The sequence below is a fragment of the Bacillus sp. FJAT-53060 genome (assembly GCF_037104745.1).
Taxonomy (GTDB): domain Bacteria; phylum Bacillota; class Bacilli; order Bacillales; family Bacillaceae; genus Bacillus; species Bacillus stratosphericus_B.
On the sequence record NZ_JBAWSW010000002.1, the window covers coordinates 1 to 57,671 of the forward strand.

The following is a 57,671-nucleotide window of genomic DNA, read 5'->3' on the forward strand; positions in this document are numbered from 1 at the left end:
GTTGTCTCAGATAACGATTTTCTGCCTGCAGTCTCTCTAATTCCGAAGAGTACTCGGGACCCTTTCCATAGATATATTGTTTTCCAACAGGCTGTTCGAACCTGTGTGTATCCCCAGCCTTATGCCATCTCACCCATGTCTGAACCTGCGTCTTATTCTTGATATTCAATTCCTGCATGATCTCTTTCATAGGTACACCTGCCAATCTCATTTCTACAGCCTTCTGTTTGACTTCAACTGGATAACTCACTCTTGTCCCCATAGAAAAAACACCTCCATGTTTTATTTCGGATCACAACGGTCCGTTTTCAAACTTGAAGGTGTTTTTTATTTGTCTCATATTATGGGGTCAGTCCCTGTCCCTGTGCTTTTTTATTTTTGAAGAAAACGGCGCTCAAGCCACTCAACAAGCTGGTACATGATGGTAGCAAAGACGGCGATAATGAAAAGACTTAAAAACACGAGAGTAAAGTTGAAAACTTGAAATCCGTAAATGATCATATAGCCTAGTCCTTTTGAGGAAACAAGGAATTCCCCCACAATCACCCCAACCCAAGAAAGGCCCACATTAACCTTAATGGCAGAGATCATCGTTGGAATACTTGCTGGCAAAATGACCTCACGAAAGACCACTCTTTTTTTCGCACCAAAGGTTTTCATCACCTTCAAATAGTTCTCATCCACCTCTTGAAAGGCTGTGTAAATGACAATGGTGGTAATGATCACACTAATGATCGCGCCCATAGCGACAATGCTGATCATGCCAGGTCCAAGGGCAACAATTAAAATCGGGGCGATAGCGACTTTCGGCATGGCATTTAAAATCACTAAATAAGGATCAAGCACATTCGCCAGCCGTGTAGACCACCATAAGGCGGCGGCTAGCAAAATGCCACAAAAGGTACCTAGTAGAAATCCCAGTACAGTTTCAAACAACGTAATACTCATGTGATTCACTAATGAACCATCTGATATTTTTTGTACAAACAATTGGCAGACCGCAGACGGTGAACTGAAAATCAGCGGATCAATCAGCCAAAAATGGCTGGCAAGCTCCCAAAGTGAAAAGAAGATGGCGAAAATGATAAGCTGATAGATACGCGTGATGCGTTTTTCCATTCGAACCTTTTTTCGATAGGCTTCATGTAATAGGTCACTGTGTTTCAACTGTTTTCAGCTCCTTCCAAATCGTTTGAAAGAGCTCTTGAAAGCTTGGTGTCTGTCTCACTTCAAAAGGAGAAAGGGTCCTCAGAGCATTGGGAACGGTAAAGATTCGCTGGATAGACCCAGGATGCTTTGAGAATAAGAAAATGCGATCGCTCATTGCAATGGCTTCGCCGATGTCATGCGTCACAAGGACGGCTGTTTTTTGATAGTTTTTTAATGTGTGAAAGACGAGGTCTTCTAATGTCAGTTTGGTCTGGTAGTCTAGTGCTGAAAATGGCTCATCTAGTAGAAGCAGGCCGGGATCAACTGCAAGCGTTCGTGCGAGTGCTGCACGCTGCCTCATTCCACCTGACAGCTCCTTTGGATATTTTTCCTCTACTTCATGAAGTCCAAGCTTTGGCAGTAAGCTAAGGGCAGCTGAGGTGAACTCATGTGAATCTTGTTTCGCAATTTTTAAACCGAGAATGACATTTTCCTTGATCGTTTTCCAAGGGAATAAATAATCTTGCTGAAGCATGTAGCCGATTTGATGCTCCTTTTGATTCGGTTCTTTTCCTTCGATTAAAATTCGACCTTCTGAGGGCGGCGTAATTCCTGCGATGATGGACAGCAGTGTAGTTTTCCCGCAGCCGCTGGGACCAATAAATGAGATGAATTCACCTTGGGCAATCTCCATATTGATTTGCTGTATGGCCGTTGTTTTTTCTTTTAAAGAGAAGTACGTGTGGGTCACATGGTCAATTTGAAGGAAAGACATGTGCTACCTCCTATTCTATTTGTGATCTGTGACCTTCTTTGCAACGGATGAATCGACAAGTTGTTTGTACGGAATGAATGCTGGCAATTCGCCGTTCGCCTTCATGATTTCCTGTAACTTGTTCCATTCCTCTTCATTCAGAAGGGGATCTGTGGCATATGAATGTTGCTGCTTGTAGCGTTTGATGGCAGTTGATAAAACATCAAGGTCTGTATCAGGAAAATGAGATTGGATCGTCTTTGCAATCTCTTCTGGGTGCTTTGCTTCTACCCACTTCTGCGCTTTGTAAATGGCACGAGTAAAGGCTTTAGCCGTTTCTTTGTTTTCCTTTAAGTAACTTTTTTTTGCCATGAAAGTGGTATAAGGCACTTTGCCAGAAGCCTCTCCAAAGGAGGCGGTAATGTACCCTTTGCCTTCTTTTTCAATTAAGGAAGCGGTCGGTTCAAATAACTGCACAAAATCGCCAGTTCCTGAGGAGAAAGCACCAGAAATGTTGGCAAAATCAATATTTTGAATCATCCGAAGATCCTTTCTCAAATCAATGCCTTCCTTTTTCAGGACATATTCACCGACCATTTGCGGCATGCCGCCTTTTCGCTGTCCAAGAAATTCTTTTCCTTTCAATTGATCCCAAGAGAATTGGTCTACTTTCTCCCTTGAAACAAGAAATGTGCCGTCTGTTTGTGTCAGTTGGGCAAAGTTGATGACAGGGTCTTTTGTCCCTTGTGACTCTACATAGATAGAGGATTCAGATCCGGTCAGGGCAATATCGGCACCGCCAGATAAGAGAGCTGTCATCGTTTTATCGCCGCCCCAAGTGGTTTTCACTTCAACCTCTAAGCCTTCTTCTTTGAAGAACTCCTCTGATAAGGCGACATAAAGCGGAGCATAAAAGACCGAATGGGTGACCTCCGCTACTTGTACGATCTGCTCTTGTTCTTTTTTACAGGCGACAAATGGAATAAAGAGCAGAACAACGAATATGAATGCAAGTCTGGCTTTGATGGAACGATTCAAGAGTAATTCGCCTCCTTTGTTCTAAATCATTATTAAAGTATGTCAAAAGGGATTTTTGGTGAGTGCAATGAAATAAGAAGCGCATTGAATAAATAGAACGTGTCTTTTTTTCTATACCAGAAGCATGAATGCTTTCTTGAATTTGGCATAAATAAAGAGGCGGTTTCGTGTATAGAGTCAGTTGGGTATTTGTTGGTTGGTATTTGGTAGGACTTATGTTGATGGTCTTTTTTGAAGTGCCTGTATGGCTTCAGTTTGCGAATGGAACTTTTCTTGTGCTGTACGCATGCTGCGTCAGGAGATTGGCCGAAACATTTATGGGAATGGACCTTGGTATAAAAAGATCGGCCATTGCGGGGGTTCTTACGTTTACAGTGGAATGGGTGGTAATCACAACAGGGTTTCCATTCGGGGCATATGATTATTATCCGATGCTCGTTTTTCTTGTGACAGGAATGCCTTTAACGATTGCTTTTGCATAATAGCTTTTTTTTATCAACACAAAAGACGAAATGGAAACGAGCCATTGAAGCGGGGATATGGATTGTGTTGCTTGACCTCTAGCACTTGTCATTGTCACCTTGTGTGAAGGAAGGGTTCGATTTGAAAGAAAGCCACTAAAACCGATCGTTTAAACGAATATTTTATCTTTATCTTGAACGATAGTTACTTAATAAACATTTCCGCTGTGTGATGATGCAAGGAATGTGTCCCCAAAGGAGAAGCTTCCTGCACTATATCTCGCCAATCACAACTCGTGGTGGGAAGGACTCATTCACCACACCCAAAAACCTGTTTATCAAGAAAACCCCGTTTGAAAGCAGAACGTTTACGAAAATGAGAGGAAAAGATGGAGCAGATTAAGGAAAGGAAACAGCGAGTTGCAAGCCAAATCCAAGCAAAAGAACGCAAGTGGGGGCATTTGCTATTGTACGGAATGAAGGAAGCAGTAGAAGAAGCATAAAGACGATTGTTCTAGCTCCCGTTCCTCGAACGTCATCTCTTCTACATGTTAGTTTGTTGGTAAAATATTCTCTATGAATTTAGAAATTGAAGATTCGTCTAGTTCACCTTTTACTATTTTGTTGATTTTTCCTTCTTTGTCGATGAATATGGTAGCTGGAAGTTGCACGACATTATAAGCATTCGAAACAGAATTCGTTTTATCAATAGTTACAGGGAATGTCAAATTATATTTGTTTGTAAAATTCTCTACTTCTAATTTTGATTGAGCTAAATTAATAGAGATAATTTCAAAATCTTTATCTTTATCTTTATATAACTGATATTGTTTTTCTATTGCTGGCATTTCACGAGCACATGGACCACACCACGTTCCCCAAAAATTAAGCATAACAGCTTTTTCTTTATAATCTGAAAGCATATGTGTTTGTCCATTTAAATCTGTCAATTTAAAATTAGGGGCTTCATCTCCAATAGCCAACACATTCATCTCATCTTTCTTTGAGTTGGAATATAGGACCCAAATAATAATAAATGCAAATGATAATAAAATTAGATCACGGAATATTGTTCTTTGTTTTTTTTCATTTTTTTTTACTCCCAACTATTTAGGATCCTTGAAATTCTCCAAAAAAAGGTTGTAATAATGAATTGATAAGTGTTAACTTGTCAAAAAAGAGGATAATTCCCATAATAATCATGATTATGCCCCCGATTTTCATCATTACGCTGTTGTATTTTTTTAAAAAAGTCAACTTGGTTGTAAAAAATGCCATTAGAAGAAATGGAACACTAAAACCTAAAATATAAGTAGCCATATACCATAATCCTTGTGATGGGTTTGTACCAACAAGTGCTAATGTAGTAGCCAAAATTGGACCTGTACAAGGCGTCCAACCGACTGCAAAAGCCAGACCAACCACAACTGACCCAATATAACCAGTTGGTTTATTTTGAATATGTAATTTATGCTCTTTCATTAAAAACTTTGGTTGTAAAAGTCCAAGTGTTATAAGTCCAAAGATCACCATTAAAGTTGCGCCAATTTGTCGAATTAAATTACCATATTGAAATACCATACTTTTAAATGAGTCGCACCTTCAGCTGTACCAAATCCTAAAACTAAGTAAATAACTGAAAAACCAAGTAAAAAACAAATTGTATGAAGAATGGCTTTTTTTGTCCACGTAATTCACCACTTTGTATTTCATTTACACTTAATCCAGTTATGTAGGAAAGAAAAGCAGGATAAAGAGGGAATACACAAGGTGAAAGAAAAGTTAAAACTCCTGCACCAAGAGTTAGTAAAATTGAAATATCAGTTTGCAAAATATCATCGCCTTTAGTTTTTATTTGGCTCTAATAGAGAATATTGAATGACAACCTGATTTTAAGGCATTTGGGTAACCAATAAGCTCTTACTTTCCTGGTCCAGCATTAGGGAACTTATAAGAGAATGAACTTGTTTTTGGAGCAAATGTTTGATAGTACTTCCATTTTTAAATACTGTAAATACAATACTTCTCCAGATTTTAATGTAAAGTAGATAGCATAAACATTGTAACTACACCTTCTTTTTAGGAATATATTACCATCTATAACTATACCATACACTTGAATTTAAAAAAGGAAAAATGTTTTTTAATAGTGTTAAAGTTGCAAGGGGGAGAGAGATCAGCAGATTATGAGGCAGATCAAGTCATTTCAGGGGTGGAAGCACTCACTGTCTACCGCCATTTGATCGATGAAAAAGATCGCCCTAGCTTTTTAAATAAAAAACTGTCAAGCATCCACGGGAAGTCTGGAAACATGGTTTTTTCACGGATACAATCATTATTTCCCGCCTCAGCATGATCGAGAGGTTGTCAGACGGCTGACGACATAGATGCACAGCCGAAAAAGCGGAAATGTGGTAAAATAAATGGAAGAAAGAAATATAGAAAGTAGGGGGATTTTCATTATGGGAATGCCTGTTGAATTTAATACAATGATTGTCACGAAAGGGAAAGAGGTAAGAATTGAAGAAAATGTGTTTGAGCTCATGAAGGAAGGTTACCGCATTTATCCATTAAATATTCCGCTTGAAGTGCGTAAAACGAAAGATGGAGAAAAAACTGGGACAGCATTTGTTGAAAAGTTGGAGCTCACAGACAATGTCACCAAGGTAACTTATCGCCTTGTGTCATTGCATTCAACGAATTAAAAAAGCTGAGGAAATAAATCCCTCAGCTTTTGTTTTTTAGACGAGTGGTCCGCCTTTTGCTTCAATGTCACTTGCTGCATGGCTGAATTTTTTGAAGTTCTTTTTAAATTCAGTGGCAAGGAAGTGTGCTTTTTCTTGATAAGCATCTTGGTCTGCCCACGTTTTAGCAGGTTGAAGCACTTCATCTGGTACACCTGGAATATGAAGTGGAATGTGTAATCCAAAGATATCGTCAGTGATCAGTTCGGCATTGTCAAGGTCACCTTCGATCGCTGCCTGCACCATCGCTCTTGTATGAGCAAGATTCATTCGTTTACCCGTACCATAGCCTCCGCCAGTCCAGCCTGTATTCACAAGGAATACTTTAGCGCCGTGCTCATCGATTTTTTTGCCGAGCATTTCTGCATAGACGTGAGCTGGAAGTGGCAAGAACGGTGAACCGAAGCAAGTAGAGAACGTTGTTTCTGGAGACGTCACCCCGCGTTCAGTTCCTGCTAATTTACTTGTATAGCCGCTTAAGAAATGGTACATAGCCTGTTCTTTCGTTAAACGGCTGATTGGAGGTAAAACGCCAAATGCATCAGCTGTTAAAAAGACAATGGCAGATGGATGACCTGCAATACTTGGTTTCACGATGTTATCAATCATTTCGATTGGATAAGCAGCACGTGTATTTTCAGTAAAGAATGTGTCATCATAATCCGCTTCACGTGTTTCTTCATCAAGAACAACATTTTCAAGCACTGAGCCGAAGCTGATGGCTTTGTAAATTTGTGGTTCTTTTTCTTCACTTAAGTTCACACATTTCGCATAGCATCCGCCCTCGATATTGAAGACACCTGTGCCAGACCAGCCGTGTTCATCGTCTCCGATGAGCTTGCGGCTTGCGCTTGCAGAAAGCGTTGTTTTCCCAGTTCCTGAAAGACCAAAGAATAATGCGACATCGCCTTCTTGACCAACGTTTGCTGAGCAGTGCATAGATAGAATATTTTGCTCAGGCAGCAGATAGTTCATCACAGAGAAAATGGATTTCTTCATCTCTCCTGCATATTCTGTTCCGCCGATGAGAATCGTCCGTTTTTCGAAAGAAACGATAATAAACGTTTCAGAGTTTGTTCCATCTGTTTCAGGATCTGCTTTAAAGTGAGGGGCAGATAAGATGGTGAAAGGTTTTTCGTTTGATGATGGTGTTGATCCGTCAGGTCTGATAAATAGCTGCTTTGCAAAGAGATTGTGCCATGCAAATTCGTTTACAACTGTAATCGGCATACGGTATCTTTCATCAGCGCCCGCGAATCCTTCAAAGACAAATAGTTCATCACGTTCTTTTAAGTATGACACAACCTTTGTATATAAACGATCAAAAGCGTCTTTAGAGATCGGCTGATTCACTTGACCCCAATCAATTTTATGCTCAGAGCTATCTTCTTTAACGATAAATTTATCTTTAGGTGAACGTCCAGTGTAGGCACCAGTTGTGGCACGGACAGCACCTGTTGATGTCAAAACCCCTTCATGACGGGCCAAAATCTTTTCAACAAGTTTCGGAACAGATAAATTTTGGTGCGTATTTCCTAATGAGAGCAATGACTGCAAATCTTCTTTTAAATCCACTGAGTTCATAAAAAACCCTTCCTTTACCGTTGAATTTGTTTGTTTCAATTAGTATAACACATTAATAATAATAGTCTATACTATTTGAATGTTTTTGTGTGTGTTTTTTCATTTCTGCAATGAAAATATGCTTTTTGGTGATGCTAATCATGAGGTAAAAAAAGAGGGAAGATAATTCCTATGAAGCATTGACATGACGCAAGGATTTAATATAAGATATCTTATTGAACGGATACTCTTATCCCGAGTTGGTGGAGGGACAGGCCCGATGAAGCCCAGCAACCGGTTTCTTATGAAAAAGGCATGAATATGCTGAGAAACCAAGGTGCTAACCTGATGCAAGGTACAAGAACACCTTGAGCGATAAGAGTGAAAGGCATGCGATCTCAGACCCTTTCCTCACAATGAAGGAAATGGTTTTTTTATTTTGGGGAAACCCTATGAACAAATTGCCAATAACATCTCTAATATAAATGTTTTCATATAAGAGGGAACGAGTTCCGTATCATAATTGGAGACCTCATTTTGGGATGATGTGGTCTTGTACAGGAGGAAATAGCCATTATGAGTCAAAATCGTCGTTTATTTACTTCAGAATCAGTGACGGAAGGACATCCGGATAAAATCTGTGATCAAATTTCAGACAGCATTTTGGATGAAATTTTAAAGAAAGATCCAAATGCACGCGTTGCCTGTGAAACTTCTGTAACAACCGGTCTCGTATTAGTAAGCGGTGAGATTACAACGTCTACTTATGTCGATATTCCAAACACGGTACGTGACACGATTAAAGAAATTGGCTACACACGTGCGAAATATGGTTTTGATGCGGAAACATGTGCGGTTCTTACGTCAATTGATGAGCAGTCTGCTGATATTGCGCAAGGTGTAGACAAAGCACTTGAAGCACGTGAAGGAACAATGACCGAAGAAGAAATTGATGCAATCGGTGCAGGTGATCAAGGGCTTATGTTTGGTTTTGCAAACAACGAAACAGAAGAGCTTATGCCGCTGCCGATTTCACTAGCGCATAAATTATCTCGTCGTTTAACAGAAGTTCGCAAGGATGAAACACTTGCATATCTTCGTCCAGATGGAAAAACACAAGTAACAGTTGAATATGATGAGCAAAACAAACCTGCTCGTATTGATACAGTGGTTATCTCCACACAGCATGCACCAGAAGTGACACTTGAACAAATTCAAAGCGACATAAAAGAGCATGTGATTAACCCTGTGGTTCCAAGTGAACTGATTGATGAAGAGACAAAATACTTTATTAACCCAACAGGTCGTTTCGTGATCGGTGGACCTCAAGGGGATGCTGGTTTAACCGGACGTAAAATCATCGTTGACACGTATGGCGGCTACGCTCGTCATGGCGGCGGTGCTTTCTCTGGAAAGGATGCAACGAAGGTTGACCGTTCTGCGGCATACGCTGCTCGCTACGTAGCGAAAAACATCGTAGCAGCTGGCCTTGCAGATTCTTGTGAAGTACAACTTGCTTATGCAATTGGTGTAGCACAGCCTGTATCGATTTCAATTGATACATTTGGAACAGGAAAAGCGTCTGAAGAAAAGTTAATTGAAGTGGTTCGTGTGAACTTTGATCTTCGTCCGGCTGGCATTATTAAAATGCTTGACCTGCGTCGCCCTATCTATAAACAAACAGCTGCATACGGACATTTTGGCCGTCACGACTTAGATCTTCCATGGGAAAAAATAGATAAGGCAGACACGCTTCGCAAAGAAGCATTAGGACAATAAAAACATATTAAACCGCTTATTTTAAGCGGTTTTCCTTTTGATTAAAAAAATTTTAACAAAAAGCATAAAAATGTGAAACGAAATAGGGCAAAATACTGTCTAATTATAGGTCTACTTTTAAAGAAATAACATAACGTGGAGGCAATAATATGTGTGGGTTTGTTGGTGTATTTAATCACCGTCCATTGTCCGAAACTACAGAGCAGGAAGAGTTAATTAAACAAATGAATCGTCTCATCGTTCATCGTGGTCCAGATGATGAGGGATACTTTCATGATGAGCATGTAGGTTTTGGATTTAGACGTTTAAGTATAATAGATGTTGAACATGGAAAGCAGCCTTTTTCTTATGAAGATGAAAAATATTGGATTATTTTCAATGGAGAAATTTATAACTATGTGGAGCTGAAGGAAGAGCTTGTGAAAAAAGGCTACACGTTCAGTACAGATTCTGATACAGAAGTCCTTCTTGCCACATACCGTCATTATAAAGAAGAAGCGGCTTCTAAGCTTCGCGGAATGTTTGCATTTTTAATTTGGGATAAAGAAGCACAGCTATTATATGGCGCAAGAGACCCTTTTGGAATCAAACCGCTTTATTTTACACAAATAGATGAGAAGGTGTACTTTGCTTCTGAACGCAAAAGTTTAATGGCTGTGAATGAGAACATCTTATTTGATGAGACCTCTTTGCAGCAATACATGTCTTTCCAGTTCGTTCCTGAGCCAAATACACTTGATCAAAAAGTGCTCAAAGTGGAGCCAGGCCACCAGTTTACGTTGCGTCCTCACCAAGACATTGAATTTAAAACGTATTGGAAAGTTCAATTCAAACCTGAACAAACACAAGAGCGGAAATTAATAGAAGAAGTGAGAGATGCAATATATGATTCTGTGAAGGTACACATGAGAAGTGATGTGCCTGTTGGTTCGTTCCTATCAGGTGGTATTGATTCTTCCTTTATCGTGTCTGTGGCAAAGGAATTTCACCCTGAGTTGAAGACGTTCTCTGTTGGCTTTCAGCAAGATGGTTTTAGTGAAGTGGATGTGGCAAAGGAAACAGCTGATAAGCTGGGCTTACAAAACTTTAGTGCCGTTATTTCCCCAGAGGAATATATGAACGAGCTTCCGAAGATTGTCTGGCATTTAGATGATCCGCTAGCTGATCCGGCGGCGATTCCACTTTATTTCGTCGCAAAAGAAGCGAAGAAACAAGTCACAGTTGTTCTTTCTGGTGAGGGAGCGGACGAGCTGTTTGGTGGATATAATATTTACCGTGAGCCTCTTTCCTTAAAGCCATTTGAACCTGTTCCATCCATGCTGAAAAAGCTTCTTCTTCGTCTTGCGCGTTTAATGCCAGAAGGAATGAAAGGGAAAAGCTTTATCGTTCGCGGCTGTACGCCACTAGAGGAACGATATATCGGCAATGCGAAAATCTTTGAAGAGCCAGTGAAGAAAAACCTATTAAAACAGTATGATCCGAACATCACGTATCGTGACGTGACGAAGACATACTTCGAGGAAAGTGCAGGTTACAGTGATATTAACAAAATGCAATATGTTGATATTCATACGTGGATGCGCGGGGACATTCTGCTGAAAGCAGATAAGATGACAATGGCGAACTCTCTTGAGCTTCGTGTCCCATTCCTTGATAAGGTCGTATTTGAAGCGGCCTCTAAAATTCCAGAAGAGCTGAAAACAAAAGATGGCACAACGAAATATTTATTGCGTAAAGCAGCAGAAGGCATTGTGCCAGACCATGTGTTAAATCGTAAAAAGCTAGGTTTCCCTGTTCCAATTCGTCATTGGCTGAAAAATGAGATGAACGCTTGGGCGAAAGACATCATTAAAAATAGTCAAACAGATGAATACATTAACAAGGAATATGTTCTTGATTTATTAAAAGAACATTGTGCTGGGAAAGCAGATCATAGCCGTAAGATTTGGACAGTCCTCATCTTTATGATGTGGCACAGCATTTATGTGGAGCGGAGTATTGATCCACAGCACTTGAATCACCAACAGAAAGAAGTCATCTTTAGTTAATGAAAAAAGGTTTTCAGCTTTCTGCTGAAAACCTTTTTTGTCATGATAGGAAGTGGTGTATACGGGTAAAATAACAAGAGTTCATAGTTATTGCTTAATATCCTGAAAAAAACATGATAAAGTGAATATACACGTATGATGTTAACGCGATAAAAGGGAACGATAGTATTGTCCTTTTTCTACATATTCTCTGCGGATACGGTCCATGTCTTGGATATCTTCATCTGTTAACAGACGAACCACTTTGGCTGGACGGCCAAAAGCGAGTGATCCTTTTGGGATGACTTTTCCTTGCGGGATGAGACTACTTGCACCGATAAAGGCACCTTCGCAAATTTCCGCACCATCGAGAATGATAGACCCCATGCCAATGAGGGCATTTTTTCTAATGATTGAGCTATGTAATGTGACTTGGTGTCCAATGGTAGCACCATCTTCAATCAGAAGTGTTTTTCCAGGACTTTGATGCAGACAGGATAAGTCTTGAATGTTGACGTTTTTTCCAATTCTTACAGGAGCGACATCACCTCTAATGACGGTTTGGAACCAAACGCTCGAATATTCTCCGATCGTGACATCGCCAGAAATGGTGGCGTTATCTGCGACAAAGACCGATTCATGAATCTCAGGTGTAAACTGATGATATGGATAAATCACTTTTTCGACTTCCTTTCTTAATACAACATTTGTGAGGTGTTTACTTTTGTGGACTTGGCATGCTGAAAGACCAGTTGGTACCATTGTAATTGTCCATGGTGCTAGTGAATATCATGGCCGATATAAATGGCTGATTGAAATGTGGCGTCATGCAGGCTATCACGTCGTCATGGGTGACCTTCCTGGGCAAGGGACCTCGACACGTGCACGTGGCCACATCCGATCCTTTCAAGAATACATTGATTCAATAGATGAATGGATTGAACATGCGAAGTCATTCAGACTTCCTACATTTTTACTTGGGCACAGCATGGGTGGACTTATTTCAATTGAATGGGTCAAGCAGTATACCCATACGAAGATTGATGGACTTATTTTATCATCACCTTGTTTAGGTCTGCAATTTAAACCAAAGAAGCTGATGGATTTTGCGTCAAAAGGTCTAAATGTGCTGGTGCCGTCTTTTAAGGTTGAGTCGGGGCTGTCAATTGAACTTGCCACGCGGAATCAGTCTGTGATTGAGGCCGATTCAAATGATTCACTATATGTGACAAAGGTGTCAGTTCGCTGGTACCGAGAGTTGGTGAAAAATATCGATGCAGCGATGCAGCCAACGAATGTTTTTCGCTCAATTCCTCTCCTGTTAATGCAAGCAGGTGATGATAAAATCGTGGATAAAACGAGGGTGATCAAATGGTTCAATGGCATTGAATCATACAATAAATCTTATCGTGAATGGGAAGGGCTGTATCACGAAATTTTTAATGAGCCTGAAAAAGACGATGTGTTTAATGCGGCAAGAGCCTTTACAGATCAATATATCTGATTGTGAGCTTAAGTTGGGGGTGAAGTGATTTGTCAGTACCAGAACGTCCTTTTGCACTGATGACAAAGGTGTATAAAGATATTTTTCCGCTTGTTCATCAGGAGCTAAAGAAGTGGCGGGCTTATGCAGAAATGATTGAAAATGAAGAACTGAGAACGCAAGCACTAGCAAGCATATCCAGTAAAACATTTCACTGTGAAGGAGGAGGTATCTTATCTCTTCTAGCAGGTGAAGCAAAAAAAACATGTATTGAATTCATTGTGGCGTACCAAACGATCAGTGATTACTTAGATAACCTGTGTGATCGCAGCACGTCGCTTGATCCAAAGGACTTTCATATGCTGCATCAAGCGATGAGAGATGCGCTTGATATTCATGCTGAACTCAAGCCGTATTATCAATTCCGTGATGACCAAGAGGATCATGGGTATTTACATGCGCTTGTCCGTACATGTCAAGACATGCTGTCAGGCTTAGAGCATTATCCTATCATTCAGCCCTATTTACACACGCTGTGTGAGTACTATAGTGATTTGCAAGTACATAAGCACGTGGTCCCTCATGAGCGTGTGCCTCGATTAGAATCATGGTTTCGCCAATATGAAAAGGATTTGCCGAAGATGGAATGGTATGAGTTTTCAGCATGTGCAGGATCAACGCTAGGCATTTTCTGTCTTGTGGCATATGCACTTCAGCCTGATTTTACAGAGAAGCAGGCAAAGCAAATTTATGAAAGCTATTTCCCCTATATCCAAGGTCTGCACATTTTACTGGATTACTTAATTGATCAAGAAGAGGATCGGCTTGGGGGGGATCTGAATTTTTGCTCATACTATAGCACCCATGATGAGATGATGGACAGACTTCAGCATTTTATCGAAAAAGCGGATGAGCAGCTGAAAGGCATTCCGCACGAAAACTTTCACAAACTGATCAACAGAGGATTACTGGCGGTCTATTTGTCCGATGAAAAAGTGACAGCCCAAAAAGAGATGAACAAGCTGGCAAAGAGGCTAATCAAATCAAGCGGGAAAACGTCTTTCTTTTTTTATATCAACGGAAGAGCCTATCGGACCTATCAGAAAATGCCTTGGATGAAATCCTCATAAAAAAGCTCAAATCCACTAGGATTTGAGCTTTTTTTCAATGGCTACCACAAAGGGTGGGTCGTTATGAATATTCATGTATTGATAAGACAAGACTTGTACTTCTTCATAATGGAGTGACCTGCAAAAATCAAGAAGCACTTCTTTTTCTTTTTTTCCTTCGGGATGACCGTGGTAAATAACAAGAACGATCAGACCTCCGGGTTTTAGCCAGTCAATGAGCTGTTTGATCGCTTCAATGGTCGTATCAGCCTGTGTGGTGACGGTTTTATCGCCTCCTGGTAAGTACCCAAGGTTAAACACCGCACAAGAAATGTGTCCATAATTATCGGCTGGTATGTGATCAGCAAGTTTTTCATGTCCGTCATGGATGAGATAAACGTAAGGATATTGCTCACCAAGCCTTTTGCTTGTTTGCTTTAAGGCCTCCTCCTGAACATCGAATGCAAAAACTTGTCCATCTTTTCCTACAAGGTCAGCTAAATAGCGTGTATCGTGGCCATTTCCCATTGTTGCATCAATGACGATGTCGCCTTTTTTACAAGCACGTTCTAACAACTCTTTACTAAAAGGGAGCATGCGTTTTAAAATCATTTGGACGCTTCTTCCAATCTGACGAAACGTTTGCCTTGGTAGCTGTTACGTCTCGCAAGCTCAGCATTAATGGCATTGAGCACTTCCCACTTATTCACACTCCACATCGGACCAACCATTAATTCAATGGGCCCATCGCCTGTAATTCGGTGAATAATCATGTCTGGCGGCAATATCTCCAGCTGATCACAAACAAGCTGAACATATTCTCCTTGGCTTAAAAACTCAAGCTTCCCTTTTTCGTATTGCTTGACCATTGGTGTTCCTTTTAAAAGGTGAAGTAAATGGATTTTAATGCCTTGCACATCTAATTCAGCGACAGCTTTTGCTGTTTCCATCATCATGTCTCGATTTTCAAGAGGCAATCCGTTGATGATATGTGAGCAGACACGAATTCCGTGTTTTCGCAGTTTTTCTACACCTTCTACATAGCATTCATAATCATGGGCACGGTTGATCAGCATAGCTGTCCGTTCGTGTACGGTTTGAAGGCCAAGCTCCATCCATAGGTAAGTCCGCTCGTTTAATTCAGCTAAATAATCCACAACGTCATCTGGTAGACAGTCAGGTCTTGTGGCAATGGATAAACCAACCACTCCATCTAAATTCATGACGGTTTCATATTTTTCTTTTAAGACAGAAAGTGGCGCATGTGTGTTTGTATACGCTTGAAAATACGCCATGTATTTTCCGTCTTTCCATTTTGTGTGCATCCGGTCCTTGATTTCATTAAATTGAGTGATGAGATCATCTGCGCGGTTTCCCGCAAAATCACCAGACCCAGCGGCACTGCAAAATGTACAGCCTCCGTGGGCTACAGTACCATCACGGTTTGGACAATCAAAGCCACCGTCTAAGGCCACTTTAAATACTTTATGACCAAAGTGCTCACGCAAATGATAGTTCCATGTGTGATAACGTTTTTCGCTGTTTGAATATAAAAAAGGGTTATGCTGATCCAAGTCAGTAACCTCCTTGCATAATAATAAGCATCCTAAAATTTTAACAAAAATCACGAAGGAGAACAATTGAATCTGTCCAACATTTTCTTTAGTGAAAAAGCTTTACGCGGGTAAAATAAGCGGGAACTGAAATGGAGGGAATGCAAGATGGCAACAAGAAATTCGATCCATGAATTTATGAAAAAAAGTACTGAAACCCTTGAATTTGCTAGTGAACAATTTGATTTGAGCTCTCGCCAAGAGCATTATAATGAAGAAGAATTTTCTAAAGCGCAGCTCATGCTTGAGGAAGCAGTGAATGAATTAGATAAATTAATGGATGTGGCTAATGATCAACAGAGAGAGCGTTTAGATAGGACGCGGGTTCAAATTCAAACCCTGCAAAATCAAATGATTTTAGGTATTTCATACGAATGATGAACAGATCCTTATATTAAGGGTCTGTTTTTTTTTTCGAAAGGTTATTGACATCTCGAGCGAGTGTCTGTATTGTATTAAGTGTACTACATCAACTAATACACTATAGACACTTAAAAGTGAAGAAGGTGTTTAACCATGAAAAAAGAAAAAAAACCAATCAATATGAAGTGGATGGTGCTGGCTGCTGCGTTAGCATGTACATTTTTTTTCGTTCTCGTTTTCATTGGTTTTGAAGTTCAAAAAGATTTTATACCTAATTCGGCTCCTTTAATGCATGGACATGATCAAGTGATAGGACTGCAAAAACGTGAATGAGGAAAGAGGGATTCATCATGATTCAAATAGATCCAAGAATCGTTAAAGCCGAGAAGCTTTCAGAGGTGATGCTCAACTATTGGTTTTGAACATCACTAGGAACACAGAATTTCTGTGAGTGGATAGCGTCAGGTGAGTTTTTATTCATTGATATGTAAAAGTTGAAGGAAGGAGCAGCTTTAGTGAAACCAACAATAAATAAAGATCGAATCAATGTGATTGATTTAATTAGAGGATTTGCTTTAATTGGTCTTCCTTTTCTTAATGTGCTTGTTCTTTGGGCACCACATGTTCACTTATCAGGAACACAGGGAGATATTTTGGTTCAGCGTTTCTTATATATTTTTGTGGAAGGACGTTTTTACGCTATATTTTCCTTTTTGTTTGGATTGGGAATTTGGATTTTTATTACAAGAGCCAAAGAAAAAACCAATCATCCTTATGCCCTTTTTATTCGACGAATGTTGATCTTGGCTATAGTAGGAGGAATACATCAGATAATACAACCTGGTGAAGCTTTATTGGTATATGCGATTTTAGGATTGCCTGTTGTTTTTTTTGATAGACTTCCGAGATGGATTAATCTCACACTTGGTATAGTGGGGATTATGATAGGGAGCTATTTAGGAGTTAAAGTATTTTTACCTTTACCTTTAATGATTCTTGGTATAGCATTCGGCCAATATCGTATATTTGAGACTTATATCAAAATGCGAAAAATATGGGTGATGGTGGCTGTTCTTTCATTTGTGGCAACTACTATTTCAGCCGTTTTCCTTTGGCTGAAATCACCTACACTTGGGTTAAGTTTTGAAGGTGTTAAATTAAGCGAAGCACAGTTAGCATCAAATTCGGCTTTTTATGACATGACAGATTTGTCTATGATGTTGGCTCCGATTTTTTCTGTTTTTTATGTTAGTTTTCTTGTTCTGCTTGAACCTTTGATGAAAAAATGGGTATCACCGTTAAATTCATTTGGACGGATGGCATTTACAAACTACATTGGTCAATCAGTTATACTGGCTATTATAGCGATATTTATCCCAGATGGTATTGTAGTTTCATATACGGTTTCAACAATCACGTGTGCGATTGTCGTGATAGCTCAGATTATTTTTTCTTCACTATGGCTTAGATTTTTTAAGTATGGTCCATTAGAATGGATTTGGCGGTGTGGGACTTATGGAAAATGGCTGACAATACTGAAATAAACAAATATTCCACGAAAATATCAAGTGTGATAAAAACATCATCTGTTCAATAAAAGAGTGTCAATTGTTATCTTGTCATATCTGCGACATCGGTGTCGAACTCAATCCAACACGTAGGCACCGAGAACATATGTGTTAACAGCTAACAGCTTAGAGAAAATAAATTTTAAAAAAGAACCTTCTGTCCCCAAATGGAACTGGTAGCGATTTTGTTAATTTGTACTTTCTTTTTCATCCTTGTAAGCTTTTATTTCCAAAAAAGGATTTTCAGCATATGTTTTTGATGATGAGTTTAAATAGATGAAATAGATGAAAATGAAGGTGTAAAGAAGGGAGTCATGATGATCCAAATAGATCCAAGAAGCGCTGCGCCAATATATGAACAAATCATTGAGCAGTTAAAAATATTGTGCCTAAAAGGTGTAATGAAACCCGGTGACAAACTGCCCTCGGTGAGAGAGCTGGCCACGATCATCATCGCTAACCCAAACACGGTCAGCAAAGCGTATAAAGAGCTTGAACGGGAAGGGATTATTGAAACACTAAGAGGCCGCGGTACGTATGTGACAGAAAGAGCACAGTTAAAGCTGAATGAGGGGAAGGTATTGGAGATGAAGGAGCAATTAAGACAACTCATCATAGAAGCTCATTATGCCGGTATTGACATTCATCAACTTAAGGAATGGCTAGAAGAGATCGGTTCAAGTCTAAAAGGAGGAAAACAAGTTGATTGAGGTCAGAAATGTATCTAAGAAATTAAATGGACGCGAAGTACTCAGTGATGTTTCCTTCAGGATAGGCGAAGGGGAGATCTTCGGTCTGCTTGGCCGGAATGGCTCAGGAAAAACAACACTTCTCAGGTTGATTCAGCAAATTCTTCTTCCGGATGAAGGGGCGATTTATTTTAAAGATGTGCTCGTGAAAGACCACCCATTAGTGAAGCAAAATATTGTGTATATGCCGGTCGTGAATCCTTACTTTGACAGGTACAATTATGGACAGCTTGTGAAGCTGTTAAAACAAATCTATCCGAAGTTTGACGTGACATATGCCAATGAGCTTGTGAACCGGTATGTGATTCCGGAAAAAGTGAAATACCGTGAATTGTCGACAGGTTTAAAGAAACAACTGTCATTAATTTTAAGCTTTGCGATCAAACCAGCGGTCATTTTGTTAGATGAGCCGACAGATGGAATTGATGCGGTCACAAGAAATGACGTACTTCAGCTGATGATTGATGAGGTAGCAGAACGAAAAACGAGTGTTTTAATCACATCTCACCGTTTAGAGGATATTGAGCGGATGTGTAATCGAATCGGTTTTTTAGAAGGAAATCACCTCACAAGTGTCATGGATTTAGATGAGTTAAAAAATGACTATGTCAAAATCCAAATGGTATTTGAAGAGGATATGAACTTAAGTATTAGAAAAAAAGGTGTCGCTATTTTAGATCAGGCGGGTGTTTTCTATACAGTGCTTATACTCAAAACAGATGTAGAGGCAAACGAGTATTTGAAATCGCTGCAGCCGAAAGTATGGTATGAACTGCCTGTGAATTTAGAAGAAGTATTTATTGCGAAGTTTGGAGGGAAACGCAGATGGTAAAGCGGCAATTATTATATAAGGAATGGAAGCAATCAGAGCTGACATTCATTTTAGTAGTGCTTGTTGCGGTGCTTGCGACACCCTTTTCAGTCTTAATGGAATATTCATCCTTTCAAAAGTGTTTAAATAATATATGGTGTGTTGTGGATACACCACGTTTTTCTTATATCTTTATGAAAGATACTTTCCTCTCTCTTTCATGGTTAATGGGAATCTTATTTGCTGTGATTCAGCTTGGATTTGAGAGGAATAAAGGGCAAATGGACTTTACATTATCTTTGCCGTTTAGCAGAAGCACCATCTACCATACCAAATTTTTCTTAGGTGCTGGAATTATTGCGATCATTCATGTCGCCTCATATGTTCTCACTTATTTACTCATATTAGGCCTTAACCCAATAGAGACACCTGGTTTTAACAGCAGTTATTTGTTTGCGCTGGTGTCCTCATTGATGATCTATAGTTTGTTTTTTGCCGCTGGTACTTTAACAGGCAGCGCAATTTCCCAAGCGATCGTTGCATTCAGTACAGCCATTTTACCCTTTTTAGTGATTGGTCTACCGATCGTTCATTTAGATTTTATCATGAAAACAAGTGGGATTTGGGTGGATAAGAACTTCTTCACTTATTGGATACCGTCCATTTCTCCAATTACTTATATCATACCTGGACAATTTCAATATTTATATCCGAGTTGGTTCACTGGTGAAGGGTTCATCATACCAATTGTCATGATGGTCCTCTTTTATCTGATTGGCTTGTTTAGCTTTATCAAACATCCAAACGAACGAAATGGCCGCTTCTTTCTTCATCAAACAATCGATCGACCAATTCAGATTATGGTGATTCTCTTTGGTGTTCTAGGATTTGGATGGGCTGGATTCGCTTCAGAGAATTCAATATTTGGTTATGTCGTTGGCATGTTAATCGGTGGAATCGTAGGTGGACTGACGAGTTATTTATTGATATATCGAAAAAGATAAACAGAGAGTAGGGGATTAAAGATGATTCAGATTCAAGCGTTAGATCATGTGTTTAAAATTGGTACAAAGGGAAGAGAGAACGAAATACCTGTACTCAAAGGCATTGACTTATCCATCAAAAGAGGCGACATTGCTTGTATCGTTGGGAGAAGTGGTTCTGGGAAATCCACTTTACTCAATTTAATGTCAGGATATATTACGCCAACGAGTGGACAAATTGTCATCGATGGAACCAATGTGACAGGCTTTAATGAAAAAGAATGGGCGGACTTTCGATTAGATCACTTTGGCTTTATCTTTCAAAGCTTTCAATTGATCGGGAGCTTAACAACATTTGAAAATATTGAGCTTCCGCTCACTTTAAAAGGTGTGAAGCCGTCTGATCGAAAGGAGAAAGTAAAAGACATGCTCAAACGAGTAGGCCTTGAACATCACGCAGGGCATTATCCGAATGAACTGTCAGGTGGACAGCAGCAGCGTGTGAGTATTGCAAGAGCATTGATTTTAAATCCATCTATTATTTTAGCGGATGAACCGACAGGCAGTCTGGATTCAGAAACAGAAGGAGAAATTTTAGCCTTTATCCAGCAGCTTAATCGTGAAAAAGGAATTACATTTGTTATCATTACACATGACGATGAAGTCGCTTCAATCGCAGACACAACGTTCCAGCTTCATGATGGTGTGTTAAAGAAAGGGGAACAGTCCAATGAAATTTAAAGATCAGGTCAAATTCATTAGAAGAAATATGAAGAAAAATAAATTGCGTGTGTTTATGACCATTCTTGCGACGACAATGGCATGCTCTTTCTTAATCGTTCTAGCATCTGTCGGTTTTGGTCTGCAAAAATCGGCTCAGGATGAAATTATGCAACAGCAAATCATCACAGAAATTAAAGTGTTAGGTGAAGAAAAGGGAGACATCAAGGTTGATGATTTAAAGAAATATGATCATGTGAAATCTGTTGTCGCAAGAACGTCTATTAATCCATTGTTAAAAGTTGAGCTCGATGACCGCTCAAGTGAAGTGCAGGTTGCCTTTACGGATATGAAAAAAGAAAAAGAAGCGGGTCTTGAGCTAGACCGAGGAAGAGTTCCAACATCAGCGAATGAAATTGTGGTTGGGTATCATATGGCAGAACGCCTGTGGACTGAAAAAGAACGCAAAGCCTATGAAAAAGAAGTGAATGATCCTTCAAGTGATAGAGAATCATTAAAAGAGCCAAAAGGCTACACGAAGGAGATTTTAAATAAAGTCATTCAAATCAACGTGCCAAAACTCAATGAAGAAAATGAAGTCGTCAAAGAAAAAACATTTGATTTCCGTGTAGTTGGCGTTCTGAAAAAGCCGAATTTGGAGTGGCAGATGGATAATTCAATTTTGATCCCGAATGCTTATCAAAAGCAATTTGGTCAAGTGCTGGATATGTCTGCTGAAGCCGGCAATATCGACAAGTCGATATCTGTTTATGCAGACAAATTCGACAATGTCGGTGCGCTGACTGATAAATTGACAGGTGACGGCTATCAAGTCATCTCTGTAACGAGCCAGCTCAAAGGAATGGATAAGTTCTTTATGGCCTTCAAAATTGGACTCATTTTTGTCGGATGTATTGCGGTCATTATTTCTGCAATCGGTATTTTCAATACGATGACCATGGCGGTAACAGAGCGAACACAAGAGATTGGTATCATGAAAGCCATTGGAGCTAATCCTTCGATAATCAAGCGAATGTTCCTAATGGAAAGTGCTTATATTGGTGTGATTGGATCGATTATCGGTATTATTATCTCGTATATCATTAGTTTCGCAGTGAATTTAATCATTCCAGCCATTTTGTCATCTGCGTCTGATGGAGGATCAAGTGAACAATTCTCGATTACCTTCTCCTATATTCCGGTAAGCCTTGTGATCACAGCGACATTGATTAGCGCAGGGGTAGCGATAATATCTGGACTCAATCCAGCACGTAAAGCAACGAAAACGAATGTATTAACAGCATTAAGAAGAGAAATTTAAAAAAAACCTCCTGTATCCCTAGTGGGCTGACAGGAGGTTTTTTTATCGTGAAACAGCTATTGCTTAGGTGCCCGATACCCTGCACGCTCTGCTTCTTCTACAGAGCAGAACATTCGTTTGAATTTTTTTGTCCGTGAGTAGTATCTGCTGCTCGGCGTGTGATAAATGCCATTGACACTCCCTTTGATGTGACAGGTAGCTGATTCTTTTTTTGTCTCTTTTTGTGACTCATGACCGCCTGTATTCGTTCCATCATCTTTAGGAGCGGAGCGCTGGACGGCCGGTGACTGAGTTTCTTTGTTTACTTTCTTGTTTTCTTTTTTGAGTATTTCATTGCTAGAGGTCAGCTTGTCTATTTTCTCTTCAAGCTCTTGAATGGTTTGTTCTTGCTGTTTGACCGTTTCCTTTTCTGAGGTGATGTTTTCTAGCTTTTTTGTTAGTTTTTCTTTTTCTTTTGTCACATCTTCTAAAGAGGAAGTAAGCGTCTCTTTATCTGACTTCAAACGAGAAATTTCAGAGGTGACTTGTTTTTGATCCTTAAAGAGTGGTTCGGAAGATGGATCTGCTTGTGCAACAAACGGTAAAGACATGATGGAAAAGACGAGACCGATGATCAAAAAAGGATAAAAGCGTCTCTTGGAAAAAATTCTTTGATTTTGGCGTTTTAGTAATAAGAAATTAGCGGCATATCCTATGGCGAAGCAAAAGCATAAAAGACCTATGATGAGCAAAATGATCATCTAGCAGCCCCCTTAAATCTTTAATTCAACCTATTATAAACCATTTTTACCATTTTGTGGGGTATATTAAATAAAAAAATCTGTTTATACAGGGTTTTCAGCTATCGGCAATTCTTTAATTGCTTCTTTTATGGTTAAATAAGTGAGGTGTTTTGGAAATCTGTCTTCAAGTCATTGAGTTTTATCGAAAGCTGTGGTTTGATCCCAGGAATGATCTGTTTTGTTCTAGTTAGGTTGAGGAGAGTTGAAAATGCGTGCTGCGACAGAATCATTTAATATACAAGTTAACTTAGTGACAATAGCATCAAAGCAATCTTCAGATAGTTTTCCAATGAGTGGAAGGAGTGGACACACCATTTTTGATTGGGACGATCGGACGATCGGTGTCGAAAGCGAGGTGACTTTCTTTAATGAATCTTCTAGAAGCTGTTCATATTCCTTCTGTTTCTTTATATCCTTTTGAAAGCCAATGAAAAATGTTTCTTGTTCAATGTATAGAGGATCTATATTGAGTTCATTCCAAAAAAAGTGCCATCTTTTTTATAATTTTTTAGCTGTGTGGTAATAGGTGTTTTGTTTTGTATTCCATGACGTATTAAAGCAAGCTACTTTTGGTCTGTGTTTTTCCACTGGAGGAATCGGCAATTATGGCCAAGTATTTGATCTGTTTTGTATCCAGTCATTGTGTAAAGTCATGCTTCACATCAACGATAGGGTTTATCCTTGTAATGACAACACCAATCCCGCACGATCTAGCGCTTTTGTTATGAGTTCGAGTTGACCATATTACCCTCATTTACTGCTATTATCAGACATTTAAATGGTGTTTTTCAACCAAATTCCTTATAAACGTAGCATTATATATATTCTGTTTCAATCTTTGCAAACGCTTTGTTAAATTTGTCATCATAGTTTGTCCTCCATTAGAATATAGTTAGTAAGGAGACTTTTTTAGAAAAGTGAGGAATCATTTACTTAACATTCATAAAATGACAAAAATAGTTAATATGGATTAGGAGAAAATGATTCCAATGCATCAAGATTGTTTATAGGTCATTCACGTATAATGGAAGAAACAAGCTTTTTTTCTTCGTTAGTGAGAATAGACCTTTTACATGGATTATGACGGAACAGCAGAATGGCATTACAAGGGGGCTAGACAGCCTGAAGTCGCTTTACTATTCTAAGGGCTTTAGGAAGGTGATGAAAATGCTGCAACAAGTCATTATTGCTTGCGCCATTGGAGGGGTCATGGGCATTCTCGGTCACGTAAAGAAAAAAGGCAGGCTAGAGAAGCCCAGAATGACAAAAAAGTTTATTTACCTAGGGTTTATTGAAGATTGGCTCGTAGGGATGATTGCCGCTACACTGCTTGTCTTATCCTCAAATCCCGATTCTAGTCTGCACTTGATCATCTTATCAATTATTTCAGGTTACGGGGGAGAAGCAGTTCTGCGAAGCTTTGATTTTGTGAGAGAACAGCGTTCACAGGATGGGGACTCCAACCGTCATAACCGATCTCCACACGAATAATATCCTCTACTTTACCCTGCCTAGGGTACATTCCATTGTATACAAACCTGCTTGCACTTATGATCATAATTCTATAAAATACTACTTAGATGACGGTTACGATAAGAACAGTGAAGAGGAGTAGTAGGAAAGCAGTATTTGTCTTTAGAGAATTGACGGCTGGTGAAAGTCAATCAAATCTGCTTCTGAACTCGCCTCAGAGTTGCAGTTGCGTTGAGCTTCTGTCGCATGTCTGCGTTAAAGATATTAAGTGAGCGTATGAACAGCAAGTTACGCTAACAAGGGTGGTACCGCGGGAAACAAAAAATCTCTCGTCCCTTTCCAGGGATGAGGGTTTTTTGTTGATTTTAGAAAAATCTGAATTCTTGCAGTGGTCATTTTAGCAGATAAAGCCGTACATATTAAAGGAGGTTTTCACATTGAGTTTTCAGCATCTGGAAATTGAAAAGAAGTGGCAGGAATATTGGCTGACAAATAAAACATTCGCCACATCTGACTCGGAAAATAAACCAAAGTTTTATGCGCTGGATATGTTTCCATATCCATCAGGAGCAGGGCTTCATGTTGGGCATCCTGAGGGCTACACAGCAACGGATATTTTATCACGTATGAAACGTATGCAGGGGTATGATGTTCTTCATCCGATGGGATGGGATGCATTTGGTCTTCCAGCGGAACAGTATGCACTAGATACAGGAAATGATCCGAAGGCCTTTACAGAAGAAAACATCAATAATTTCCGCCGTCAAATTCAATCGCTAGGGTTTTCGTATGATTGGGATCGAGAAATCAACACGACAGATCCGAATTACTACAAATGGACACAGTGGATTTTCTTGAAATTGTACGAAAAAGGGTTGGCGTATATTGATGAAGTACCAGTGAACTGGTGCCCAGCTCTCGGCACTGTCCTTGCAAATGAAGAAGTCATTGATGGAAAAAGTGAACGAGGAGGGCATCCTGTTGAAAGGCGTCCAATGAAGCAATGGATGCTCAGAATTACGGCATATGCGGACAGGCTGTTAGAGGATTTAGAAGAGATTGATTGGCCTGAAAGCATCAAAGATATGCAACGTAACTGGATTGGACGTTCTGAAGGTGCGCATGTTCACTTTAAAGTAGAGGGACATGACGAGCAATTCACCGTTTTTACAACGCGTCCTGATACACTTTTTGGTGCAACGTATGCAGTTCTTGCACCAGAACATGCACTTGTTGAAAAAATTACATCAGCTGCTCAAAAAGAAGCAGTGGAAGCATATATCAAAGAGATTCAATCTAAGAGTGATTTAGAGCGGACAGATCTTGCTAAAACGAAAACGGGCATTTTCACAGGTGCGTATGCCATCAATCCTTTAAATGGTGAAAAGATGCAGATCTGGATTGCAGATTACGTATTAGCCACATATGGAACTGGAGCCATTATGGCTGTACCTGCTCATGATGAGCGTGACTATGAATTTGCCAAAACATTTGATCTTCCAATCAAAGAGGTTGTAGAAGGCGGAGACATTGAAAAAGAAGCTTATACAGGTGATGGAAAACACATAAACTCTGATTTCTTAAATGGCTTAGGGAAAGAAGAAGCGATTGAAAAAGCCATTGCATGGCTTGAAGAACATCAAAAAGGTGAAAAGAAAGTTACGTATCGTTTAAGAGATTGGCTTTTCAGCCGTCAGCGCTACTGGGGTGAGCCCATTCCAATTATTCATTGGGAAGACGGAACATCCTCAGCTGTATCAGAGGAAGACCTTCCACTGATTTTGCCTAGGACGACTGAAATTAAGCCAAGTGGAACAGGTGAATCACCTTTAGCCAATATGAAAGAATGGGTTGAGGTTGTAGATCCTGTCACAGGTAAAAAAGGACGCCGTGAAACCAATACAATGCCGCAATGGGCAGGCAGCTGCTGGTACTTCTTACGTTATATTGATCCACATAACACCGAAGAACTCGCATCTCCCGAAAAGCTAAAGAAATGGCTTCCGGTTGATGTGTATATTGGAGGAGCGGAACATGCGGTATTGCATCTTTTATATGCGCGCTTCTGGCATAAATTCTTGTATGATATCGGGGTTGTCCCAACAAAAGAACCTTTCATGAAATTGTTCAACCAAGGAATGATTCTTGGTGAAAATAATGAAAAAATGAGTAAATCAAAAGGGAACGTTGTCAATCCAGATGACATCGTAGAATCCTATGGTGCCGATACATTAAGACTTTATGAAATGTTCATGGGACCTTTAGATGCATCAATTGCTTGGTCTGAAACAGGACTTGAAGGTGCTCGTCGTTTTCTTGACCGTGTATGGCGTCTATTCACAAATGAAGATAGCTCAATCAGTGAAAAAGTAATAGAGCAATCAGGCGGTGCATTAGAGCGCAGCTATCATGAAACGGTGATGAAGGTCACGGATCATTATGAAAGTTTACGTTTCAACACAGGAATTTCACAGCTAATGGTGTTTATTAATGATGCCTATAAGGCTGATACATTGCCGAAAGAATATGCTGAAGGGTTTGTGAAACTCCTTTCTCCAATTGCACCGCATTTAGCGGAAGAGCTTTGGAATAAACTTGGTCATGAAGGATCGATTTCTTATGAAGCATGGCCACAATATGACGAGTCAAAGCTTGTCGACGATGAAGTAGAAATTGTCGTACAGCTGAATGGGAAAGTAAAAGCAAAATTAACTGTTCCTGCTGAGGCAACAAGAGAGCAGTTAGAGGAGATTGCGAAAAATGATGCACGAGTCAAAGAACAGCTTGAAGGGAAAACAATCCTCAAAGTGATTGCGGTCCCTGGGAAGCTTGTCAATATTGTTGCGAATTAAAGAACACACCCATCGGTATAAACCGGTGGGTGTTATTTATTTCCTGGGACATAATTTTGTCGAAAACAAGGTGATTCCTCCATCGATCTTGTATTTTAAAAGTTGACCAATGAGGAGTGACGTCAATGGAAAAGGAAAGCAAACGTGAACAACGCTTAGTCTTTTAGGAGAAATGGTTTCCGTTTTATCCTATTTGCTTATTTACCAGGAATCGCACTGTTTTTTAGTATTAGCATTCTCACAATGGCAATTCAAAAAGGTAGAGTTTGAAAGTGAGCAACTAGTAGATGTGAAAAAATGATCACGTTTTTCCTTCAATCTAAACGGGTGATTACTTCAACATGATGTGAATGATTTGCTATAATGGTGTCACCGTGAATAAAAGGAGAGATGAAAGTCGTGTCAGTAAAAGAAATCTCAATAGAAGAATTAAAACAAAAACTAAGGCAAGAAGAGGCCATTCAGCTCGTCGATGTGCGTGAGGATGAGGAGGTAGCAGAAGGCATGGTTCCAGAAGCAGTCCACATTCGAATGGGAGATATCCCTGAGAAACTGGATGCGTTTGACAAAACACAAGAATATTATATTATTTGCCGTTCTGGTAAACGTAGTGAAAATGTCTGCTATTACTTAGAAGACCAAGGCTATCAAGCGACCAATGTAATTGGTGGCATGCTTGCATGGACAGGAGAAACAAAACCGAAGCTGTAAATAGGAGTCCTTTCATCCATGAGATGGAAGGCTTTTTTTGTTCATATGCCCGTCTCTATGTGCATAAAGATAGAGTAGCAAGAGAAGGGAGAGTGGCATTTGTGCTAAAGGTAGCTGTATTTGATGAAGAACACGAAAAAGATTTACAGAGCGAAATCAATCTTTTTTTAAAAGGAATGGACGACGACCAAGTCATTGACATTAAGTACAATGTAGCAGTGATCTGTGAGCAAGGAGGAGAACAGCTTTACTGTTTTTCAGCGCTCATTTTATATAAAAAATAGACGGCATCTTTTTGACAAAGGGCTAAAAATAATCTTTATTTTAGCCCTTTGTCTTCTGTTCCGTGCGATAGAAAACCTTTGAAGACTAGGAAGACCGAGTAGATCATGACAATCTTAAATGGATATAAGAAAAAAGCCGTTCAGATAAGAAACGGCTCTTTCTATTATGCTTTTTTTACTCTTGGGCTTCGTGGTTTATTGATCTTATTTTTGCTTGTTTAATGGCCCTTCGTTCATCATTTAACGATTTATATAGTGATACGATCATCAAAATAATAACAACTGAGAATGGCAAAGCTGCGAGTTTTGCTGTGTTTTGCAAGGCTTCAAGCCCGCCTGAAAATAAAAGCACTGCAGCGACAGCTGATTGGATGATGCCCCAGCTGATCTTCACACTATTAGCAGGATTTAATGAGCCATAGGTTGTCTGCATCCCAAGAACGAATGTGGCTGAATCTGCTGATGTGATAAAGAATACAGCAATTAAGATAAGGGCCAGGATCGACGTAATCATGGCGAGTGGGTATTGATTTAATACACCAAACAGCATTGTTTCAGTCGACATACCAGCAATATCGACAATCTTTTTTTGTTGTAAGTCCATGGCAGATACACCGAAGATAGAGAACCATAGAAAAACGAGTATTGAAGGAGCTACTAAGACACCAATTAAAAACTCTCGAATGGTTCTTCCGCGCGATACCCTTGCAATAAAAATTCCGACAAAAGGGGACCAAGAGATCCACCATGCCCAATAGAAGATTGTCCATCCATTAATCCATTCTCTCTTTTCAGGGTCATTTGGGGATAATCTAAAGCTCATTTGCACAATATTTGATAAGTATTGTCCAATTGAATCTGTAAATGAATTTAATATATAAACAGTTGGTCCAACAAAAAGTAAAAACATTATGAGCAAAGCAGCAAAAATCATATTTGTAGTGCTTAAATATTTAATACCTTTACTAATTCCACTCCAAGAAGAGATAAGGAACAGAACCGTGACGATTGCAATAATGATGAGCTGAGTCAAGAAGTTATTTGGTATACCGAATAAATAACTTAACCCTCCATTAATTTGCGCAGCACCTAGTCCTAAACTAGTGGCTACACCAACTACTGTTGCAAACACGGCGATACAATCTATGGTTTTTCCGATCCATCCATGAATTCTATTTCCGAATAATGGGTATAAGGTTGAACTAATTAATCCAGGCGCATCTTTTCTAAATTTGAAGTATGCAATACAAAGTGCGACAATCGCATAAATGGCCCATGCATGAAGTCCCCAGTGGAAAAAGGTATAACGAAGGGAATCGCGGAAGGCTTGTGCGGTTTCAGTCTCGACTGTTGGTGATTGAATGGCAAAGTGACTGATCGGTTCAGCCGCTCCGTAAAAAACAAGGCCAATTCCCATACCAGCACTAAATAGCATCGCAAACCAAGAAAAAAGACCAAACTCAGGCTTTTCATCAGGCTTTCCTAACGTCATTTTTCCGATTGGACTAAAAATAAAGAATAGACAAAAGCCGACAAGCAGTGATACGACTAATAAATAATACCAGCCAAAGTCATTTGTAATGTAAGTTTGAATTTGATCTGTCATACTTTGCAGTGTTTCTGGAGAAAAGGCTCCCCATAGGACCGCTATAAATGTGATCGCAATCACAATCCAAAATACACTTGATACGTTTTTCACACCATCTCACTCTCCTGTTGCTCTACACTTTTAAGCAGAGGATTTTATTTAATATCCCCTATCTCATTATTTTTCAAACAAAAAAAGGCGAGTTTCTCACTCGACCTCTACTTTACCGTAACATGTTTCCTTACCATTTTTCAACCATCGGTGTGTGAGGACGTCTTTTCCTCAATCCGTTTACGAAGGCGGTATACATATTCTTTTAAGCAAACAGCGAAAATGGTAAAAGCCAAAACGATAGCCACTTTTAATGGGGTAATCGACAGCTTCATGAAAAAGGCAGCTGTCAAACTAATCACAACCGCAAGTACAATCGGAAGTGCACGTCTGATCATTGATATCTCTCCTTTGCTTCTAGTGCAGCATTCATGCCAGCAAGCCTGCCTGTCACAAGTGCTGACGTAATATTGTAGCCGCCAGTATAACCGTGAATGTCTAAAATTTCTCCGCAGAAATAAAGACCGGCCATTTTTTTAGACGCCATTTTTTTCGGTTCAATCTCTTTGACAGAGACTCCGCCTCCTGTGACAAACGCTTTGTCTAAGGAAAGTGTACCATTTGCATGAACGATAAAATGTTTACAATCATGGGCAAAAGCACGCAGTTTATCCTTGGCAAGACCAGAAAATGTGTCTTGTGGATCAATCTCGTTCCTTTCTAAAAGGAACAACAAATAGCGTTCTTGCATCCAAGGCTTCAGTACATTCTTAATTGACTTTTTCGGTGCGTCCTTTAGGTCACAGTGAAGCTTTTGGAATAGCTCCTCGTCATGAAACTTTGGATATAAATCAATTTGCAGGCGGACTGTCGGCTGCTTTTTCAGCTCTTTGACAACAAATCCGCTGCATCTAAGAACAGCTGGGCCTGATAAGCCAAAGTGAGTAAAGATCATATCCATGACATGTGTGACGACTGGTTTTCCCTTTTTGTTTAAAACACTCACAGCCACACTTCGTAAAGAGAGCCCTTGAAGCACTTTTTCTTTCATAAATGGCTCATCTGATGTGACCGGTACTTCTGTTGGGAAAAGCTCTGTAATCGTATGGCCAGCGGCTTCTGCCCAAGCATAGCCGTCACCAGTAGATCCAGTATGCGGCACACTTTTTCCACCAACAGCAATGACAACAGCCTTGCTTGAAATTTTTTCATCGTTATTTGTAACAATTCCTGCTGCTTGTCCGTCTTGATACAGAACGTTTTTAATCTTTTCATTCGTTCGAATGGTGACATTCAAAGTTCGGAGCCTGTCTAACAGGGCATTCACAACAGATTGTGCTTTGTTTGAGACAGGGAACATGCGTCCGTGGTCTTCTTCTTTCAGTTCAATGCCAAGGTTTTCAAAAAATGTAATGATATCCTCATTGTTGAACTCAGAAAATGCACTATATAAAAAACGGCCGTTTCCGGGAATATGTTGAATGATTTCTTCTACTGGAAGGCGATTGGTAACGTTACAGCGTCCACCGCCAGAAATGGCCAGCTTTCTGCCAAGTTTATTTCCTTTGTCAATTAAAAGAACAGATGCACCGTGCTCTGCTGATGCAATCGCGGCCATCAGCCCAGAAGGTCCACCGCCAATGACAATGACATCATAATGTTTCATGTTACATTCCTCTTTCTACTTCAGTCATTTCTCTATTATAACGAAGATTGGGGAAGGCTGAAATATGAATTGATTGGTTTTGTGACTTCTGTATGGGTTTTGTTACCTGTGCGATGAAATGATGTGGTAAAATAGTTAAGTTGAATATTCATTAGAAAAATGGTGGTTAAGCGCATGTCTAATAAACTGCTTCGTGGTACGTTGGTTTTAACGATAGGGACTTATCTCTCTCGTTTTCTTGGTATGATTTACTTAATTCCATTTAGCGCAATGGTTGGAGCTACTGGTGGTGCACTATTCCAATATGGATACAATCAGTATACGATCTTTTTAAGTATTGCTACGCTTGGTTTCCCAACAGCGGTATCAAAATTTGTCTCCAAATATAATGCAATTGGCGATTATCAGACAACAAGGAAAATGTTCAGAGCGGGTATGTCGGTCATGCTTGTCACCGGTATTATCGCCTTTTCTATTTTATATTTGACTGCGCCGATTTTTGCCAAGATTCAGCTTGGCGGATCAAATGAAACAGGCGGTTTGACTGTCGATCAAGTGGTATATGTGATTCGGATGGTGAGTTTAGGTCTTCTGGTTGTACCAATCATGAGTCTTGTGCGAGGGTTCTTCCAAGGGCACTCGATGATGGGGCCAACAGCTGTTTCTCAAGTCATCGAACAACTTGTCAGAATCATCTTCCTATTAACAGCGACGTTTATTATTTTAAAGGTGCTTGACGGCGGACTTGTCATTGCTGTCGGTTATGCAACTTTTGCAGCACTGATCGGGGCATTTGGCGGATTATTTACCCTTTATTTATATTGGCTGAAGCGGAAGGACCGTCTCCTTGCTATGCAGCCGAATACAGGCGCTTACTCTGATTTGTCTTATAAGCAAATGTTTACAGAGTTGTTTAGCTATGCAGCACCGTATGTGTTTGTTGGACTTGCAATTCCAATTTATTCATATATTGATACAAATACAATCAATAGAGCCATGATTGCATCAGGACATCAAGATATTAGTACAGCGGTACTTTCCATTGTGACGTTATATTTACCGAAGCTAGTGATGATTCCTGTGTCTCTTGCAACAGCTTTTGGCTTAACCTTGATTCCGACCATTACGGAATCATTTACAGCACGTAATGATAAACTGCTCAATCGGCAAATTGATCAAACAATGCAGGTTATGTTATTCTTCGTACTGCCTGCTTCATTTGGAATCTCTGCTCTGGCAGGACCAGTTTATTGGTTTTTCTACCCGTCTGTTCATCCTGAGATAGGGATTTCTATTTTGTTCTGGTATGCACCTGTTGCGTTATTGTTTTCTTTATTCACCATTAACGCAGCGATTTTGCAAGGGATTAACAAACAAAAATTCGCTATCGTCAGTCTTTTGTTAGGGATTTTGATTAAAACAGTCTTGAATATCCCGCTGATTAGCTGGCTGCAAGGAAATGGTTCTGTGCTTGCAACTGCACTAGGCTACAGTGCGTCGATCTTGTATATGTTTATCATGATTAAGCGTCATGCAGGCTATTCATTCCACAGGATTTTCAAACGTTTTATTCTCATTAGTATTTTAACGGCGATCATGGCTGTTGCGGCTTATGTGACATGTCAGCTTGTGAGTCAATTGATTTCTTATGAAGACGGAATTGTACAAGCTGGTATCGTCATCTTGATTTCAATGATCACTGGAGGCGGTGTGTATATGTTCTTTTCTTACAAGATTGGATTACTAGAGCGTATACTTGGCAGCCGTATGCCAACATTTTTAAGAAAAAAGAGTTAAGAAGAGGTGGATATTCATGAGGCTTGATAAATTGCTTGCCAATAGCGGCTTTGGTTCAAGAAAAGATGTGAAGAAGCTGGTCAAGGCTCGAGCTGTCACAGTGAATGGAGAAGTGGCGAAGCAGGTGAAAGATCATGTCGATCCATTGAATGATGAAGTACTCGTACACGGAGAGCGTGTTGAGTATAAAGAGTTTATTTATTTAATGATGAACAAACCAGATGGCGTTATTTCAGCAACAGAGGATTTGCGAGATGAAACGGTTGTCGATTTACTTGAGCCGGAGGATATTGCAAGGGGGCCATTCCCTGTGGGGAGACTTGATAAGGATACAGTTGGTCTTCTTCTCCTCACAAATGATGGGCAGCTCGCTTATCAATTACTTTCTCCGAAAAAGCATGTCCCGAAGACGTACGAAGTTCATCTGACATACCCTTTAAGAGATCAAGACATCAAGCGTCTTGAGCAGGGGGTTGTCATTTTAGATGACTACCATACGAAGCCGGCAAAGATTGAAGTAGATGCCAATCAAGAGGCGGATACACGCATCCGTTTAACGATTACTGAAGGGAAATACCATCAAGTGAAGCTGATGGTGCAAGCGGTAGGGAATGAAGTGATCTTTTTAAAGCGTTTGTCAATGGGATCTGTCTCATTAGATGAAGATTTAGCGCCCGGGGAGTATCGTGAATTGACGGAAGAAGAATTAGATAGCTTAATCAATCGAGAATAGACAAAGAACCGGCATATTGCCGGTTCTTTATGTTATATGGACAATTCATTATAAGCTTAAGATGATATTTTCACTTTTTTTCTCGTTGTTTCCCATTTGCCTCTGCTTGGACTATGAACAAGATCGTTATAGGCAAGCACGTTTAAGTCTCTTTGAATGGTTCTAGGTGTGATCCCGAATTCATCAACCAGCTCTTGTGTCGTCACAAGACCTTTCTCTTGAATGAACATATAAACTGATTTAATTCGAGTCATCATACGGTTTGTTGAAGGTTTCAAAAAACCACTCCCTATCAATAAGATCGGATGGACTTGACTAACCACAACTTACTACACTAAAACTGCGAAATAAGGACATGCAACAATGGTAAATGTTCGTGTTTTTTAATGTTTTATTTTATTATACACATTATTATGCATGGAGTTCCACCAAAAAGTCAAATTTACGTGTTTTTTAACTGGTCTTCATGAAATAAAATATATTTATATCATGATTTGAATCCTGTTAAACCCAATAAACATAAGGGGTATGGAGAAGTCTGTCATTTTAGAAAAAACAAAAAATAAACACAGGAAATTTACAAAATGCTCTTTTGAAATGTGCCTTTAAAAATAAGATGGCAAAGATGAGAACAAGACTATGCACTTATGTCCATTTCTCTTTTGCTCATTTCACAAGTGGATATGAAATAAATCCAAGCTTTACAAGATTCTCTGGGGAGTAGCCATGATGCCAGACTGTCTGAGACCGATGAACGCAATGAAAAGTCCAATCCCTGCTGTCATTCCGTACTTTAAATTATCTGGAATGGCTTCGATCAGTTGTTTTCTAAGGGATGTTAACGATAAAATAATAAAGAGTAAACCAGTGACAAATACCGCACTGAACGCCGTTTGGTAGCTGATGCTGCCGTCACCGAAAACTGTGACGGTGAAATAGACATTTAGCCCCATGCTTGGTGCAATGGCAATCGGATAGTTGGAAATAGTGCCATCCAGAGCGTACCGACGACAGTAGCAATAATTGTGGCAGTAAAGACTTGGTCAAAAGGAATGCCTCCTTTTGAAAGGATTCCTAGCTTGACGGCTACAATATATACCATAGTAAAGAATGTTGTCATTCCAGCGAGGGTGGATTGCAACCTTTTTTTGAAGGAGGAATGGAAAATGAATTGGGAAGCTGAAGTCATACGAAAAAAAGAAGACTTGATCAATGATACACGATCTTTTTTACAAATTGAAAGTGTTCTTGATGAAGAAGGTGGAAAAGAAGGGAAGCCATTCGGTGAAAAAGTGGATGAGGCCCTTCAGTACATGCTGAAAAAAGGGAAAAACGAAGGCTTTATTGTGAAGAATGTCGATGGTTATGCAGGACATATTGAATATGGACAAGGCGAAGACATTGTAGGGGTGCTATGCCATGTGGACGTGGTGCCTGCTGGTGACGGCTGGACAACCCCGCCATTTTCAGCAGACATGAGAGAAAATAAAATTTTTGCAAGAGGGGCCATTGATGATAAAGGGCCAACCATAGCGGCTTTCTATGCGCTTAAGATGTTAAAAGATGCAGATATTCAGTTATCAAAAAAGATTCGAATGATTATCGGAACTGATGAAGAAAGTGATTGGCGCTGTGTGGATCATTATTTTAAGCATGAGGCGATGCCGAACATTGGCTTTGCGCCTGATGCAGATTTCCCCATTATTCATGCTGAAAAAGGGATCATCGATGCCATCGTTTCATTTACATATCAACAATCAGAAGAAAATAAGCGCTATACACTCAAGCAGTTTTCATCAGGTATGAGGCTCAATATGGTGCCAGATGAGGCCGCAGCTATTGTGACAACGGCACAGGAATATGATGCTGAAGCGTTGAAAACGGCTTTTGAAGCTTATCTCACTGAAAATCAATTATCTGGTGAGACAAAGAAAATAGCGGGTGAACTGCGTTTCACATTAAATGGTGTATCAGTACATGCGATGGAGCCGGCGTATGGCATTAATGCGGGCATTCATATGGCAAATTTCTTATGTGAGCATGAATTAGATGAACAAGGGCTTGCCTTTACATCACAAATAAACGCTTTATTTGATCAAGATACAAGAGGACAAAAGCTGGGAATTGCTTACCAGGATGACATAAGCGGGGACCTGACCCTCAATGTTGGCACCATCCGCTATACGCAAAATGAGGAAGCCAAACTTGGGATAAATGTCCGTTATCCAGTGACAGCAGACGGCAAGGACGTAAGAAAGGGGATTGAAAGCATCAAAGGGGCATCCCTTGAGAAATTTGACGACAGCCCTCCGCATCATGTCTCAAAAGATCATCCACTTGTGAAAACATTACAGCGGGTATATGAGGAACAAACTGGAGATCCAGCCTCCCTTATTGCTATTGGAGGAGGAACGTATGCGAGATCTTTAGAAGCAGGAGTAGCCTTTGGCCCTCTATTCCCTGGCAGACCAGATTGTGCGCATCAAAAGGATGAATATATCGAAATCGATGACTTACTGAGAGCAACAGCTCTATATGCACAAGCCATGTATGAATTAGCAAAATAGAAATAGGTAAGGAGAAGGGGAAATCACAGTGAAAAAATGATCTTATGCTCATCATTCAAAGACAGCTATTCTCCTAGTATCGCTTTATTTGAAATACGTACGAAAGAAACCTCACGTTATCACGCAATCAAACAATTTACACTAAATGATTCTAGAAGTTGGAGTGAGCAGCAGATGGCGCAAATGATCAAAATTCAAGATTATATATCACGATATGAACAAGATCCCCATCATTACATCAATCAGTTTATTCGATTGAAAAATCAAAGATGGGATGAGTTAAAAAAGGCTTCCAAAGAACAGGCGCAACAGCAGCTTGACCAAACCCTTGAACAAGCTGAACAAAAGGAAGAAAAGAGAAAGAAATTCTCCTTAAAGAGAAAGCAAAAAGAAGCCGATATGAAAAAGGAACGGGACCTAAGTCTTTTTAACGAGCCAACAGATATAGAGCAAGGAGTCTTTAGAAACATCCCTACCGATGAAACGAAGCTGATTCACTTTTTTAAAGATCATCTCTACGATGTTCAATTAAAGTGGGCCAGCTCGACGATATCACACATTTCAACCGTTTCCCATCACATTCGATATGATGAAAAGCTGCGTATCCTTGCAAGACAGCTTCCGGATTCTTATTTTGTGATGTACAAGCCGGTGCTGCTCATTCAAAAAGCTGAGATGGAATTGTGTTCAGTGATCATTACGCCGCTGGAAGTGATCTGTTTATCCTTCTTAGAGGCAGAGCCAGACAGCGTATTTATCGGATCAAAGGAACGTTTTTGGGAAAAGCGGGCGACAGGAAAAGCTGTCCAGTCCATCTTAAATCCTTGTACAAGCCTTCTACGCTCAGGAACCGTGGTGTCAAAGATTTTACAGCAAAGTGGTGTAGAACTTCCTGTGAAAAAAATCCTCATCAGCCGCACCTCTTATATTGACTTACCTGAAGTTCCATACGGGATGGAGGTTGTGGATAAGAAGAAGGCTGAGGAATGGTTTAAAAAGCAGCGGAAAAATACGGCGCCGACAAAGCACCAGCAATTTAAGGCGACAAAAGCATTGCTTGCTTATGGTGAATCAGACAGCAAAAGAAGGCAGGAATGGCTCGATTAAAGGCATAATGGAAGGTCACCGTAAATGAGACTTGAGTGGAGCTAACTTATGAATGAATGGTACTTTATCGTCAACCCAGCAGCAGGACATGGAAAAGGACTCAGTACTTGGAGGAGCATAGAGAAAGAATTACAAAGGGTGGAGATTTCATACCGATCGTTTCTTACCCTGCACGAAGGTCATGCAGAGGTCTTGGCGAGACAGATTAGCGCCATGCAAGATGATAGGCTGAAGCGTCTGATCGTCATTGGAGGTGACGGCACCATTCATGAAGTACTGAATGGCTTAAAAGAAATCGATCATGTGCAGCTAAGCTTTGTTCCAGCTGGTCATTGGAATGACGCAGCGAAGGGGCTTGGTATCCAGCGTCATGATGTGATAAAAGAAGTCAGAAAGCAAAAGAGAATGCTCACCAAAACATTTTCTCTCGGTTCATTTCAAGATCATGCGGAAAGCCCGCTATCTGTTCTTTTTCTCAATCATATTGGTGTTGGGTTTGACGCACATGTTCTGAGGAAAACGGTTCATTTCAGAGGGAAAAAGTGGCTGAAACGACTCAAGCTGGGGTTTATCATTTACCCGCTGTCATTTCTTCATTCTTTATGGTCATTCAAGCCGTTTGACCTTGCTCTTTTTATTGAAGATGAGAGGAAAGTCTTTCGCCAAGTGTGGTTTGTGATGGTATGCAATCACCCGTATTATGGCGGAGGGCTAAAAGCAGCGCCAGAAGCGAGCGCAAGGCAGCCAGGCTTTCAAACAATCGTTGTTACGGATTTGAATCCATTCAAAGTCATCTTGTTTCTTAGTGCGATGGTTTTTGGAAAGCACCTCGCAATGGAGGGAGTCACCCTTTTTCAGCATGAGGAAGCGTACTTAGAGGCAGATGAGAAAATCTTATTTCACGCAGATGGTGAAGTGATAGGCGCAACCCCTGTCTTTGTAAAGGCGAGTGAACGATCCTTAAAATTACGTGCTTAAACAACTGCCGGTGTATGCGCCAGCAAAAGAACCATGAAAAAAGCCTTTCTTTTCATAAGGTTCTTGTCCTGATTTTTTAGTTTTGCTTGACGAGTATAAGAAGGTAGCGATAAAATCTATAGGACGGCTATTGTTTAGCATCTCATTCTCAATAGCTGTCCTTTTTGTTTTTATGATCATATAAATAAAAAAGAAACAGCCAATTGATCGTCAATCGGCTGAATTTTGTCGACTAAAAAAGCACGTTTTAAAATATTTTAAGAAATGATGGGTTGAAAATTGATATGAACTGGATGGGACAAATATTAGGTAGCGAATGGCACATCTCTCCTGCTGGAGGCGCTACGGGAGATGCTTACTTCGCTACACACAATGACCAAAAGCTATTTCTAAAACGCAATACGTCACCGTTTCTTGCGGTTTTGTCAGCTGAAGGCATTGTGCCGAAGCTTGTCTGGACAAAACGGATGGAAAATGGGGATGTTATTACTGCGCAGCACTGGCTAAGCGGCAGAGAGCTGAAGCCAAAGGACATGAATGATCGTTCGGTTGCGGAGCAGCTAAGAAAAATTCATACATCTAAAGAATTGCTCGATATGCTGAAACGGTTAGAAAAGCACTCGCTTGACCCAGAATCCATTCTGATGCATCTTAAGCAGTCTATCTTAAAAGAGCAGATTGATTCATATGACATCACGCGTGCCATCCCGTATTTAGAGAAGCATGTGGAGGCCGTCCATTTTGAGGATAAGGTCGTGTGCCATTGTGATCTCAATCATAATAACTGGCTGCTCACAGATGAAAATCAGCTCTATTTAATAGATTGGGATGGGGCAATGATTGCGGACCCAGCGATCGACCTTGGACCGCTTTTATATCATTATGTTGAAGAAAAGAATTGGGGAAGCTGGCTCTCTATGTATGGCGCCCCGCTGACAGATAATTTGCGAAAGCGCATGGCGTGGTATGTGTTAGCAGAAACGGTATCCTTTGTCGTTTGGCATAAAAGAAAAGGGAATGTACAGGCGCAAAAAGAAGTACAAGCTGAGCTTAGCGTACTTTTAAAACGGTTAAACATCCATTAAGACAGGGGAATGTTCTCAACCCACTCAAACAGATGAGATTGGTGTTCTTGGATATGCGTATCAATCGAACTGACAGAGGTGCCTTTTTGGCTATAAACATAAATATCTGTTAAGAGCTGACGAATATCAGTATCAAGATCTTCCTTTGCCAGCATTAATTGAATCACGCGTTCCACCTGTTCATATTCTGCAACAGTACCACAGCAATCAAGCTTGTGATCGGTTAAAATATCTTTGATTAATTGAAGCTGATGTTGGCGGTTTAATCCCATACGTATGCTCCTTTTTCAATGTCATTTATGTGGTTAAAATGTGCATTCAACGTTGATTTTATACATGCAGCAGACCAGCTCAAGAAGAGACTGGTCTTTTTGATATGTGCATATCAGATGCTGTCTTGCGGGTCTTTATGTTTCATGGTATCTTGATAAAATGTAAAAAAAATAGAGGTGTATCAAATTGAGGATGCGACATAAACCATGGGCTGATGATTACTTAGCTGAAAATGCTCATATTGCTTTAGAAAATCCTGAGCAGTATCAAGGGAAATGGCATGAGCTGTTTGGAAATGATCAGCCAATCCATATCGAAGTCGGGACAGGAAAAGGAAGCTTTCTTACTGGAATGGGAAAGCTTCATCCTGACATCAACTATATTGGCATTGAATTATTTAAAAGTGTCATTGTGACAGCAGTAGACAAAATCAAAGAAACAGATGTGCAAAACGTGAAGCTTTTGAACATAAATGCAGAGACACTGACAGATGTGTTTGCGGAAAATGAGATTGACCGGGTGTACTTGAACTTCTCGGATCCGTGGCCAAAATCAAGACATGAAAAACGCCGATTGACCTTTAAAGCCTTTTTAGAGCGATATGAGCAGATTCTTCGATCAGGAGGAGAATTACATTTCAAAACAGATAACCGTGGGCTATTTGAATATTCCTTAAAGAGCTTTTCTTCTTACGGACTCCTTTTAACGTATGTGAGCCTTGATTTACATGAGGATGGTTTAGAAGGGAATGTAATGACAGAATATGAAGAGAAATTCTCTTCTATGGGACAACCCATCTATCGATCAGAAGTGAAATTCCCATAATAACAAGTGAAAAAAAGCTGGCTGTAATGAACGATTGCGGTCAGCTTTTTTTGATGAAAAGTTCCAGTGGATTGGGGCATGCGCTTTTCGGCTGTATTTGCTACGATAGAAAAAGGAGGGATGACAGCAATGGAGACAATGAAAATAGGCGACATGGAACTGTTCTGGTTAAACGGGGGAGATACTCACATGGATGGAGGTGCGATGTTCGGTGTGGTGCCAAAGCCGTTATGGTCAAAAAAATACCCTGTGAACGAACGCAATCAAATTGAATTACGGTGTGATCCGATTCTCATTCGACGGAAAGGTCTTCATCTATTAGTGGATTCGGGCATCGGATCAGGGAAGCTGACAGATAAACAAAAACGCAATTATGGCGTGACAGAGGAGACAAACATTGAAGAATCGCTTTCAGCTCTCGGTCTACGTCCATCAGATATTGATTATGTATTAATGACACACCTACACTTCGATCATGCAAGTGGGTTAACAAAACGTGAGGGTGATCAGCTCGTGTCCGTTTTTGAGCAAGCAAAAATCATCACATCAAAAACAGAATGGGATGAAATGAGAGAGCCGAACATTCGTTCAAGAAATACATATTGGAAAGAAAACTGGGAGCCTGTAGTAGATCAAGTGGTCACATTTGAAGAAAGCATCGAAGTGACAAAAGGAATTCATCTGTATCATACAGGCGGTCATAGCAATGGGCATAGCATCTTAACGCTTACAAGTCAGGGCGAAACAGCGATTCATTTAGCAGATATCATGCCGACACACGCTCATAAAAATCCACTTTGGGTTCTGGCATATGATGATTACCCAATGACCTCAATACCAGCCAAGCAAATGTGGCAAGCATACGCAGAAGAAAAAAATGCGTGGTACTTGTTTTATCATGACGCCATTTACCGAGCTGTGAAGTGGGATCAAGAAGGGCAAATGACACATGAAGTCAAAAGAGAAGCAGGTAGATAAAAGATCATCTGTATGTTTTTTCACCTTTCATACAAAATAGACAATATGAACTTGTGAAAGGAAGAGTGCAGGTGAACCAATTTTATCGTGTACATGATGATGTCATTGAAACACCATTAAGAGGGATGGAAATCATGTCTGTCCCTTATTTAAATAAAGGAGTTGCATTTACAAAGGAGGAGCGGGAAGAGCTTGGTTTAAAAGGATTTCTCCCCCCTAAGGTCTTAACTTTAGAAGACCAGGCAAAGCGTGCATACGAGCAGTTTAAAGCACAGCCAGATGCACTTGGGAAAAATGTCTATTTAACAGCGCTTCATGACAGAAACGAAGTACTCTTTTACAAATTATTGAATGAGCATTTGGCTGAAATGCTTCCGATCGTATATACCCCAACCGTAGGAACGGCGATTCAGCGTTATAGCCATGAGTATAGAAAACCGAGAGGACTTTATTTATCTATTGATGACCTAGAAGGCATGGAAGAGATTTTCGCATCCTACGGTGTTGATGAATCCATTGATTTAATCGTTGCGACGGATGCAGAAGGTATTTTAGGCATCGGAGACTGGGGCGTTGGTGGAATAGCCATTTCAGTCGGGAAATTGGTTGTTTATACGGCGGCAGCAGGCATTGATCCTAGCCGCGTGCTGGCAGTTGTACTTGATGCTGGGACAAATCAAGAAAGCCTTCTAAATGATCCGCTTTATGTGGGAAATCAGCATTCTCGCGTTCGAGGAGAACGTTATGATCAGTTCATTGATCAATATGTAGAACTTGCCCGTGCCACCTTTCCAAATGCGCTTCTTCACTGGGAAGACTTTGGCACAAAGAATGCCCGTGCGATCTTAGAAAAATATAAGGACCACATTTGTACATTTAATGACGATATTCAAGGAACTGGAGCGGTTTCACTTGCTGCGGTTCTATCATGTGCAAAAGCATCGAAGGTTCCACTTAAGGACCACCGAATTGTCATCTTTGGAGCGGGTACGGCAGGTATTGGGATTGCTGAGCAAATTCGTGATGCCATTGTAAGAGATGGGGTTAAAGAAGAGGAATCATATGACCACTTCTGGTGTATTGATAAAACTGGATTGCTTACAGATGATTCGCCTGAAATTCAACCATTCCAAAAGCCGTATGCGAGACATTCTGAGGAAGTAAAGGAGTATGCCCGTAATGGTCCAAAACACTCCATTGATCTATTAGAGGTTGTCAAACAAGCGAAAGCAACCATCTTAATTGGCACCTCGACGGTAGGAGGGGCATTTACAGAGGACATTGTGAAAGAAATGGCGTCACACGTCGAGCGCCCAGCGATATTACCGATGTCTAATCCGACGCCTCTTTCAGAAGCAAAGCCGAATGATCTCATCGAGTGGACAGAAGGACGTGCCCTTGTGACAACGGGAAGCCCGTTTAATCCTGTGGAATATAAAGGAGTTACATATGAAATTGGGCAGGCTAATAATGCTCTTGTTTTTCCGGGGCTTGGTCTTGGAACCATTGTGTCTAAAGCCCGCCTGATGACGGATAGCATGTTTGTTGCGAGTGCTGAAGCCATTGCCAGCATGGTCAATGTCGGAAAACCGGGTGCGGCGATGCTGCCGAGTGTCGATCAGCTTCGAACGGTTTCAGCGACAGTGGCTGTCCGTGTGGCGCAAGCCGCGATTGCCGAAGGGGTTGCCGAAGAAACGCCTGATGATCTCATACAGGCTGTGCAAGACGCTATGTGGCACCCTGTGTACAAAAAAATCAAAGCCATATAAAAAAAAAGAAGCTTCGCAGAGGAACATGTCCTTGCGAAGCTTTCTTGATCAAGCAACAGAATCAATGACATCAACGATCATGCCTGTTTTTGCATCAATCATGACTTCGTACTGTTCAAGCTCGCCAAAGGCAGAGCGGGTAATGCCAGATTTGTACACATCAATCGTTTCACCATTTACGGTATACGGTTCTGGTACAGTATAAATCCAAGAGCCATCAATTGGGCCGCGCTGTTTAAAAGCAGATTTCACAATTTTTAACGCTTTTTCAGACGAGATATACGTAGGGAAAAATACTTTCTTTGCAACAATTGCAGCGGCTACGCCAATACTCGCACCAATCAGAACATGTTTTAACTTCAACGTGCTGCACCTCCGTATTGTTGTTTTTTCCATTATACAAAACTTGTCCAATGATGTTAAGAAATCCGAATACTTGAAAGCATATTCAAAATTTCCGGAGAGATACTTGGAAAACCGAAAGAATTCTTATAGTATAAAGTGAGTGTTATGTTTATAGGAATATATATGGTCATTACATAGAAACGAGGTAAACTGTAGAATGAACGAAGAAACATTATCGCTTTTCCGAAATTTAACAGAATTGCAGGGAACACCAGGTAATGAGCACCATGTGCGTGCTTTTATGAAAAAGGAACTTGAGAAATATTCCGATGAACTCATTCAGGATCGTCTTGGCGGTGTGTTTGGCGTGCGGAAAGATCCAAAAAATGGGCCAAAAATCATGGTGGCTGGTCATATGGATGAAGTGGGTTTCATGGTCTCGTCAATTACCAAAAACGGGATGATTCGTTTTCAAACACTTGGTGGCTGGTGGAGTCAAGTGATGCTGGCGCAGCGTGTTGATGTTCATACCGATCATGGGCCAATTCCTGGTGTCGTGTCCAGTACCCCTCCTCACCTTCTGACATCAGAACAAAAAAACAGACCTGTAAAGCCGTCAGATATGCTCATTGACATTGGTGCTGATAGCGAAGAAGAGGCAAAGGAGCTTGGCATTCGCCCAGGACAGCAAATTGTCCCTGCAACAGTCTTCACTCCAATGGCCAATCCGAAAAAGATTTTAGCGAAGGCTTGGGATAACCGCTATGGCTGCGGACTTGCGATTGAATTATTAAAAGAGTTGAAAGACGAAACACTCTCCTGTCAGCTATATTCAGGCGCAACGGTTCAGGAGGAAGTAGGGCTAAGAGGTGCAGAAGTAGCAGCAAATATGATTCAGCCGGATCTATTCTTTGCTTTAGATGCGAGTCCTGCAAATGATGTGACAGGTGATAAAACACAATTCGGCCAGCTTGGGAAAGGTGCACTTCTTCGTATTTTTGATCGAACGATGATTACGCACCGGGGCATGAGAGACTTTGTGCTCGATACTGCTGAAACAAACAACATTCCATACCAATACTTTGTATCGCCAGGTGGTACTGATGCTGGGAGTGTTCATATTTCTAACCAAGGTGTACCGTCTGCTGTCATTGGTGTTTGCGCGCGCTATATTCATACAAGTCATTCTATCTTGCATGTGGATGATTATGCAGCTGCAAAAGAATTGATTGTCCGCCTTGTCAAAAGCTGTGATCAAAGCACTGTGGAGTCCATTTTTCAACAGGTGTAAACGTAATAGAAAAGGGTGCCCCCTCAATGCGGGCAGCCTTCAGCGTGTAGACAAACCCTCGATTTCGTCCGCAGTCCTGCGCTTCGGTGCTCATGAATGTCAAATTCGCTCTGCTCCGATGCTCGTCCTTTCTAGAAAAAAGGCTAAAATAAAAACCATTTAGCCTTTTTTCTTATTCCTGTGCAAACACGTAAGATAACGCCTTGATCGCTTGATTCACTGTTTCCACAGTGATATTCGCTTTGTTCGATAGCTCCTTTAATGGATGATGTAATTCCTTTGGACGAATTAAAATAAGAGGTTTCCCTTTGGCGATGGCAGAAGCGGCATCCATAGCAGTGTTCCACTGTTTATATTTCTCACCAAACCGGGCAATGACGACATCTGCTTTATTTAATAAAATTTCGGTACGGAAATTGTTCAAATCAGAAGCGGCATCGTCTTTCAAAATGGCATTCGGCTGCTCACCTAAAATGTCTTCACCGATGTTGTCTGAGCAGTGATGATTCTCCATTGGACCAACGAATGTCACAGGTAATTTCAAAGAATGGCTTTTCTCCTTGATTTCATCACGCCACTGGCTATGAATTTCTCCAGCTAAATAGACGGTTAATTGCATAACGATCTCCTCCTTTTGCACAAACTAAGTAAAGGTTTGCCCTGTTTCTTTTCATGTTACACAAGAAGTGCTTGATAAAGCAAAAAAAATATGATTATGATATTCATGGTAGAGACTATTTTTCATCGAAAGAATACTACATATAATGGGAAGGACAGGTCTCTTCGTCTTTCCTATGAGAAAGCAGGAAGACGACGTTGATGACTTATTTGAAAAGAAAGGGTATTTCCCTTTCGCCAAAGGTTTATTTCATTGATGCACTCTCTTATATGGCTTTAGGTCTATTTGCTACATTAGTGGTAGGGCTTATTTTAAAAACAGCAGGAGGCCTGTTATCACTTCCGCTCATGATCAAAATGGGGACGCTCGCCATGGGGCTTATGGGACCAGCGATCGGTGTAGCAGTTGCTTATCGCTTGAATGCGTCTCCTCTGATCATTTTTGCGAGTGTTGTTTCAGGTGCTGCAGGAGCGGAACTCGGAGGACCTGCTGGAAGCTTTGTGGCTGCTTTAATTGGTGTAGAATTAGGCAAACTCGTCAGTGATGAGACAAGAATTGACATTATCTTAACGCCTCTTGTGACCATTATCACTGGCTTTTTCACCGCCGCTTTGATTGGACCAGGGATTGAGGCGATGATGACAGGATTAGGCAGGCTCATTATGTGGGGAACAGATCAAAGCCCGCTGATCATGGGCATGCTAGTGGCGACCATTGTGGGACTTGCCCTTAGCTCACCGATCTCAAGTGCTGCGCTTGCCTTGATGCTTGATTTAAGCGGGACAGCCGCAGGTGCTGCAACGATCGGCTGCTGCGCCCAAATGATCGGCTTTGCCGCCGCAGGATTTAGAGAAAATCGCTTTGGCGGTCTTGCTGCTGTTGGCATTGGGACGTCAAAACTACAGCTGCCGAACATTGTGAAAAATCCCCTCATACTCATTCCGCCGACAATTGCAGGGCTCATACTTGCGCCAATTGGTATTATTGGCTTTGGGATGGTCAATAATGCGGCAGGAGCGGGTATGGGAACGAGCGGTTTTGTCGGACAGCTCATGACATTGACAGTCATGGGGTTTCATCCATCCGTTTTACTCGCGATCGCTCTCTTGCATATCGTTGGCCCGGCAGTGATTAGTTTGGTAGTATCAGAATGGATGAGAAAGAAAGGCTATATACAATTCGGAGATTTAACCATACAAACTGGAGGAATCAAACATGAAAAAAATTGAATCAAACGAAGAATTACAAAAAGTGATTCAAGAAGACTTAACGGTCTTACTATTTTCAGCGGACTGGTGCCCGGACTGCACATTTATTGAACCGTTCTTGCCAGAGCTTGAAGCAAATTACCCAGAATTTGAATATTTTTATATCGATAGAGATCAGTTCATTGATACTTGTACAGAGTGGGAAATTTACGGTATTCCAAGCTTTCTAGTCTTTAAAAACGGACAAGAGATCAACCGTTTTGTCAGCAAAGATCATAAGACAAAGGAAGAGATTGAAGCATTTTTAACAGATTCTCTTTCTAAATAACGAAAGGAGAGTCTTATCAATGGCAAAAATGACATCAAGACAGCTTGCCAATCATTTGAAAAGCCGTCTGACCAATGACAGTTGGACACACCAGTTCGATCGGGAAAAAGATACGCTTCGTATTGAAGATAAACAAACAGGGAAAGGCATCACGCTTGAACTTCCGCAGATGATTGCGAAGTGGGAAGTAAAGCCTGATGAAACACTGGATGAGATCATCTATTATGTGAAAGAGGCGTTAAGCGCAATGAAAGGAGAAGCGCAGCACATATCAGGCAAAGAAAAGCAGATCTATCCGGTCATTCGTTCGACCTCCTTTCCAGAGACATCAAGTGATGAGATTCCGCTCGTTTTTGATGAGCATACAGCTGAAACAAGAATCTACTATGCACTTGACCTTGGAAGCACCTACAGATTAATTGATGAGAAGATGCTTCAAAGGGAAAACTGGACAAAAGAGCGAATCAGAGAAACCGCAAGCTTTAACGTCCGCTCACTTGAAACCGTCGTGAAAATGGATGAAGTTGCGGGCAATCGTTTTTATTTCTTCCGTGCGAATGACGGGTATGATGCAAGCAGACTTTTAAATGAATCGATTTTACAAGAATACGCGCAAAAAATAGAGGGGCAGATGGCCATTTCTGTTCCTCACCAAGACGTGTTTATCATTGCAGATGTACGGAATGAATCTGGCTATGATATTTTAGGGCAAATGTCGATGAGCTTCTTCGCCAGCGGCACGGTTCCAATTACCGCATTGTCATTTTTATATGACGAAGGTAAGCTTGAACCAATCTTTATTCTTGCGAAAAGCAGACCAAAACAGCAGTAGAAGGGAATTTAGAAGAATGAACGTTTTTTATAATGCAAAAGGTGTTGGCGATACACTCCTCATTTCATTGAAAGATGTGACAAAAGAAGAAGTAGGTCATGAGACATTTGGAGATGTGGTGAGAATCTTCAATCAAGAGACAAAAGAAACAACAGGCTTTAACATCTTTAACGCATCCAAATACATGAAAATTGAAGAAAACGGATCTGTACCGCTTTCTGAAACGCTTGTTCAAGATATCAACGAAATTTTAAAACGTAACGGTGTCAGTGAAACATTAACTGTCGATTTATCACCAAAGTTTGTTGTCGGCTGTGTGAAGGAAAAGGAAAAGCATCCGAATGCGGATAAATTAAACATATGCCAAGTAGATGTTGGCGAAGAAACATTACAAATCGTGTGCGGTGCACCAAACGTTGATCAAGGTCAATATGTCGTCGTGGCCAAGGTCGGTGCAGTAATGCCAAGCGGTATGGTGATCAAGGATGCTGAACTAAGAGGTATACCATCAAGTGGAATGATTTGTTCAGCAAAAGAATTAGATCTTCCAGATGCACCTACTGAAAAAGGTATTCTAGTTCTAGAAGGTAGCCACCAAGCTGGCGAACCCTTTGAAGGCTAACCTCCCATAAACGGGCATTTATGAGCGAAGAATGTGTTATACCAAAAGTCACTAAGTACGTACTTAGTGGCTTTTTTTCATCTACTACAGAATGAATAGCAAAAAGCGACACTTTTCTCGCTGTTCTGCATGAAAAAGCAATGGTATACTTAAAATCGCCCAAGAAAACGTAAGGGGAGTTAAAGAGAGTGATAAATAATGAGTTGGTTTGATAAATTTTTCAGTGTATTTTTAGGAGAAGAAAAGAAAGAAGAAAAAGCCGATAGACCTGAAGAAAGTCCGGGTGCGCCAAAGCGGTCAACTTTTGAAAAAAATAAAGAATATAAAAAAATTGAAGATACGAAAGTATTTTATGAGTATCCGAAAGGCAACTTCCGCTTTCCTCTCGTTCCAGATGAACCAACACGTGACGGAGTAAAGCAGCGGGAGAGAAGGCGCGGGAGACAGCCAAAGGCAAAGCAGACGACGTATCAGCCAAAACAAACATTGCAGCCTGATATGAAGAAAAAGCCATTCAAAACAGAGCAAATCCCTTCACCGATCTATGGCTACCACCAGGATATGCGGCCAAAACGCACAGAAGTGAAAGAAGAAGCACCCTCTGTTCAAATAAAAGCAGCAGAAGAAACGGCACAGCGTGTTACACTGCTATCAGAAGAGGCAGAACGTGAACGGAATGTGAGACAGCAAATGAACATCCCGTCTTTACGGAAAGAAAATCGCATGGAAAAAACGGCTTCGGCTCCTCCAGAAGAGGGAGCAGATAGACAAACAGTCACGACGCCTCTTACATTGCAAGAGGAACTCGCCTATCAGGATCACGTCCAGACGACGATGGAGCGCTTACCTATTACAAAATCAGAGGAAAAGGATCAAGCTTTGTCGCAACCTGAAAGTCATAAAGAAACTGTCTTACATAAGCAGCAAGAACGTGTATATCAAGATCAGCCAGTAGAATCTGAGCAGGAACAGGTAGTCTTTGACGAACAAGAAGAAAGAGACGAGCCGATGATCCAGCTTAAAGATTATGCTGAGGAAATAGAAGCATGTACATTTGATGAAACGGCCGAATATTCACCATCAGCGATTGAAATGGAAGCAGTTAGCCTAGCAGAAGAAGCGTCACTGACAGAAGACATGACAGCGGATGCTATGAAGGAACCAGAGGCCGCTTCGTTAGAAGAAAGACAAGAAGAAGTGCCGGCAGCAGAATCTGAAGAAACTGAGCCAGCTATCATACATGATCAGCAGGGTGATCAATCTATGGTAGAAGATGAGGGCATAGATGATCCAGTCATGCAAGTAGAACCAGTAACAGATGAACTAACTGCCTCCGGGCCATCAGAAATCGCCTTTGATCAATCAGTTCAGCAGAAACAAACGCATGAAGTAAAGCAGCCAGAGGAACCAAAAGAGACATCACCGCAGCCGAAGCGCTCAAGCGGTCAAACCTCAACAGTTCCTTTTAACGTCTTGATGTTAAAAAGTGACCAGCGTGTGCAAGGGCAAAAGAAAACGTCGAATGCACATGGATATGTTTTTCCAAGCTTAGCCCTTCTAGACGTACCGCCAGCTCAAAAAGAAGAGGACGGGACATGGGTGAATGAGCGGGCAGAGCTACTCAATGCAACGCTTAAGAATTTTAATGTAAAAGCAAGTGTGGTCCATGTCACACAGGGTCCTTCTGTCACAAGATTTGAAGTACATCCTGAACCTGGCGTGAAAGTGAACAAAATCACGAACCTATCAGATGATATTAAACTCTGTTTGTCCGCAAAGGATATTCGAATCGAAGCACCAATCCCAGGAAAGAACACGGTCGGAATCGAAGTGCCGAACCTGCACAGTAAAATGGTCTTCTTAAGAGAAATGGTTAGAAGCAGTGCATTTAGAGACAATCCATCTCCTTTAACGGCAGCACTCGGATTAGATATTTCAGGTCAGCCCGTCGTGGTTGATTTGCAAAAAATGCCGCACGGCTTAATTGCCGGAGCAACAGGTTCAGGAAAAAGTGTCTGCATTAATACCATTCTTGTGAGCTTGATGTTTAAGGCCTCACCAGATGAAGTAAAAATGCTCTTAATCGACCCTAAAATGGTCGAACTAGCGCCGTATAATCACATTCCACATCTCGTGAGTCCTGTCATTACCGACGCCAAGACAGCGACAGCTGCCCTGAAATGGGTAGTAGATGAAATGGAAAGACGCTATGAGCTGTTTGCTCACTCCGGTGTGAGAGAAATCAAACGATTCAATGAGCTTGTGAAAGAAAAGCAAATAGGTGAAACACTTCCGTATCTCGTCGTTGTCATCGATGAGCTTGCGGATTTAATGATGGTCGCACCAAATGAAGTCGAAGAAAGCATTTGCCGAATTGCACAAAAAGCAAGAGCATGCGGCATCCATTTACTGATTGCGACGCAAAGGCCATCTGTTGATGTCATCACAGGCCTCATTAAAGCCAACATCCCAACAAGAATTGCTTTCTCTGTCTCAAGTCAAGTGGATTCAAGAACCATTATTGACATGGCAGGTGCAGAAAAGCTTCTCGGAAAAGGAGACATGCTCTTTTTAGAAAATGGCTCCGGCAAGCCGACAAGGCTGCAAGGGAACTTTGTATCAGACTGCGAGATCGATCAAGTGGTCTCCCATGTGAGAAAACAGCGCAAGCCTGTGTTCCTTTTCGAACAGGAGGAATTGATGCTCCAAGGCTCTGCTATTACAGACGAAGACGAATTGTTTATCGATGCCTGCCGGTTTGCAATCGAGCAAAATAGTGCAAGTACATCAAGTTTGCAAAGAAGGTTTAGAATTGGCTACAATCGTGCAGCGAGATTGATTGACATGATGGAACGTGAAGGAATGATCTCCAGTGCGAAAGGCAGTAAGCCAAGAGAAGTCCTCATGACACTGAGTGATTTAGAACAGTTGATCTAAACAAATCACTTCATTTTTCTGATAAACATGGTATGATAGCACATAGGTGCAATTTTGTAATTGGACGCTTTTTGTATGCCTGCCTAAACGTTTTGATGTAAAATGAGCAAAAGCAGGTGTTAGAAATGGGAAAGTTGTCAGATACTAATCATAGTTAATATTGATTAGAAGAGGAAGATCGGAAAAAAATTTTTAATTGGAGCTGCGAACTGTGATCAGCTAGAGACGAAAATCACAAGTTGCAAATTGAAATGAGCGTCATATACTGTAAGTCAGATAGACGTTTGTTGGAGGTACAATTATGACTGTTTATCATTTTGTTGGAATAAAAGGGACAGGTATGAGTCCACTGGCCCAAATTCTCCATGATACTGGGTATACTGTCCAAGGATCGGATATCGAAAAACATATCTTTACACAAAAAGCATTAGAAGAACGAAACATAAAAATTCTTCCATTTGACTCGGAGAATATTCAGCCAGGGATGACGGTCATTGCAGGAAATGCATTTCCTGATACACACCCTGAGATTGAACGTGCCCTTTCCGAAGGGATTCCTGTGATTCGTTACCACAAATTCCTTGGAGAATACATGGATTCATTCACAAACGTTGCAATTACTGGTGCTCATGGCAAAACATCCACAACAGGACTGCTTGCACATGTGATGCAATCAGCAAAGCCTACTTCGTACTTAATCGGTGATGGATCTGGAATGGGGAAAGAAAACAGCGAGTATTTTGTATTTGAAGCATGCGAATACCGCAGACATTTTCTTAGTTACCACCCAGATTACGCAATCATGACCAATATTGATTTTGATCACCCTGATTATTTCTCGGACATTGATGACGTATTTGATGCGTTTCAAAACATGGCGCTTCAAGTGAAAAAAGCCATTATCGCTTGCGGAGATGATGAGCATTTGCTCAAGATTCAAGCGAAAGTGCCTGTTGTGTACTATGGATTCAATGAAGAGAATGATTTCCAGGCTCGAAATGTTGTGAAAAATACAGAAGGCACCACATTTGATGTATTTGTGCGCAATACGTTTTATAATACCTTCTACATTCCTGCGTACGGAAATCATAATGTCCTCAACTCGTTAGCAGTGATTGCATTATGTCATTATGAAGCCATTGATGTAGAACTGATCAAAGGGGCATTAACGACATTTGGCGGTGTAAAACGACGCTTTAATGAAAAAGTAGTCGGTGAGCAGGTCTTAATTGATGATTATGCGCATCACCCAACTGAAATTGAGGTAACAATTGAAGCAGCTCGTCAAAAATATCCAGACCGTGATATTGTCGCTGTCTTCCAACCGCATACCTTCACACGTACACAGCAATTCTTAACTGAATTCGCTGACAGCTTAAAGAAAGCAGACTATGTGTATCTTTGTGATATCTTCGGTTCAGCTCGTGAAAACATTGGTAAATTGAGCATTGAAGATCTACGAGGAAAAATCCCGCAAGCTCAATTGATTGAGGAAAAAGATACATCTGTACTGAAAGCACACGAGGATGCGATTCTGATCTTTATGGGAGCAGGAGACATTCAAAAATATCTGCGTGCTTATGAAAAAGTTGCTGTCTAAATGTTCATGAACGAAAGGTGCCGTTTCAATCGGCACTTTCAGCGTGTAGACAAACCCTCGCATTCGCCCGCAGGTGCCGGTAATTACGAATGTCAAATTCGCTCTGCGCCGTGCTCGTCCTTCCTAGTTTAAGGGTTTTCTATCATCCTGAAAAGAAGACAAAGTGCTAAAATAAAAAACATTTTAGCACTTTTTTTATTTTGAATAAAATGTGATAGAGTAGCTAAATGTGTCAAGATCTGCTGCTTTTTTCGTTCCCTGTGGACAGGAATTAACGAAAAAGTGTAGAATTATTATTCAATCGGTCATTCTAGGCGATGTTTGAATGATACAACGAGAGGGTAATGAATTGAATATGCCCGCAGCAAAGGAGGTATGAAATGATTATAATTCTATATCTAAGCGTTGCACTGATCGCAATTGCTTTCCTCATTCTTGTCATCTATTTGTCCAAAACATTAAAATCCTTACAGCTGACATTAAAGAATGTCGCATCAACTTTAGAAGGTCTTGAAGGTCAGATGCAAGGCATCACAACAGAGACAGCACAGTTGCTACATAAGACGAATCAGCTTGCAGAAGATATTCAAGAAAAATCGGCAAAACTCAACACAGTTGTGGATGCGGTGCAGGGAATTGGCGGCTCCATTAACCAATTTAATACAAGCATCAAGCAGGCAGCTGGTGCAGTTTCTTCATCGGTTGAAAGAAATCAAGAAAAAGTCACGGATGTGGTAAGCTGGAGTAACGCAGCACTTGAAATTTATAAAAAATGGAAACAGCGCAAGTACCAAAAATAAACCATTTCGCATAGGAGGAAGAATCATGAGCAAAGATGGAGTCAATAGCAAAGACTTTTTGATCGGAACACTTATTGGTGGCATTATTGGTGCAACAACAGCACTTTTTTTAGCACCGAAGTCAGGGAAAGAGCTTCGCAATGATTTGAACAACCAAGCGAATGCTTTAAAAGAAAAAACCGATCGACTCACAACAGATGCAAAGGAGAAAGGCACTGAATATGTGACGATTGCAAAGGATAAAACGTCTGAATGGTCTCAGCTGGTTGCAGAGCAATCAAATCAAATTTTAGACAAAGTGAAAGACATAAAAGAGCGTGCCGCTGGAAAAGCTAATCAAGTGAAAAGTGAAGCAAAAGATGCTACAGCTAATATAGCGAGCGAAGCGTCAGATGTAGCAGACGAAGCAAAAGTAAGAGCACAAGAAGCAACATCTGAAATTGAAGACGGCATCAACGATGTCAAAGAAAAAGTAGAACAATCGATTAAAGGCTAACTTGCTGTTCAATTTAGGAAGGAGCACACCATGTCAAAACAACTCATTGAAACAGAAGAACAGTTTGATCAACTAATGAATCAAGACGGGACCTTTGTCTTTTTTAAGCACAGTTTGACATGTCCAATCAGCAAGGCTGCTTTTAAAGAGTTTGAAGCATTTGCATGTGCACATGGAGACGTACCTACCTATTTTTGGAAATTCAAAACACAAGAGAGCTTTCAGCCTATGTAGCAGAAAAGACAGGGGTGAAGCACGAAAGCCCTCAGGCACTCGTCTTTAGCGGCGGAAAAATAAAATGGCATGTATCTCACTCAAGTATAACAAAAGAAGCACTTGAGTATAATATGTAGAAAAACGTCAGCAATTGCTGACGTTTTTTTTATAAAAAAGGTTTACTTGAATCTAAAGTATGCTATAATTACACATAATACTTTATCACTTAAAAGCGTTTAGGTGATAAAGAATTTATTCGTGACAATTCGGAAATCTTTGTTATAATAAACCCTATCATTAGAGAATGAAAAATAAAAAGCGAGAACAGGCAGAGGAAAGGATGACAAAAATGAGCAACAATGAACTAGAGCAATTGAGACAGCAAGCAGAAGAACTAAATCTTCAAATCTTAAAATTGATCAATGAAAGAGGAAACATTGTAAAAGAAATCGGAAAGGCCAAAGAAGCGCAAGGTGTCAACCGTTATGATCCTGTCAGAGAGCGCACAATGCTGAACCAAATTCTTGAGGAAAATGATGGACCATTTGAAAATTCAACCATCCAGCATATTTTCAAAGAAATTTTCAAAGCAGGTCTAGAGCTTCAAGAAGATGATCACAGCAAAGCACTCCTTGTTTCTCGTAAGAAAAAACCAGAAAATACAATCGTGAATATTAATGGGGAAGCCATCGGTGATGGAAAACAACGCTTCATCGTTGGGCCATGTGCTGTTGAGAGCTACGAGCAAGTCGCAGAAGTAGCGGCAGCAGCTAAAAAGCAGGGGCTAAAACTTCTTCGCGGAGGTGCATTCAAACCTCGTACAAGTCCATACGACTTCCAAGGGCTTGGCGTTGACGGTCTAAAAATCCTAAAGCGTGTAGCTGATGAATACGGTCTAGCTGTCATTAGTGAAATCGTAAACCCTGCTCATATTGAAAAAGCAATTGATCATATTGATGTGATTCAAATTGGTGCACGTAACATGCAAAACTTCGAGCTATTAAAAGAAGCAGGATCAGTGAATAAACCAGTTCTTTTAAAACGCGGTCTAGCAGCGACAATTTCAGAATTCATCAATGCAGCTGAATACATCATCTCACAAGGAAATGACCAAATCATCCTTTGCGAGCGTGGTATCCGCACGTATGAAACAGCAACAAGAAATACACTAGATATTTCTGCTGTGCCAATCTTAAAACAAGAGACACATTTACCAGTCTTTGTTGATGTGACGCACTCAACTGGACGTAGAGATCTTCTTCTTCCAACGGCTAAAGCAGCTCTTGCTATTGGAGCGGACGGTGTCATGGCAGAAGTGCATCCAGACCCATCTGTTGCCCTATCTGATTCAGCGCAGCAAATGGACATTCCTCAATTTGAAAAATGGTTAGACGCCTTAAGACCACTTGTTAACATTCACGCGTAATCATAGACAGAGTAGCCGCCGGATGAAAGCCCGGCGGTTTTTTTCATGGAGAAAATCCGAAATAATAGGTAAAAAACTCATTGAAAGCTTAAAAAGTGCTTGTTCATAATGTTTTCATTTTTAAAATTCGACAGAATCTGCTAAGATCATTGTCATAGCTGACGTTTACGATGACTTTTTATGAAATATGATTCAATATAAAGGTAACAAGCATATTCTGTTTAATTTAGTTATAAAAAGAAAGGGAACGTTTTCATATGACCAAAAAACGTGTATAATTTCATAAAAGAATGTCATTTTGATGTAGATTGAAAAATTATGTGTTTCTTTTCATCGTTTTAATGACAAATAGGATATTATTTTCCTCGTATCTGACATGTCTTTATCCAATTGGTGAATGCTATAGATATGAAGTGTATTTGAAGGAGTGATTTTGTGAATAATGTTACAATATATGATGTAGCAAGAGAAGCAAATGTAAGTATGGCAACAGTATCACGCGTTGTGAATGGAAATCCGAACGTAAAACCAACAACAAGAAAAAAGGTGCTTGAAGCGATTGATCGTCTTGGCTACCGTCCCAACGCAGTGGCACGAGGTCTTGCAAGTAAAAAAACAACGACAGTTGGGGTTATCATCCCTGATATTTCTAGTATTTTCTATTCTGAGCTTGCACGCGGGATTGAAGATATCGCCACAATGTACAAGTACAACATCATTTTGAGCAACTCAGACCAAAATACAGATAAAGAGCTTCATTTGTTAAATACGATGCTAGGCAAACAAGTGGATGGGATTGTCTTTATGGGCGGCAACATCACAGATGTCCATGTCGAAGAATTTAAGCGCTCTCCTGTACCGATTGTTCTTGCAGCATCCGTTGAAGAGCAGGCACAAACACCATCTGTGAACATTAACTACGAGCAGGCCATTTATGATTCAGTTCAATTATTAGTTGAAAAAGGACATAAACGAATTGCCTTCGTATCTGGGCCGTTGTCAGAACCAATTAACTCTGTGAGAAAGCTTGCTGGTTATAAGCGTGCGCTAGAAGAAGCGGGTATTGCGTTTGACGATGTACTCGTTGCTGAAGGCGATTACTCATATGACTCCGGTATTGAAGCCCTTGCGAATCTGCTTGAGCAATCTGATAAGCCGACAGCTGTCATTGCAGCAACAGATGAGATGGCTTTAGGG

The 57,671-nt window shown here is 40.6% G+C and carries 54 protein-coding genes, 6 pseudogenes, 1 riboswitch and 1 other annotated feature (1 of these 62 running past the window's edge); of the genes and pseudogenes, 40 read left to right on the forward strand and 20 right to left on the reverse strand.

The window, feature by feature from the left end:
* From WAX46_RS01470 to WAX46_RS01485, 4 genes and pseudogenes are all read right to left on the reverse strand, one after another.
* A pseudogene (locus tag WAX46_RS01470) lies at positions 1–262 on the reverse strand (helix-turn-helix domain-containing protein); the annotation flags it as partial.
* A 110-nt stretch (positions 263–372) separates the two neighbouring features.
* A complete protein-coding gene (locus WAX46_RS01475) occupies positions 373–1,119 on the reverse strand; it encodes an ABC transporter permease (protein ID WP_376776456.1) in 747 nt (248 codons plus the stop codon).
* A gap of 34 nt (positions 1,120–1,153) precedes the next feature.
* Positions 1,154–1,924, reverse strand: coding sequence for an ABC transporter ATP-binding protein (locus WAX46_RS01480; RefSeq protein ID WP_226569176.1), 771 nt, complete (start codon positions 1,922–1,924; stop codon positions 1,154–1,156).
* A gap of 15 nt (positions 1,925–1,939) precedes the next feature.
* On the reverse strand, positions 1,940–2,941 hold the full coding sequence (locus WAX46_RS01485; protein WP_226569175.1) for an ABC transporter substrate-binding protein: 1,002 nt from the start codon (positions 2,939–2,941) through the stop codon (positions 1,940–1,942).
* 167 nt (positions 2,942–3,108) lie between these two features.
* On the opposite strand from WAX46_RS01485, the gene WAX46_RS01490 reads away from it, so the two are divergent.
* On the forward strand, positions 3,109–3,423 hold the full coding sequence (locus WAX46_RS01490) for a carotenoid biosynthesis protein (protein WP_226569174.1): 315 nt from the start codon (positions 3,109–3,111) through the stop codon (positions 3,421–3,423).
* 530 nt (positions 3,424–3,953) lie between these two features.
* Here the strand turns inward: WAX46_RS01490 and resA are convergent.
* On the reverse strand, positions 3,954–4,508 hold the full coding sequence (gene resA / locus WAX46_RS01495; protein ID WP_336493246.1) for a thiol-disulfide oxidoreductase ResA: 555 nt from the start codon (positions 4,506–4,508) through the stop codon (positions 3,954–3,956).
* 4 nt (positions 4,509–4,512) lie between these two features.
* Positions 4,513–5,233: pseudogene (locus WAX46_RS01500) on the reverse strand (cytochrome c biogenesis CcdA family protein).
* A gap of 318 nt (positions 5,234–5,551) precedes the next feature.
* On the opposite strand from WAX46_RS01500, the gene WAX46_RS01505 reads away from it, so the two are divergent.
* Both WAX46_RS01505 and WAX46_RS01510 read left to right on the forward strand, forming a co-directional pair.
* Complete coding sequence (locus tag WAX46_RS01505) at positions 5,552–5,758, forward strand: hypothetical protein (RefSeq protein ID WP_336493247.1); 207 nt, start codon at positions 5,552–5,554, stop codon at positions 5,756–5,758.
* A gap of 106 nt (positions 5,759–5,864) precedes the next feature.
* Entirely contained in the window at positions 5,865–6,107 is a 243-nt protein-coding gene (locus tag WAX46_RS01510; protein ID WP_226569170.1) for a DUF2584 domain-containing protein, read from the forward strand.
* A gap of 36 nt (positions 6,108–6,143) precedes the next feature.
* Here WAX46_RS01510 and pckA read toward each other — a convergent pair whose 3' ends face one another.
* Positions 6,144–7,730 carry a phosphoenolpyruvate carboxykinase (ATP) gene (gene pckA / locus WAX46_RS01515; protein WP_226569168.1) on the reverse strand — a complete coding sequence of 529 codons (1,587 nt, stop codon included), beginning with the start codon at positions 7,728–7,730 and terminating at the stop codon, positions 6,144–6,146.
* A 226-nt stretch (positions 7,731–7,956) separates the two neighbouring features.
* A riboswitch (SAM riboswitch) is annotated at positions 7,957–8,091 on the forward strand.
* A 194-nt stretch (positions 8,092–8,285) separates the two neighbouring features.
* Here pckA and metK point away from each other — a divergent pair.
* Positions 8,286–9,488, forward strand: coding sequence for a methionine adenosyltransferase (metK, locus tag WAX46_RS01520; protein WP_226569166.1), 1,203 nt, complete (start codon positions 8,286–8,288; stop codon positions 9,486–9,488).
* A 149-nt stretch (positions 9,489–9,637) separates the two neighbouring features.
* Positions 9,638–11,536 carry an asparagine synthase (glutamine-hydrolyzing) gene (gene asnB / locus WAX46_RS01525; protein WP_226569164.1) on the forward strand — a complete coding sequence of 633 codons (1,899 nt, stop codon included), beginning with the start codon at positions 9,638–9,640 and terminating at the stop codon, positions 11,534–11,536.
* A gap of 141 nt (positions 11,537–11,677) precedes the next feature.
* Here the strand turns inward: asnB and WAX46_RS01530 are convergent, their stop codons facing one another.
* Positions 11,678–12,193 (reverse strand): gamma carbonic anhydrase, encoded by a 516-nt coding sequence (locus WAX46_RS01530; protein WP_226569162.1) that lies wholly within the window; start codon positions 12,191–12,193, stop codon positions 11,678–11,680.
* A 46-nt stretch (positions 12,194–12,239) separates the two neighbouring features.
* On the opposite strand from WAX46_RS01530, the gene WAX46_RS01535 reads away from it, so the two are divergent.
* Complete coding sequence (locus tag WAX46_RS01535; protein WP_226569159.1) at positions 12,240–13,019, forward strand: alpha/beta hydrolase; 780 nt, start codon at positions 12,240–12,242, stop codon at positions 13,017–13,019.
* 29 nt (positions 13,020–13,048) lie between these two features.
* Positions 13,049–14,128 (forward strand): tetraprenyl-beta-curcumene synthase family protein, encoded by a 1,080-nt coding sequence (locus WAX46_RS01540; RefSeq protein ID WP_226569157.1) that lies wholly within the window; start codon positions 13,049–13,051, stop codon positions 14,126–14,128.
* A 15-nt stretch (positions 14,129–14,143) separates the two neighbouring features.
* On the opposite strand, the gene WAX46_RS01545 is transcribed toward WAX46_RS01540, so the two are convergent.
* Both WAX46_RS01545 and WAX46_RS01550 read right to left on the reverse strand, forming a co-directional pair.
* Positions 14,144–14,719: a tRNA (mnm(5)s(2)U34)-methyltransferase gene (locus tag WAX46_RS01545; protein ID WP_336493248.1), complete on the reverse strand. Its 576-nt coding sequence runs from the start codon at positions 14,717–14,719 to the stop codon at positions 14,144–14,146.
* Positions 14,716–15,681, reverse strand: coding sequence for a TIGR01212 family radical SAM protein (locus tag WAX46_RS01550; protein ID WP_336493249.1), 966 nt, complete (start codon positions 15,679–15,681; stop codon positions 14,716–14,718). Before WAX46_RS01550 ends, WAX46_RS01545 begins: the two co-directional genes overlap by 4 nt.
* A 147-nt stretch (positions 15,682–15,828) precedes the next feature.
* On the opposite strand from WAX46_RS01550, the gene WAX46_RS01555 reads away from it, so the two are divergent.
* From WAX46_RS01555 to WAX46_RS01590, 8 genes are all read left to right on the forward strand, one after another.
* Positions 15,829–16,098, forward strand: coding sequence for a YtzC family protein (locus WAX46_RS01555; protein ID WP_336493250.1), 270 nt, complete (start codon positions 15,829–15,831; stop codon positions 16,096–16,098).
* Positions 16,099–16,236: 138 nt separating this feature from the next.
* Positions 16,237–16,416, forward strand: a complete 180-nt coding sequence (locus tag WAX46_RS01560; RefSeq protein WP_336493251.1) for a hypothetical protein — start codon at positions 16,237–16,239, stop codon at positions 16,414–16,416.
* Between the two features lie 182 nt (positions 16,417–16,598).
* Positions 16,599–17,627, forward strand: coding sequence for a DUF418 domain-containing protein (locus WAX46_RS01565; protein WP_336493252.1), 1,029 nt, complete (start codon positions 16,599–16,601; stop codon positions 17,625–17,627).
* Positions 17,628–17,968: 341 nt separating this feature from the next.
* Positions 17,969–18,361, forward strand: coding sequence for a GntR family transcriptional regulator (locus WAX46_RS01570; protein WP_226569182.1), 393 nt, complete (start codon positions 17,969–17,971; stop codon positions 18,359–18,361).
* The gene (locus WAX46_RS01575; RefSeq protein WP_336493253.1) at positions 18,354–19,232 is read left to right on the forward strand and encodes an ABC transporter ATP-binding protein; all 879 of its coding nucleotides are present in this window, start codon (positions 18,354–18,356) and stop codon (positions 19,230–19,232) included. Before WAX46_RS01570 ends, WAX46_RS01575 begins: the two co-directional genes overlap by 8 nt.
* On the forward strand, positions 19,226–20,215 hold the full coding sequence (locus WAX46_RS01580; RefSeq protein ID WP_336493254.1) for an ABC transporter permease subunit: 990 nt from the start codon (positions 19,226–19,228) through the stop codon (positions 20,213–20,215). The genes WAX46_RS01575 and WAX46_RS01580 overlap by 7 nt, the downstream gene beginning before the upstream one ends.
* Positions 20,216–20,236: 21 nt before the next feature.
* Positions 20,237–20,935, forward strand: a complete 699-nt coding sequence (locus WAX46_RS01585; RefSeq protein WP_336493255.1) for an ABC transporter ATP-binding protein — start codon at positions 20,237–20,239, stop codon at positions 20,933–20,935.
* The gene (locus tag WAX46_RS01590) at positions 20,925–22,235 is read left to right on the forward strand and encodes an ABC transporter permease (protein ID WP_226569138.1); all 1,311 of its coding nucleotides are present in this window, start codon (positions 20,925–20,927) and stop codon (positions 22,233–22,235) included. The genes WAX46_RS01585 and WAX46_RS01590 overlap by 11 nt, the downstream gene beginning before the upstream one ends.
* Positions 22,236–22,291: 56 nt before the next feature.
* Here the strand turns inward: WAX46_RS01590 and WAX46_RS01595 are convergent, their stop codons facing one another.
* Together WAX46_RS01595 and WAX46_RS01600 are read right to left on the reverse strand one after the other, a co-directional pair.
* Entirely contained in the window at positions 22,292–22,975 is a 684-nt protein-coding gene (locus WAX46_RS01595) for a sunset domain-containing protein (protein ID WP_226569136.1), read from the reverse strand.
* 84 nt (positions 22,976–23,059) lie between these two features.
* Positions 23,060–23,743: pseudogene (locus tag WAX46_RS01600) on the reverse strand (PAS domain S-box protein).
* Between the two features lie 435 nt (positions 23,744–24,178).
* Here WAX46_RS01600 and WAX46_RS01605 point away from each other — a divergent pair.
* The 4 genes from WAX46_RS01605 (at position 24,179) to WAX46_RS01620 (ending at position 28,337) form a co-directional block, all read left to right on the forward strand.
* On the forward strand, positions 24,179–24,508 hold the full coding sequence (locus tag WAX46_RS01605) for a DUF4257 domain-containing protein (protein WP_226569180.1): 330 nt from the start codon (positions 24,179–24,181) through the stop codon (positions 24,506–24,508).
* A 101-nt stretch (positions 24,509–24,609) separates the two neighbouring features.
* Positions 24,610–24,830: a binding site (T-box leader), on the forward strand.
* Between the two features lie 97 nt (positions 24,831–24,927).
* Positions 24,928–27,342: a leucine--tRNA ligase gene (gene leuS / locus WAX46_RS01610; protein WP_336493256.1), complete on the forward strand. Its 2,415-nt coding sequence runs from the start codon at positions 24,928–24,930 to the stop codon at positions 27,340–27,342.
* Between the two features lie 399 nt (positions 27,343–27,741).
* The gene (locus WAX46_RS01615) at positions 27,742–28,053 is read left to right on the forward strand and encodes a rhodanese-like domain-containing protein (protein ID WP_226566545.1); all 312 of its coding nucleotides are present in this window, start codon (positions 27,742–27,744) and stop codon (positions 28,051–28,053) included.
* A gap of 101 nt (positions 28,054–28,154) precedes the next feature.
* Positions 28,155–28,337, forward strand: a complete 183-nt coding sequence (locus tag WAX46_RS01620) for a sporulation protein Cse60 (RefSeq protein ID WP_226566547.1) — start codon at positions 28,155–28,157, stop codon at positions 28,335–28,337.
* A 164-nt stretch (positions 28,338–28,501) separates the two neighbouring features.
* Here WAX46_RS01620 and opuD read toward each other — a convergent pair.
* From opuD to WAX46_RS01635, 3 genes and pseudogenes are all read right to left on the reverse strand, one after another.
* A pseudogene (gene opuD, locus WAX46_RS01625) lies at positions 28,502–30,036 on the reverse strand (glycine betaine transporter OpuD).
* Positions 30,037–30,176: 140 nt separating this feature from the next.
* Entirely contained in the window at positions 30,177–30,374 is a 198-nt protein-coding gene (locus WAX46_RS01630; RefSeq protein WP_226566544.1) for a hypothetical protein, read from the reverse strand.
* On the reverse strand, positions 30,371–31,642 hold the full coding sequence (locus tag WAX46_RS01635) for an NAD(P)/FAD-dependent oxidoreductase (RefSeq protein ID WP_336493257.1): 1,272 nt from the start codon (positions 31,640–31,642) through the stop codon (positions 30,371–30,373). The genes WAX46_RS01630 and WAX46_RS01635 overlap by 4 nt, the downstream gene beginning before the upstream one ends.
* 174 nt (positions 31,643–31,816) lie before the next feature.
* Here WAX46_RS01635 and WAX46_RS01640 point away from each other — a divergent pair, with 174 nt between their 5' ends.
* Complete coding sequence (locus WAX46_RS01640; protein ID WP_336493258.1) at positions 31,817–33,439, forward strand: putative polysaccharide biosynthesis protein; 1,623 nt, start codon at positions 31,817–31,819, stop codon at positions 33,437–33,439.
* A gap of 16 nt (positions 33,440–33,455) precedes the next feature.
* Positions 33,456–34,172 (forward strand): pseudouridine synthase, encoded by a 717-nt coding sequence (locus WAX46_RS01645; RefSeq protein ID WP_226566541.1) that lies wholly within the window; start codon positions 33,456–33,458, stop codon positions 34,170–34,172.
* A 56-nt stretch (positions 34,173–34,228) separates the two neighbouring features.
* Here the strand turns inward: WAX46_RS01645 and WAX46_RS01650 are convergent, their stop codons facing one another.
* Together WAX46_RS01650 and WAX46_RS01655 are read right to left on the reverse strand one after the other, a co-directional pair.
* Complete coding sequence (locus WAX46_RS01650; RefSeq protein ID WP_008356419.1) at positions 34,229–34,450, reverse strand: DeoR family transcriptional regulator; 222 nt, start codon at positions 34,448–34,450, stop codon at positions 34,229–34,231.
* Positions 34,451–34,850: 400 nt separating this feature from the next.
* A pseudogene (locus tag WAX46_RS01655) lies at positions 34,851–35,292 on the reverse strand (solute carrier family 23 protein); the annotation flags it as partial.
* A 46-nt stretch (positions 35,293–35,338) separates the two neighbouring features.
* On the opposite strand from WAX46_RS01655, the gene pepV reads away from it, so the two are divergent.
* The 4 genes from pepV to WAX46_RS01675 all read left to right on the forward strand — a co-directional run bounded on the left by pepV (position 35,339) and on the right by WAX46_RS01675 (position 39,909).
* Positions 35,339–36,739 (forward strand): dipeptidase PepV, encoded by a 1,401-nt coding sequence (gene pepV / locus WAX46_RS01660; RefSeq protein ID WP_336493259.1) that lies wholly within the window; start codon positions 35,339–35,341, stop codon positions 36,737–36,739.
* A 174-nt stretch (positions 36,740–36,913) separates the two neighbouring features.
* The gene (locus tag WAX46_RS01665) at positions 36,914–37,846 is read left to right on the forward strand and encodes a hypothetical protein (RefSeq protein WP_336493260.1); all 933 of its coding nucleotides are present in this window, start codon (positions 36,914–36,916) and stop codon (positions 37,844–37,846) included.
* A 48-nt stretch (positions 37,847–37,894) separates the two neighbouring features.
* Complete coding sequence (locus WAX46_RS01670; RefSeq protein WP_336493261.1) at positions 37,895–38,824, forward strand: YegS/Rv2252/BmrU family lipid kinase; 930 nt, start codon at positions 37,895–37,897, stop codon at positions 38,822–38,824.
* 272 nt (positions 38,825–39,096) lie between these two features.
* Positions 39,097–39,909 carry a phosphotransferase family protein gene (locus WAX46_RS01675; RefSeq protein ID WP_226566537.1) on the forward strand — a complete coding sequence of 271 codons (813 nt, stop codon included), beginning with the start codon at positions 39,097–39,099 and terminating at the stop codon, positions 39,907–39,909.
* Here WAX46_RS01675 and WAX46_RS01680 read toward each other — a convergent pair.
* Entirely contained in the window at positions 39,906–40,181 is a 276-nt protein-coding gene (locus tag WAX46_RS01680; RefSeq protein WP_336493262.1) for a YtzH-like family protein, read from the reverse strand. The two genes, WAX46_RS01675 and WAX46_RS01680, sit on opposite strands and share 4 nt — an antisense overlap.
* Positions 40,182–40,368: 187 nt before the next feature.
* On the opposite strand from WAX46_RS01680, the gene trmB reads away from it, so the two are divergent.
* The 3 genes from trmB (at position 40,369) to WAX46_RS01695 (ending at position 43,754) form a co-directional block, all read left to right on the forward strand.
* The gene (gene trmB, locus WAX46_RS01685) at positions 40,369–41,007 is read left to right on the forward strand and encodes a tRNA (guanosine(46)-N7)-methyltransferase TrmB (protein WP_226566535.1); all 639 of its coding nucleotides are present in this window, start codon (positions 40,369–40,371) and stop codon (positions 41,005–41,007) included.
* A gap of 129 nt (positions 41,008–41,136) precedes the next feature.
* Positions 41,137–41,985, forward strand: coding sequence for a YtnP family quorum-quenching lactonase (locus WAX46_RS01690; protein ID WP_226566534.1), 849 nt, complete (start codon positions 41,137–41,139; stop codon positions 41,983–41,985).
* Positions 41,986–42,056: 71 nt separating this feature from the next.
* Entirely contained in the window at positions 42,057–43,754 is a 1,698-nt protein-coding gene (locus WAX46_RS01695; RefSeq protein ID WP_336493263.1) for an NAD-dependent malic enzyme, read from the forward strand.
* Between the two features lie 48 nt (positions 43,755–43,802).
* On the opposite strand, the gene WAX46_RS01700 is transcribed toward WAX46_RS01695, so the two are convergent.
* Entirely contained in the window at positions 43,803–44,117 is a 315-nt protein-coding gene (locus tag WAX46_RS01700; RefSeq protein WP_003217759.1) for a PepSY domain-containing protein, read from the reverse strand.
* Positions 44,118–44,316: 199 nt separating this feature from the next.
* On the opposite strand from WAX46_RS01700, the gene WAX46_RS01705 reads away from it, so the two are divergent.
* Complete coding sequence (locus WAX46_RS01705) at positions 44,317–45,390, forward strand: M42 family metallopeptidase (protein ID WP_336493264.1); 1,074 nt, start codon at positions 44,317–44,319, stop codon at positions 45,388–45,390.
* Between the two features lie 172 nt (positions 45,391–45,562).
* Here WAX46_RS01705 and WAX46_RS01710 read toward each other — a convergent pair whose 3' ends face one another.
* Positions 45,563–46,009: a YtoQ family protein gene (locus tag WAX46_RS01710; RefSeq protein ID WP_226566531.1), complete on the reverse strand. Its 447-nt coding sequence runs from the start codon at positions 46,007–46,009 to the stop codon at positions 45,563–45,565.
* Positions 46,010–46,209: 200 nt separating this feature from the next.
* Between WAX46_RS01710 and WAX46_RS01715 the strand changes: the two genes are divergently transcribed.
* From WAX46_RS01715 to ccpA, 11 genes and pseudogenes are all read left to right on the forward strand, one after another.
* Positions 46,210–47,238: a PTS transporter subunit IIC gene (locus WAX46_RS01715; protein ID WP_226566530.1), complete on the forward strand. Its 1,029-nt coding sequence runs from the start codon at positions 46,210–46,212 to the stop codon at positions 47,236–47,238.
* Positions 47,225–47,545, forward strand: coding sequence for a thioredoxin family protein (locus WAX46_RS01720; protein ID WP_226566529.1), 321 nt, complete (start codon positions 47,225–47,227; stop codon positions 47,543–47,545). The genes WAX46_RS01715 and WAX46_RS01720 overlap by 14 nt, the downstream gene beginning before the upstream one ends.
* Positions 47,546–47,564: 19 nt before the next feature.
* Positions 47,565–48,377 carry a DUF1444 domain-containing protein gene (locus WAX46_RS01725; RefSeq protein WP_226566528.1) on the forward strand — a complete coding sequence of 271 codons (813 nt, stop codon included), beginning with the start codon at positions 47,565–47,567 and terminating at the stop codon, positions 48,375–48,377.
* Positions 48,378–48,393: 16 nt separating this feature from the next.
* The gene (gene ytpR / locus WAX46_RS01730) at positions 48,394–48,999 is read left to right on the forward strand and encodes a YtpR family tRNA-binding protein (RefSeq protein ID WP_226566527.1); all 606 of its coding nucleotides are present in this window, start codon (positions 48,394–48,396) and stop codon (positions 48,997–48,999) included.
* Positions 49,000–49,194: 195 nt separating this feature from the next.
* Positions 49,195–51,936 carry a DNA translocase FtsK gene (locus WAX46_RS01735; protein WP_442895651.1) on the forward strand — a complete coding sequence of 914 codons (2,742 nt, stop codon included), beginning with the start codon at positions 49,195–49,197 and terminating at the stop codon, positions 51,934–51,936.
* Between the two features lie 301 nt (positions 51,937–52,237).
* Positions 52,238–53,536 carry a UDP-N-acetylmuramate--L-alanine ligase gene (murC, locus tag WAX46_RS01740; RefSeq protein WP_226566525.1) on the forward strand — a complete coding sequence of 433 codons (1,299 nt, stop codon included), beginning with the start codon at positions 52,238–52,240 and terminating at the stop codon, positions 53,534–53,536.
* A 380-nt stretch (positions 53,537–53,916) separates the two neighbouring features.
* Positions 53,917–54,336, forward strand: a complete 420-nt coding sequence (locus tag WAX46_RS01745) for a DUF948 domain-containing protein (protein WP_226566524.1) — start codon at positions 53,917–53,919, stop codon at positions 54,334–54,336.
* 25 nt (positions 54,337–54,361) lie between these two features.
* Positions 54,362–54,832: a YtxH domain-containing protein gene (locus tag WAX46_RS01750; protein ID WP_336493266.1), complete on the forward strand. Its 471-nt coding sequence runs from the start codon at positions 54,362–54,364 to the stop codon at positions 54,830–54,832.
* Positions 54,833–54,862: 30 nt separating this feature from the next.
* Positions 54,863–55,185, forward strand: a pseudogene (gene ytxJ / locus WAX46_RS01755) (bacillithiol system redox-active protein YtxJ).
* A gap of 212 nt (positions 55,186–55,397) precedes the next feature.
* The gene (locus WAX46_RS01760) at positions 55,398–56,474 is read left to right on the forward strand and encodes a bifunctional 3-deoxy-7-phosphoheptulonate synthase/chorismate mutase (protein WP_226566521.1); all 1,077 of its coding nucleotides are present in this window, start codon (positions 55,398–55,400) and stop codon (positions 56,472–56,474) included.
* 435 nt (positions 56,475–56,909) lie between these two features.
* Positions 56,910–57,671, forward strand: partial view of a catabolite control protein A gene (ccpA, locus tag WAX46_RS01765; protein ID WP_226566520.1) — the 5' portion only. 240 nt of this gene lie beyond the right edge of the window; the window shows 762 of its 1,002 coding nt (coding positions 1–762); the start codon lies at positions 56,910–56,912; the stop codon falls past the right edge of the window.

Bases quoted from the DNA above. Each gene is read 5' to 3' on its own strand.
- WAX46_RS01545 (WP_336493248.1), bottom strand. From the start codon at position 14,719: ATGATTTTAAAACGCATGCTCCCTTTTAGTAAAGAGTTGTTAGAACGT.
- WAX46_RS01670 (WP_336493261.1), top strand. From the start codon at position 37,895: ATGAATGAATGGTACTTTATCGTCAACCCAGCAGCAGGACATGGAAAA.
- WAX46_RS01710 (WP_226566531.1), bottom strand. From the start codon at position 46,009: ATGCAATTAACCGTCTATTTAGCTGGAGAAATTCATAGCCAGTGGCGT.
- WAX46_RS01665 (WP_336493260.1), top strand. From the start codon at position 36,914: ATGGCGCAAATGATCAAAATTCAAGATTATATATCACGATATGAACAA.
- metK (WP_226569166.1), top strand. From the start codon at position 8,286: ATGAGTCAAAATCGTCGTTTATTTACTTCAGAATCAGTGACGGAAGGA.
- WAX46_RS01680 (WP_336493262.1), bottom strand. From the start codon at position 40,181: ATGGGATTAAACCGCCAACATCAGCTTCAATTAATCAAAGATATTTTA.
- WAX46_RS01760 (WP_226566521.1), top strand. From the start codon at position 55,398: ATGAGCAACAATGAACTAGAGCAATTGAGACAGCAAGCAGAAGAACTA.
- WAX46_RS01705 (WP_336493264.1), top strand. From the start codon at position 44,317: ATGAACGAAGAAACATTATCGCTTTTCCGAAATTTAACAGAATTGCAG.
- WAX46_RS01555 (WP_336493250.1), top strand. From the start codon at position 15,829: ATGGCAACAAGAAATTCGATCCATGAATTTATGAAAAAAAGTACTGAA.
- WAX46_RS01635 (WP_336493257.1), bottom strand. From the start codon at position 31,642: ATGAAACATTATGATGTCATTGTCATTGGCGGTGGACCTTCTGGGCTG.
- WAX46_RS01590 (WP_226569138.1), top strand. From the start codon at position 20,925: ATGAAATTTAAAGATCAGGTCAAATTCATTAGAAGAAATATGAAGAAA.
- WAX46_RS01715 (WP_226566530.1), top strand. From the start codon at position 46,210: ATGACTTATTTGAAAAGAAAGGGTATTTCCCTTTCGCCAAAGGTTTAT.
- WAX46_RS01630 (WP_226566544.1), bottom strand. From the start codon at position 30,374: ATGATCAGACGTGCACTTCCGATTGTACTTGCGGTTGTGATTAGTTTG.
- pepV (WP_336493259.1), top strand. From the start codon at position 35,339: ATGAATTGGGAAGCTGAAGTCATACGAAAAAAAGAAGACTTGATCAAT.
- asnB (WP_226569164.1), top strand. From the start codon at position 9,638: ATGTGTGGGTTTGTTGGTGTATTTAATCACCGTCCATTGTCCGAAACT.
- WAX46_RS01720 (WP_226566529.1), top strand. From the start codon at position 47,225: ATGAAAAAAATTGAATCAAACGAAGAATTACAAAAAGTGATTCAAGAA.
- WAX46_RS01560 (WP_336493251.1), top strand. From the start codon at position 16,237: ATGAAAAAAGAAAAAAAACCAATCAATATGAAGTGGATGGTGCTGGCT.
- ytpR (WP_226566527.1), top strand. From the start codon at position 48,394: ATGAACGTTTTTTATAATGCAAAAGGTGTTGGCGATACACTCCTCATT.
- WAX46_RS01690 (WP_226566534.1), top strand. From the start codon at position 41,137: ATGGAGACAATGAAAATAGGCGACATGGAACTGTTCTGGTTAAACGGG.
- WAX46_RS01510 (WP_226569170.1), top strand. From the start codon at position 5,865: ATGGGAATGCCTGTTGAATTTAATACAATGATTGTCACGAAAGGGAAA.
- WAX46_RS01725 (WP_226566528.1), top strand. From the start codon at position 47,565: ATGGCAAAAATGACATCAAGACAGCTTGCCAATCATTTGAAAAGCCGT.
- WAX46_RS01475 (WP_376776456.1), bottom strand. From the start codon at position 1,119: ATGGAAAAACGCATCACGCGTATCTATCAGCTTATCATTTTCGCCATC.
- WAX46_RS01745 (WP_226566524.1), top strand. From the start codon at position 53,917: ATGATTATAATTCTATATCTAAGCGTTGCACTGATCGCAATTGCTTTC.
- WAX46_RS01645 (WP_226566541.1), top strand. From the start codon at position 33,456: ATGAGGCTTGATAAATTGCTTGCCAATAGCGGCTTTGGTTCAAGAAAA.
- WAX46_RS01585 (WP_336493255.1), top strand. From the start codon at position 20,237: ATGATTCAGATTCAAGCGTTAGATCATGTGTTTAAAATTGGTACAAAG.
- WAX46_RS01570 (WP_226569182.1), top strand. From the start codon at position 17,969: ATGATCCAAATAGATCCAAGAAGCGCTGCGCCAATATATGAACAAATC.
- WAX46_RS01580 (WP_336493254.1), top strand. From the start codon at position 19,226: ATGGTAAAGCGGCAATTATTATATAAGGAATGGAAGCAATCAGAGCTG.
- WAX46_RS01640 (WP_336493258.1), top strand. From the start codon at position 31,817: ATGTCTAATAAACTGCTTCGTGGTACGTTGGTTTTAACGATAGGGACT.
- WAX46_RS01595 (WP_226569136.1), bottom strand. From the start codon at position 22,975: ATGATCATTTTGCTCATCATAGGTCTTTTATGCTTTTGCTTCGCCATA.
- murC (WP_226566525.1), top strand. From the start codon at position 52,238: ATGACTGTTTATCATTTTGTTGGAATAAAAGGGACAGGTATGAGTCCA.
- WAX46_RS01605 (WP_226569180.1), top strand. From the start codon at position 24,179: ATGAAAATGCTGCAACAAGTCATTATTGCTTGCGCCATTGGAGGGGTC.
- WAX46_RS01480 (WP_226569176.1), bottom strand. From the start codon at position 1,924: ATGTCTTTCCTTCAAATTGACCATGTGACCCACACGTACTTCTCTTTA.
- pckA (WP_226569168.1), bottom strand. From the start codon at position 7,730: ATGAACTCAGTGGATTTAAAAGAAGATTTGCAGTCATTGCTCTCATTA.
- WAX46_RS01750 (WP_336493266.1), top strand. From the start codon at position 54,362: ATGAGCAAAGATGGAGTCAATAGCAAAGACTTTTTGATCGGAACACTT.